This window comes from Desulforhopalus sp. IMCC35007, from assembly GCF_005116575.1.
GTDB lineage: Bacteria > Desulfobacterota > Desulfobulbia > Desulfobulbales > Desulfocapsaceae > Desulforhopalus_A.
Window position 1 is genome coordinate 57,672 of record NZ_SWCN01000008.1, and the last position, 57,671, is coordinate 115,342.

The 57,671-nt window shown below is 44.3% G+C and carries 56 protein-coding genes (2 of these 56 cut by a window edge); 21 read left to right on the forward strand and 35 right to left on the reverse strand.

The window, feature by feature from the left end:
- The 4 genes from FCL48_RS10060 to FCL48_RS10075 form a co-directional block, all read left to right on the forward strand.
- On the forward strand, nucleotides 1-193 hold the final stretch of the coding sequence (locus FCL48_RS10060; RefSeq protein WP_136872149.1) for an energy-coupling factor ABC transporter ATP-binding protein. 677 nt of this gene lie to the left of the window's left edge; only the last 193 of its 870 coding nucleotides appear in the window; the start codon falls outside the window, past its left edge; the stop codon is at nucleotides 191-193.
- Nucleotides 177-1,004 (forward strand): energy-coupling factor ABC transporter ATP-binding protein, encoded by an 828-nt coding sequence (locus tag FCL48_RS10065; protein ID WP_136872150.1) that lies wholly within the window; start codon nucleotides 177-179, stop codon nucleotides 1,002-1,004. Before FCL48_RS10060 ends, FCL48_RS10065 begins: the two co-directional genes overlap by 17 nt.
- A gap of 509 nt (nucleotides 1,005-1,513) precedes the next feature.
- Complete coding sequence (locus FCL48_RS10070; protein ID WP_136872151.1) at nucleotides 1,514-1,702, forward strand: hypothetical protein; 189 nt, start codon at nucleotides 1,514-1,516, stop codon at nucleotides 1,700-1,702.
- Between the two features lie 344 nt (nucleotides 1,703-2,046).
- The gene (locus FCL48_RS10075; protein ID WP_136872152.1) at nucleotides 2,047-2,235 is read left to right on the forward strand and encodes a DUF3553 domain-containing protein; all 189 of its coding nucleotides are present in this window, start codon (nucleotides 2,047-2,049) and stop codon (nucleotides 2,233-2,235) included.
- A gap of 75 nt (nucleotides 2,236-2,310) precedes the next feature.
- On the opposite strand, the gene FCL48_RS10080 is transcribed toward FCL48_RS10075, so the two are convergent.
- From FCL48_RS10080 to FCL48_RS10090, 3 genes are all read right to left on the reverse strand, one after another.
- Nucleotides 2,311-2,706 (reverse strand): type II toxin-antitoxin system RelE/ParE family toxin, encoded by a 396-nt coding sequence (locus FCL48_RS10080; protein WP_136872153.1) that lies wholly within the window; start codon nucleotides 2,704-2,706, stop codon nucleotides 2,311-2,313.
- 65 nt (nucleotides 2,707-2,771) lie between these two features.
- Nucleotides 2,772-4,385, reverse strand: coding sequence for a DUF445 family protein (locus tag FCL48_RS10085; protein ID WP_136872154.1), 1,614 nt, complete (start codon nucleotides 4,383-4,385; stop codon nucleotides 2,772-2,774).
- Nucleotides 4,366-5,046: an HAD family hydrolase gene (locus FCL48_RS10090; RefSeq protein WP_136872155.1), complete on the reverse strand. Its 681-nt coding sequence runs from the start codon at nucleotides 5,044-5,046 to the stop codon at nucleotides 4,366-4,368. The genes FCL48_RS10085 and FCL48_RS10090 overlap by 20 nt, the downstream gene beginning before the upstream one ends.
- A 168-nt stretch (nucleotides 5,047-5,214) precedes the next feature.
- Between FCL48_RS10090 and FCL48_RS10095 the strand changes: the two genes are divergently transcribed.
- The 5 genes from FCL48_RS10095 to FCL48_RS10115 all read left to right on the forward strand — a co-directional run bounded on the left by FCL48_RS10095 (nucleotide 5,215) and on the right by FCL48_RS10115 (nucleotide 10,285).
- A complete protein-coding gene (locus FCL48_RS10095; protein WP_136872156.1) occupies nucleotides 5,215-5,862 on the forward strand; it encodes a succinate dehydrogenase cytochrome b subunit in 648 nt (215 codons plus the stop codon).
- 73 nt (nucleotides 5,863-5,935) lie between these two features.
- Nucleotides 5,936-7,864 (forward strand): fumarate reductase/succinate dehydrogenase flavoprotein subunit, encoded by a 1,929-nt coding sequence (locus FCL48_RS10100; RefSeq protein WP_136872157.1) that lies wholly within the window; start codon nucleotides 5,936-5,938, stop codon nucleotides 7,862-7,864.
- A gap of 65 nt (nucleotides 7,865-7,929) precedes the next feature.
- Nucleotides 7,930-8,685 carry a succinate dehydrogenase/fumarate reductase iron-sulfur subunit gene (locus FCL48_RS10105; RefSeq protein WP_136872158.1) on the forward strand — a complete coding sequence of 252 codons (756 nt, stop codon included), beginning with the start codon at nucleotides 7,930-7,932 and terminating at the stop codon, nucleotides 8,683-8,685.
- A gap of 43 nt (nucleotides 8,686-8,728) precedes the next feature.
- On the forward strand, nucleotides 8,729-9,853 hold the full coding sequence (locus FCL48_RS10110; RefSeq protein WP_256374286.1) for an NAD(P)/FAD-dependent oxidoreductase: 1,125 nt from the start codon (nucleotides 8,729-8,731) through the stop codon (nucleotides 9,851-9,853).
- A gap of 159 nt (nucleotides 9,854-10,012) precedes the next feature.
- Nucleotides 10,013-10,285 (forward strand): hypothetical protein, encoded by a 273-nt coding sequence (locus tag FCL48_RS10115; protein WP_136872160.1) that lies wholly within the window; start codon nucleotides 10,013-10,015, stop codon nucleotides 10,283-10,285.
- On the opposite strand, the gene pepN is transcribed toward FCL48_RS10115, so the two are convergent.
- Nucleotides 10,282-12,903: an aminopeptidase N gene (gene pepN, locus FCL48_RS10120; protein WP_136872161.1), complete on the reverse strand. Its 2,622-nt coding sequence runs from the start codon at nucleotides 12,901-12,903 to the stop codon at nucleotides 10,282-10,284. The two genes, FCL48_RS10115 and pepN, sit on opposite strands and share 4 nt — an antisense overlap.
- Before the next feature lie 150 nt (nucleotides 12,904-13,053).
- On the opposite strand from pepN, the gene FCL48_RS10125 reads away from it, so the two are divergent.
- Nucleotides 13,054-14,277: an LL-diaminopimelate aminotransferase gene (locus FCL48_RS10125; protein ID WP_136872162.1), complete on the forward strand. Its 1,224-nt coding sequence runs from the start codon at nucleotides 13,054-13,056 to the stop codon at nucleotides 14,275-14,277.
- 72 nt (nucleotides 14,278-14,349) lie between these two features.
- On the opposite strand, the gene ispH is transcribed toward FCL48_RS10125, so the two are convergent.
- The 10 genes from ispH to larE form a co-directional block, all read right to left on the reverse strand.
- Nucleotides 14,350-15,288 carry a 4-hydroxy-3-methylbut-2-enyl diphosphate reductase gene (gene ispH, locus FCL48_RS10130; RefSeq protein WP_240744812.1) on the reverse strand — a complete coding sequence of 313 codons (939 nt, stop codon included), beginning with the start codon at nucleotides 15,286-15,288 and terminating at the stop codon, nucleotides 14,350-14,352.
- Between the two features lie 350 nt (nucleotides 15,289-15,638).
- Nucleotides 15,639-17,039: a TRAP transporter large permease gene (locus FCL48_RS10135; RefSeq protein ID WP_136872163.1), complete on the reverse strand. Its 1,401-nt coding sequence runs from the start codon at nucleotides 17,037-17,039 to the stop codon at nucleotides 15,639-15,641.
- The gene (locus tag FCL48_RS10140) at nucleotides 17,036-17,581 is read right to left on the reverse strand and encodes a TRAP transporter small permease (protein ID WP_136872164.1); all 546 of its coding nucleotides are present in this window, start codon (nucleotides 17,579-17,581) and stop codon (nucleotides 17,036-17,038) included. The genes FCL48_RS10135 and FCL48_RS10140 overlap by 4 nt, the downstream gene beginning before the upstream one ends.
- Nucleotides 17,582-17,652: 71 nt before the next feature.
- Nucleotides 17,653-18,648, reverse strand: coding sequence for a TRAP transporter substrate-binding protein (locus tag FCL48_RS10145; protein WP_136872165.1), 996 nt, complete (start codon nucleotides 18,646-18,648; stop codon nucleotides 17,653-17,655).
- 478 nt (nucleotides 18,649-19,126) lie between these two features.
- Nucleotides 19,127-20,482, reverse strand: coding sequence for a sigma-54 dependent transcriptional regulator (locus FCL48_RS10150; protein WP_136872166.1), 1,356 nt, complete (start codon nucleotides 20,480-20,482; stop codon nucleotides 19,127-19,129).
- Nucleotides 20,479-22,329, reverse strand: a complete 1,851-nt coding sequence (locus FCL48_RS10155) for an ATP-binding protein (RefSeq protein ID WP_169309167.1) — start codon at nucleotides 22,327-22,329, stop codon at nucleotides 20,479-20,481. The genes FCL48_RS10150 and FCL48_RS10155 overlap by 4 nt, the downstream gene beginning before the upstream one ends.
- Nucleotides 22,330-22,404: 75 nt before the next feature.
- Nucleotides 22,405-23,997 carry an imidazole glycerol phosphate synthase subunit HisF gene (hisF, locus tag FCL48_RS10160; protein ID WP_136872168.1) on the reverse strand — a complete coding sequence of 531 codons (1,593 nt, stop codon included), beginning with the start codon at nucleotides 23,995-23,997 and terminating at the stop codon, nucleotides 22,405-22,407.
- 40 nt (nucleotides 23,998-24,037) lie between these two features.
- On the reverse strand, nucleotides 24,038-24,625 hold the full coding sequence (locus tag FCL48_RS10165; protein ID WP_136872169.1) for an FmdE family protein: 588 nt from the start codon (nucleotides 24,623-24,625) through the stop codon (nucleotides 24,038-24,040).
- Nucleotides 24,626-24,923: 298 nt separating this feature from the next.
- Nucleotides 24,924-25,196 carry an HU family DNA-binding protein gene (locus tag FCL48_RS10170; RefSeq protein WP_136872170.1) on the reverse strand — a complete coding sequence of 91 codons (273 nt, stop codon included), beginning with the start codon at nucleotides 25,194-25,196 and terminating at the stop codon, nucleotides 24,924-24,926.
- Between the two features lie 266 nt (nucleotides 25,197-25,462).
- Nucleotides 25,463-26,254: an ATP-dependent sacrificial sulfur transferase LarE gene (gene larE, locus FCL48_RS10175; RefSeq protein WP_136872171.1), complete on the reverse strand. Its 792-nt coding sequence runs from the start codon at nucleotides 26,252-26,254 to the stop codon at nucleotides 25,463-25,465.
- A gap of 240 nt (nucleotides 26,255-26,494) precedes the next feature.
- Here larE and pheA point away from each other — a divergent pair, with 240 nt between their 5' ends.
- Nucleotides 26,495-27,595, forward strand: a complete 1,101-nt coding sequence (pheA, locus tag FCL48_RS10180; RefSeq protein WP_136872172.1) for a prephenate dehydratase — start codon at nucleotides 26,495-26,497, stop codon at nucleotides 27,593-27,595.
- Here pheA and moaA read toward each other — a convergent pair.
- On the reverse strand, nucleotides 27,578-28,633 hold the full coding sequence (moaA, locus tag FCL48_RS10185) for a GTP 3',8-cyclase MoaA (protein ID WP_240744813.1): 1,056 nt from the start codon (nucleotides 28,631-28,633) through the stop codon (nucleotides 27,578-27,580). The genes pheA and moaA overlap by 18 nt on opposite strands.
- 117 nt (nucleotides 28,634-28,750) lie before the next feature.
- On the opposite strand from moaA, the gene tsaD reads away from it, so the two are divergent.
- The 4 genes from tsaD to FCL48_RS10205 all read left to right on the forward strand — a co-directional run bounded on the left by tsaD (nucleotide 28,751) and on the right by FCL48_RS10205 (nucleotide 31,748).
- Complete coding sequence (tsaD, locus tag FCL48_RS10190; protein WP_136872174.1) at nucleotides 28,751-29,752, forward strand: tRNA (adenosine(37)-N6)-threonylcarbamoyltransferase complex transferase subunit TsaD; 1,002 nt, start codon at nucleotides 28,751-28,753, stop codon at nucleotides 29,750-29,752.
- A 5-nt stretch (nucleotides 29,753-29,757) separates the two neighbouring features.
- The gene (locus tag FCL48_RS10195; RefSeq protein WP_169309168.1) at nucleotides 29,758-30,285 is read left to right on the forward strand and encodes a DUF2062 domain-containing protein; all 528 of its coding nucleotides are present in this window, start codon (nucleotides 29,758-29,760) and stop codon (nucleotides 30,283-30,285) included.
- Nucleotides 30,286-30,315: 30 nt separating this feature from the next.
- Nucleotides 30,316-31,221 carry a 16S rRNA (adenine(1518)-N(6)/adenine(1519)-N(6))-dimethyltransferase RsmA gene (gene rsmA, locus FCL48_RS10200; protein ID WP_136872176.1) on the forward strand — a complete coding sequence of 302 codons (906 nt, stop codon included), beginning with the start codon at nucleotides 30,316-30,318 and terminating at the stop codon, nucleotides 31,219-31,221.
- A 221-nt stretch (nucleotides 31,222-31,442) separates the two neighbouring features.
- Nucleotides 31,443-31,748 (forward strand): hypothetical protein, encoded by a 306-nt coding sequence (locus tag FCL48_RS10205; RefSeq protein WP_136872177.1) that lies wholly within the window; start codon nucleotides 31,443-31,445, stop codon nucleotides 31,746-31,748.
- A 131-nt stretch (nucleotides 31,749-31,879) separates the two neighbouring features.
- On the opposite strand, the gene FCL48_RS10210 is transcribed toward FCL48_RS10205, so the two are convergent.
- Both FCL48_RS10210 and FCL48_RS10215 read right to left on the reverse strand, forming a co-directional pair.
- A complete protein-coding gene (locus FCL48_RS10210) occupies nucleotides 31,880-32,965 on the reverse strand; it encodes a DUF3524 domain-containing protein (protein WP_136872178.1) in 1,086 nt (361 codons plus the stop codon).
- A complete protein-coding gene (locus FCL48_RS10215; RefSeq protein ID WP_136872179.1) occupies nucleotides 32,962-33,426 on the reverse strand; it encodes a hypothetical protein in 465 nt (154 codons plus the stop codon). Before FCL48_RS10215 ends, FCL48_RS10210 begins: the two co-directional genes overlap by 4 nt.
- Before the next feature lie 150 nt (nucleotides 33,427-33,576).
- On the opposite strand from FCL48_RS10215, the gene FCL48_RS10220 reads away from it, so the two are divergent.
- Entirely contained in the window at nucleotides 33,577-33,804 is a 228-nt protein-coding gene (locus FCL48_RS10220) for an RND transporter (protein WP_136872180.1), read from the forward strand.
- Nucleotides 33,801-34,271 (forward strand): YchJ family protein, encoded by a 471-nt coding sequence (locus tag FCL48_RS10225; protein WP_136872181.1) that lies wholly within the window; start codon nucleotides 33,801-33,803, stop codon nucleotides 34,269-34,271. The genes FCL48_RS10220 and FCL48_RS10225 overlap by 4 nt, the downstream gene beginning before the upstream one ends.
- Before the next feature lie 88 nt (nucleotides 34,272-34,359).
- Here FCL48_RS10225 and coaBC read toward each other — a convergent pair whose 3' ends face one another.
- The 17 genes from coaBC to ileS form a co-directional block, all read right to left on the reverse strand.
- On the reverse strand, nucleotides 34,360-35,565 hold the full coding sequence (coaBC, locus tag FCL48_RS10230; RefSeq protein ID WP_136872182.1) for a bifunctional phosphopantothenoylcysteine decarboxylase/phosphopantothenate--cysteine ligase CoaBC: 1,206 nt from the start codon (nucleotides 35,563-35,565) through the stop codon (nucleotides 34,360-34,362).
- A gap of 37 nt (nucleotides 35,566-35,602) precedes the next feature.
- On the reverse strand, nucleotides 35,603-36,976 hold the full coding sequence (locus tag FCL48_RS10235) for a sugar transferase (protein ID WP_169309169.1): 1,374 nt from the start codon (nucleotides 36,974-36,976) through the stop codon (nucleotides 35,603-35,605).
- Between the two features lie 90 nt (nucleotides 36,977-37,066).
- Entirely contained in the window at nucleotides 37,067-37,999 is a 933-nt protein-coding gene (locus FCL48_RS10240; protein ID WP_136872184.1) for a glycosyltransferase, read from the reverse strand.
- A gap of 29 nt (nucleotides 38,000-38,028) precedes the next feature.
- Nucleotides 38,029-38,841: a glycosyltransferase gene (locus FCL48_RS10245; RefSeq protein WP_136872185.1), complete on the reverse strand. Its 813-nt coding sequence runs from the start codon at nucleotides 38,839-38,841 to the stop codon at nucleotides 38,029-38,031.
- Nucleotides 38,842-38,871: 30 nt separating this feature from the next.
- On the reverse strand, nucleotides 38,872-39,921 hold the full coding sequence (locus FCL48_RS10250; RefSeq protein WP_136872186.1) for a glycosyltransferase family 2 protein: 1,050 nt from the start codon (nucleotides 39,919-39,921) through the stop codon (nucleotides 38,872-38,874).
- Entirely contained in the window at nucleotides 39,908-40,891 is a 984-nt protein-coding gene (locus tag FCL48_RS10255; protein ID WP_136872187.1) for a glycosyltransferase family 2 protein, read from the reverse strand. The genes FCL48_RS10250 and FCL48_RS10255 overlap by 14 nt, the downstream gene beginning before the upstream one ends.
- Before the next feature lie 97 nt (nucleotides 40,892-40,988).
- A complete protein-coding gene (locus tag FCL48_RS10260; RefSeq protein WP_136872188.1) occupies nucleotides 40,989-42,074 on the reverse strand; it encodes a lysylphosphatidylglycerol synthase transmembrane domain-containing protein in 1,086 nt (361 codons plus the stop codon).
- Between the two features lie 368 nt (nucleotides 42,075-42,442).
- Nucleotides 42,443-42,667: a hypothetical protein gene (locus FCL48_RS10265; RefSeq protein WP_136872189.1), complete on the reverse strand. Its 225-nt coding sequence runs from the start codon at nucleotides 42,665-42,667 to the stop codon at nucleotides 42,443-42,445.
- Nucleotides 42,664-43,362 carry a dethiobiotin synthase gene (bioD, locus tag FCL48_RS10270; RefSeq protein ID WP_136872190.1) on the reverse strand — a complete coding sequence of 233 codons (699 nt, stop codon included), beginning with the start codon at nucleotides 43,360-43,362 and terminating at the stop codon, nucleotides 42,664-42,666. The genes FCL48_RS10265 and bioD overlap by 4 nt, the downstream gene beginning before the upstream one ends.
- 14 nt (nucleotides 43,363-43,376) lie before the next feature.
- Nucleotides 43,377-44,156 carry a methyltransferase domain-containing protein gene (locus tag FCL48_RS10275; protein WP_136872191.1) on the reverse strand — a complete coding sequence of 260 codons (780 nt, stop codon included), beginning with the start codon at nucleotides 44,154-44,156 and terminating at the stop codon, nucleotides 43,377-43,379.
- A gap of 60 nt (nucleotides 44,157-44,216) precedes the next feature.
- The gene (locus FCL48_RS10280) at nucleotides 44,217-44,879 is read right to left on the reverse strand and encodes a pimeloyl-ACP methyl esterase BioG family protein (RefSeq protein WP_136872192.1); all 663 of its coding nucleotides are present in this window, start codon (nucleotides 44,877-44,879) and stop codon (nucleotides 44,217-44,219) included.
- Between the two features lie 25 nt (nucleotides 44,880-44,904).
- Nucleotides 44,905-46,089, reverse strand: a complete 1,185-nt coding sequence (locus FCL48_RS10285; protein WP_136872193.1) for an 8-amino-7-oxononanoate synthase — start codon at nucleotides 46,087-46,089, stop codon at nucleotides 44,905-44,907.
- On the reverse strand, nucleotides 46,086-47,384 hold the full coding sequence (bioA, locus tag FCL48_RS10290; protein ID WP_136872194.1) for an adenosylmethionine--8-amino-7-oxononanoate transaminase: 1,299 nt from the start codon (nucleotides 47,382-47,384) through the stop codon (nucleotides 46,086-46,088). The genes FCL48_RS10285 and bioA overlap by 4 nt, the downstream gene beginning before the upstream one ends.
- A gap of 17 nt (nucleotides 47,385-47,401) precedes the next feature.
- Nucleotides 47,402-48,376 (reverse strand): biotin synthase BioB, encoded by a 975-nt coding sequence (gene bioB, locus FCL48_RS10295; RefSeq protein ID WP_136872195.1) that lies wholly within the window; start codon nucleotides 48,374-48,376, stop codon nucleotides 47,402-47,404.
- 71 nt (nucleotides 48,377-48,447) lie between these two features.
- Nucleotides 48,448-49,398, reverse strand: a complete 951-nt coding sequence (fabD, locus tag FCL48_RS10300) for an ACP S-malonyltransferase (RefSeq protein WP_136872196.1) — start codon at nucleotides 49,396-49,398, stop codon at nucleotides 48,448-48,450.
- Nucleotides 49,395-49,883 carry a signal peptidase II gene (gene lspA / locus FCL48_RS10305; RefSeq protein ID WP_240744814.1) on the reverse strand — a complete coding sequence of 163 codons (489 nt, stop codon included), beginning with the start codon at nucleotides 49,881-49,883 and terminating at the stop codon, nucleotides 49,395-49,397. Before lspA ends, fabD begins: the two co-directional genes overlap by 4 nt.
- Nucleotides 49,883-52,696 carry an isoleucine--tRNA ligase gene (gene ileS, locus FCL48_RS10310; protein ID WP_136872198.1) on the reverse strand — a complete coding sequence of 938 codons (2,814 nt, stop codon included), beginning with the start codon at nucleotides 52,694-52,696 and terminating at the stop codon, nucleotides 49,883-49,885. Before ileS ends, lspA begins: the two co-directional genes overlap by 1 nt.
- A 418-nt stretch (nucleotides 52,697-53,114) precedes the next feature.
- Between ileS and ftsE the strand changes: the two genes are divergently transcribed.
- Genes ftsE through FCL48_RS10330 form a run of 4 tightly spaced genes read left to right on the forward strand, consistent with a single transcriptional unit; the run spans nucleotide 53,115 to nucleotide 57,346 of the window.
- Nucleotides 53,115-53,789 carry a cell division ATP-binding protein FtsE gene (ftsE, locus tag FCL48_RS10315; RefSeq protein ID WP_136872308.1) on the forward strand — a complete coding sequence of 225 codons (675 nt, stop codon included), beginning with the start codon at nucleotides 53,115-53,117 and terminating at the stop codon, nucleotides 53,787-53,789.
- Nucleotides 53,786-54,673 (forward strand): ABC transporter permease, encoded by an 888-nt coding sequence (locus tag FCL48_RS10320; protein ID WP_136872199.1) that lies wholly within the window; start codon nucleotides 53,786-53,788, stop codon nucleotides 54,671-54,673. Before ftsE ends, FCL48_RS10320 begins: the two co-directional genes overlap by 4 nt.
- A 19-nt stretch (nucleotides 54,674-54,692) precedes the next feature.
- Nucleotides 54,693-55,973, forward strand: coding sequence for a murein hydrolase activator EnvC (locus FCL48_RS10325; protein ID WP_136872200.1), 1,281 nt, complete (start codon nucleotides 54,693-54,695; stop codon nucleotides 55,971-55,973).
- A gap of 53 nt (nucleotides 55,974-56,026) precedes the next feature.
- A complete protein-coding gene (locus FCL48_RS10330) occupies nucleotides 56,027-57,346 on the forward strand; it encodes a S41 family peptidase (RefSeq protein ID WP_136872201.1) in 1,320 nt (439 codons plus the stop codon).
- Between the two features lie 88 nt (nucleotides 57,347-57,434).
- Here FCL48_RS10330 and era read toward each other — a convergent pair whose 3' ends face one another.
- A protein-coding gene (gene era, locus FCL48_RS10335) for a GTPase Era (protein ID WP_371418676.1) crosses the window boundary here: on the reverse strand, nucleotides 57,435-57,671 show its end. Its footprint extends 672 nt past the window's final position; only the last 237 of its 909 coding nucleotides appear in the window; its start codon lies off the right edge, out of view; its stop codon occupies nucleotides 57,435-57,437.

The window sequence follows — 57,671 nt, forward strand, 5'->3', positions numbered from 1 at the left end:
CGGCATTCCAAGGGAAGTGCTCACTTCAGCGATGCTCCCTGACCTTAAACTCAAACATACCCGGTATACCCAGGTAGCTCAGGTACTGCAGCAGAAAGGATTATGGCCTGATAAGCTGACATTACCTGCATCACTGGCCGAAACAGTGGACGGACTCTCCCTGCGGAGGAAGACACATGATTATTTGTGCTGAAGACCTAACATTTGCTTACAACGACTCTCTTATGGCATTGCAAAATATCTCTTTTGAGATCTCTGCAGGCGAATGTGTTGCCCTGACAGGCCATAACGGTTCAGGGAAATCAACTCTTGTAAAGCACCTGAACGGTTTGCTGAAACCGACCAAGGGCAGAATCCTCGTTGCCAACAAGGATACCGCAACAAGTAGAACAGCAGAACTGGCAAGCCAGGTCGCCCTGCTCTTTCAAAATCCGGACGACCAGATCTGCAAACAAACAGTATGGGATGAAGTTTGTTTTGGCCCACAAAATCTAGGGTATGACAAAAAAAAGACGACGACACTTGTACAAGAGGCATTAGCACTTTTTGAATTGACCTCTTTTGAGAAAAAAAATCCCCATGATTTTGGTTATAGTGAGCGTAAAAGAATTGCCATGGCCTCCATTGTGGCGATGGATACTCCCATTCTCGTGTTCGACGAACCGACTGCAGGGCTGGACTCCTATGAGATGTCACTGCTCATCAACACGCTGAAAAAACTGCAGTCAGAAAACAAGACAGTTCTGGTCATTTCCCATGACATGGATTTTGTCGCAGAAAACATCCTGAGAGCAATATCTCTGTCAGCCGGAAAAAAAGTGTTTGACGGAAAACTCAGAGATCTCTTTGAACAAACCGACCTGATGACAGAAAGCGGGCTTCTCCATCCTCAGACAATGCAACTGAGCAAGGCTTGCGGTCTTTACTCTTCACCTCTTTCCACCGATGAATGTGTTGCAGCAATAGCAGAACAATTGGGACAGCCCTCACTGCCTAACGCATAGATCCATACAATATTGTATTGCATCACTAAGCTTCAGCCTAACATCATTGGGTACCCAGGATAGGTGAGCAATCATCACCTACTGTAACCCACTGATAATATGTCATAAAAAAACAAAGCTTGTGTAATATGCAATTATGGTCTAGTTTATACAAGTCCACGCAGCGAAGAGGCGACCTTTTCTACATTCCGCGATCCACTTCTCGTTTCAGTAGTTCCATCGTTTGTGTTTGCAATAAATACCAAAGTTGGCTTTTTCACCTATATTTGCCCTGCCCATCAGCCTGCCGGTAAATCTTGGCCTGCTGATTGGAATAATTCGACATTTGGTTTGGTTTGCTTCTTCACACGGTCAGGTTTTTCTATTTGATCAAAAAAGGAGGAACACCCTTAAATGAACCAAAAAATCAAGATTGACAGTTCTTATAATCTGTACAGGTGTGGTTGCCTTATCTTTTGCATAGATAGGGCAACCACATCAACTCATATAAAAATTAGCATGGAGAAATAATGCAAAATAACACAAGTGCAGCAACAGTTCGTGAAACCCATTCTCGAAAAACCAAGATCTCAACGAACACAAATTACAATTCTAAAAAGACCACCAAAAACCAGACGAAGCCCAGAAGCGAGCGGAGCAGACTCATAGCACTGCAGGACGCATTGCAGGATCCAATCATCAGCTGCGAAGGGTTGTGATCAACGCCATAAAAAGATCGGATGTTTCGGGGTAGACAAACATCTCTTTCCTTCCCTCCGGGGCACTCTGTCTTAACAGCGATTACAGAAATCGCATTATTTTCGTCAACAAACCGCTGCATATTGCTGGCTGGCAACATCGGCTGATACAGCCTCTATTCGTTCTATCGCGCTCTGTAACCATGAACAACCTTTTCCGTTGGTATCTGGGGAAAGGATTTGAGTTCAGATCCTCTACAATGAACTCAAGCCATTTAAAGAAAAAGAGTGCAGGCTCTCACAATATGAATGCAGCGGTTTTACATATCTGCATATAAAACAAAATAATTAATCAGGGGAACACAATGAAATACAGCTTAAATACCGGGGAAAATGTCCGTCATCGAACAAGATCTCAATGGGGAATTGGCAAAATCACTTCGGTCAACAGTTGTGGAACTGTCAGAGTAGTTTTTGAGGGTAATAAAATACTCTCCATTTCCAAGGGAATAAACTACTTGATTAAAGTCGACAATCAAGGCAATAAAATTTGATGCATCCGTTCACCGGACCTGTAGTGGTGCCTCAGCAAAGATTTTTTCCCTGAATAAAGACCTGGATTAAAGTGGTTAAAGCAACGACCTTGGCAGCACTACCTCGCTTACTTCTGCGCCATGTTTTAACCGCTCAAGATTTGTCATAGAGATTTTTGCATCTTTGCTTGGCGTTTTTCGTGTTTTTTTTATAAACCCATGCAACAACACGATATCGTTATCCTGCGTTTTTGCAAACAATACTCGGGCTGACTCTTTACCGCAATCCACACGAAGCTTATAGATGGTGCCTTTATAACCCCAGATTCTGGGGTTCAGGATTTTCAAGCTGTTGCTTGTATTAACGTCATTGAGCTCAGCATACGCCTGAAATTTCTTACATATCGCAGCTTCAAGTTTAGTTGAAACCGACCGTAGAAATACATCAAACTCAGATGTTCCATCATGCCCTTGTAGTGTTAGTATTTTCATGTGGCAAATGAATGTTCCCGCAGAACAGCACAGATAATCGGAGATCTCACCTCTTGTTTCTCAGCTCAGCCAGCATAAAGGAAAAACAGATTGAGACAACCAATAACAAAACCCAAGAGACCACCAAAGAGATTGATATATTTAAACTGTTCTTCCATTATTGACAGCAGCAGACCTTCGAGTTTTAAAAGATCGAGAGAGTTCACTTTTTCTGTCACAATTTTTCGAATATTCAGCGAATAAACGAGACCAGGGACCTCTGAGGCGAGCACCTCTGAGGCAATTTTTTGGAAAGATTTTGAGATACCTTCCCGCACCCCCGCCGGGATATACAGCCCAACTCGACCAAGCCTTTTATGCAAAAGACCACTTGCGAGTGAGTCAATCAACGCATCGATTGTTGTCTTGGTGTGTTCGGATTGCAATAACTGACGCGTTTCCTTCACAAACCATGTTTTAGTGCCAGCAGCACTTTCATTACCAAGAAGCTTGTCAAGAACTACCCCAGTCGACAATCCACCTGAGTCTATATGGTTTTCAAAATTTGATTTGATCATCGATGCCAAAACAGTAGACACCTCTTTACTGCGGATCAGCAGGAGTATCTGGATTGTGCATTGTTTACAGAAATCTCGAACGACTTCTTCATTTTCCGTCTTTACCCATTCTACGATGGGCTTGTTTATGAAATTCTGGCTTCGCTCCCGTAAAATGACAACAACCTTTTTCTGGACCTCTTCAGACTCCAGCCAGGCAACGATATCGTCATTTTTTTCAATAAGATATTCCCGAATCTTTTCTTCTACGGTCTCAATCCGCATAAATCCCCGAACCATATCAGCCATGCCGCCAAGGGAATCAATAAACTTATCAACTCCCGCACATGTTCCGGCAACGACTCTGTCACGGACGGAGGGTTCACTTACTATTGTGGCGATTTTTGTCAAAAACGATGGGATCTGTTTTTCAACCGAATCAAGCAGCAACTCCTGAACGGAGATAGGGATAACTTCTGCAAGAGATTTTTCCTCCTGCAGGACGGAATATACTTTTTGATGAACAAAATCTTCAACCCATTGCGCCATCGGTTCACTGTCAAACATCCGGGCTATATTCTCTTCAATAAAGCCATAGACAGCCTCTCGTTTATCCGCTGGAATAATCAACCCAATTTCTTTTTTAAGAAAAGCATCAAGGCGATCCCCTACCGCTTCTGCAACTATCTTTTCAAATTGTTCAGAGTCAATAAAAGTGCGGAGCTGGCCTTTGACCTGATAGGTCACCGCGCGGGCCCCCATATCAAGATACGCTTTAAACTTTTCAGGCACTATTTCAGTGATATTGCCAAGATCTTTTGCAAGGACTCCCTTAACCCTGCCGTCAATAACATTATAAAGATGTTCCTGAAAAGCCTGCTGCTGCAGACCTTTTCCTATTTCTTCGCTGGTAAGAAGATGGTCGCCAACGACTTCCCCCATATTCTTAGCGAGCTCGCTTCTTTTGGAAGGAATGACCCCGGGAGTCATGGGTATTCGTAAGCCTGCTATTTTCCAGGGATTAAGTGGCCTGAAAAGCATTTTAATTGCAATACGGTTGGTTACATAACCTATGAAAGCTCCAACAACAGGAGGGGCTATATATTTTGTGTATTCAAGTAATTCAACGGGTAGCTGTGACATAGTCTAGTAGTTCAAGAGGATGGTTAATGATTAAATCAGGGGCATTTTCTAGCAGTTCTTCAACAGGACGAAATCCCCAACTTACGCCTGCAGTTTTCATTTGGGCGTTTTTTCCTGTCTGAATATCGACACCGGAATCACCGACAAAGAGGATCTTATGGGTATTCACTTGTAACATATTTGCAATCTCAATAGCCACAGCCGGGTCGGGTTTTTTACCAAACCCCTCCCTTTGACCAAACACGGCCTGAAAAATATTACCTGGAAAATATTCTTCAACAAAAAGTTTTGTAAACTCATGTGGTTTATTTGAGAGCACAGCGAGATTGACTCTTCTTTTTTGTAGCTCAGCCAACATATCATTAATCCCAGCATAAGGACAACAGTTACTCTTCCAGCTTTTTGCATACAATCTCTTAAAGGCATTGCAACATTGCTCTATAGTTTCGGTCGAGGTGCCTTGTGGAACTGCGCGCTCAATGAGTTTATTTAGACCATTGCCTATGAAGTTTTTATACGCAGCGCGACTATGTTCCGGAAAATTAAAGTCTTGCATCACCTCGTTGACTGTATCACTCAAACCGTCGATAGTATCAAGAAGAGTTCCGTCCAGGTCAAATATTATTGATAACACTTCCATGTTTTTCTTTTCCTTTGTCATATCAACACATTAGATATTCTCTTTTTTAAAATAACAACCTAAAAGTAAGATGGTGGAAAATTGTCCTGATAAAAAACCAAATTTTTTCTTTCATTTTTAATAATTTTTTATATTATCAGGCTAATTTGCAACTAACATTAACTCATAATTTTTCACCGAGGTGTACTTATGTGGTTTGTCAGGTTATTAAGCTCTTCAATTGGTAAGAAACTTATAATGGCGGCCACTGGGCTGCTGTTAGTTCTCTTTTTAATCACCCATGCTGCAGGAAACGCTACCATTTTCATGAGTAGCGATGTGTTTCAAAGCTATGCGGACGAACTGCATAGCCATCCACTCATAGTACTCGTTTTCAGTTTTTCACTTTTATTGATTTTTCTCTGCCATATCGTAGCAGGCCTGTATCTCTTTTTTGAGAATCGCAAGGTCAGTCATTCACGATATGAGGTCACGACAAGGGTTGTAAAAAATTCTTTTGCCTCCGAGACCATGCCATATACAGGGCTTATCGTTCTGCTCTTTCTCTTTGTTCACATATTCGGTTTTACCTTCTCTCCAAAAGATGTGCAGATTTCAGTAACAGTTAAAGAGTTACTTGGAAACTTTTTTTATGCACTGTTTTACATTTTTGCCTTTGTTGCACTTACCATCCATTTAAGCCACGGGTTCTGGAGTATGCTGCAAACGTTTGGAATCAATCATCCAAGATACAATACGTTGATTTCCAGGTTGACCCTAGGAATTCCGCTGTTTTTTCTGTTAATTTTTGGTGGAGTCGCACTCTATTTCATGACCGGACTTGGCGCTCATTACTAGCGAACAGTCCTTTTTGAAAATGAGCTAACCACAGAAAAAATATTATATAGAATCTAGCTAAGGTTTTAAAAACATGGAACTAAATGCACGCGTACCAGCCGGCCCTCTGGAAAAAAAATGGGATACACATCGCTTCTCCAACAAACTTGTAAATCCTGCCAACCGTCGAAAATATACTGCCATCGTCGTTGGAACAGGTCTTGCTGGTGGCTCGGCCGCTGCCACGCTTGCGGAACAGGGCTATACTGTTAAGGCGTTCTGCATTCAGGACAGTCCGAGACGAGCCCACTCCATCGCAGCCCAGGGAGGAATAAATGCTGCTAAAAACTATCAAAATGATGGCGATTCGGTTTTCCGTCTCTTCTATGACACTATAAAAGGCGGCGATTTCCGTGCAAGAGAAGCCAATGTCTACCGCCTGGCCCAGGTCAGTACTGAAATTATAGATCAGTGTGTTGCTCAGGGTGTCCCGTTTGCCCGGGAATATGGTGGAACCCTGGCTAATCGATCCTTTGGTGGCGCTCAGGTTTCCAGGACCTTTTATGCCCGTGGACAAACCGGACAACAGCTTCTTCTTGGAGCCTATGGTGCACTTTCCAGACAAATCCACGCTGGCCGGGTAAAGATGTTTAATCGTCGGGAGATGATGGATGTCGTCGTGGCTGATGGACGAGCACGGGGTATCACTGTTCGAAACATCATTACCGGTGAGATTGAATCCCATGAAGCCGATGTCGTCATCCTGGCCACGGGCGGATACGGTAATGTTTATTTTCTCTCCACCAACGCTATGGCCTCAAATGTTACAGCTGCCTGGAGAGCTCATAAAAAAGGTGCAGGATTTGCTAATCCTTCCTTTGTACAGATCCATCCTACCTGCATCCCTGTCCACGGTGATTATCAGTCAAAGCTGACTTTAATGAGTGAAAGTCTGAGAAATGACGGCCGGGTCTGGGTACCAAAAAAACAGGGGGACACTAGACTTCCTGCCGATATCCCAGAAGAGGAAAGAGATTATTACCTTGAAAATAAATATCCAAGCTTTGGTAATCTCGTACCTCGAGACGTTGCCTCCCGTAACGCCAAAGAGCAGTGTGATTTAGGTAAAGGTGTTGGGAGCACAAGACTTGCTGTCTATCTTGACTTTGCCGATGCCATTAAAAGAGATGGCGAGGCTACTATTTTCAAAAAATATGGCAATCTCTTTCAGATGTACCAGAAGATTACTGACAGTGATCCAATGAAAGAGCCTATGATGATTTATCCAGCCGTTCACTATACCATGGGTGGACTTTGGGTGGATTATGATCTGATGACCAACATTCCCGGTCTTTTTGCTATTGGGGAGTGTAACTTCTCTGATCATGGTGCAAACCGACTGGGTGCCAGTGCACTGATGCAGGGCCTTGCCGATGGTTATTTCATTATCGCCACTTCCGTTGCCCATTACCTTGGGACGAATAAACTCGATAATATTAGTGTCCATGACCAGGCGTTCATTGACTCCAAGCGTTCCGTGGAAGATCGCATTGCCAAATTGCTCAAAAATAGTTCCGGTGGACCTGCCGGAAAATTCACAGTGGACGAAATCCACAAAGAACTCGGAAAACTGATGTGGGATAACTGTGGAATGGCACGGAACAAGGAAGACCTGGAAAAAGCTCTTAAAGAACTCCCCGCCATTAAGCAGAAATTTTGGGATTACGTTTATATACCAGGAGACACTAAAGAAATTAACCAGTCCCTGGAAAGAGCAGGAAGAGTTGCTGACTTCCTCGAATTTGCTGAAATCATGATACGGGATGCTCTTACCCGGGAGGAATCCTGTGGCTGCCATCTCCGTGAAGAAAGCCAGACCGAAGAAAATGAAGCCAAGAGGGATGATAAAAAATATTCCCATGTATCAGTGTGGGAATACTCCGGAGAAGACGCAGAACCCAAACTGCACATTGAGCCTCTTTCCTTTGAAAATGTAACTCCTTCCCAAAGAAGTTATAAATAAGGTGCTAACCCCCGTTATCCGTTGAGCATAGAGACTTTAAACTGAACTCTGAAGGTATATACAAAATGAGCAGCATTAACTTGACTTTAAAAATCTGGCGCCAACAAAACAGTGACGCACTCGGGCGGTTGGAGACCTATACTCTTGACAATGTGAACACCGACATGTCCTTTCTGGAAATGCTCGATGTTCTCAATGAAAAACTCACAAAAGAGAGCAAAGATCCTGTTGCCTTTGACCATGATTGCCGTGAAGGTATCTGTGGAATGTGCGGCGCCATAGTAGATGGCGTTGCCCATGGCCCTGAAAAAGAGGTAACACTCTGCCAGCTCCATATGCGTCATTTCAAAGATGGCGATTCAATTGTTATCGAGCCTTTCCGCTCCAGAGCCTACCCGATTAAAAAAGATCTGCTCATTGACAGATCAGCCTTAGACCGGATCATTCAGGCAGGTGGTTATGTTTCAGTCAATACCGGTGGCACCATAGATGGCAATGCCATCCCGATTTCTTCCCAGAAAGCAGAACTTGCAATGGATGCTGCAGCCTGTATCGGCTGTGGTGCCTGCGTTGCCAGTTGTCCAAACGGTGCTGCGATGCTTTTTACCAGTGCAAAGATCTCGCAGCTTGCTCTTCTCCCTCAAGGACAGGTAGAGCGCAAACAACGCGCTCTTGCAATGGTGGAGCAGATGGATAAGGAAGGTTTTGGTAATTGTACCAACGCCAAGGAATGCGAGGCTGTCTGTCCTAAAGGTATTTCCATCCGCAATATTGCCCGCCTCAACCGAGAATATCTATTGGCTGCGTTAACAGAAGGCTGAGTTGCCATTTTCCGTAAAAACCACAACCTGCCACTGCCTTTGATTGCAGTCGGCAGGTTTTTTTGTTATACCTCGGCAGCACAATCTCACTCCACCAGTCAAACCAACCATTGATAGAATTTCAAAAATGACTTTTTATGATGTCGTTATTGTAGGTGCCGGACCGGCAGGTCTGGCCTGCGCCAAAGTTACTGCAGAAAATGGCGCCAGGACCCTTGTAATCGAACGAAAGAACCGAATCGGCTATAAGGTCTGCGCCGGTGGAATAACCTGGAACGGTCTTATAAATAAACTTAATGATATTTCTGAGAAAAGCTTTACAAGGCAGTATATTTTCAGCAAATATCAACAACTGACTATTACTGAAAAAAATCCTATTATAGCAACGGTAAACAGGGAAACCCTGGGACAGTTAATGCTGGAAAATGCTCTAAGAGCCGGCGCCCATATAAAATCAAATTGGCAGGTTACAACTATTTCTGATCGTACCGTTACGATGGTGGATCGCTCCAGTAGAACCTCTGAAGTCATAACTTATGGCACACTCGTGGGGGCCGACGGTTCCTCATCTGTTGTCCGGAAACATCTTGGCTATCCCGTAAGAGACTTTGGTGTCGGCATCAACTACATGGTGGAAGGTAACTTTTCAAAGATGGAGTGGCACCTCAACAGTAGCCTTTTTGGCAGCGGTTACGCCTGGATCTTTCCTCACAACAACCGGGCTTCAATTGGGGCCTATGCGGATTCCAAATCAGTCGGCGCCTTATTCCTCAAAAAATCTCTTATGCGCTGGGCCACAGCACAAAAATTATGCCTGCCCGCTAAAGGTCTGACCGCTGAGCGTATTAACTATGACTTTGTAGGCTATCAATTCGGCAATACATTCCTTGTGGGCGATGCTGCAGGCCTTGCCTCTGCGCTTACTGGGGAAGGTATTTACCCTGCCATGGTATCAGGAGAGGCGGTTGGTAAAGAAATTGTTTACAACAAGAAACGGGATCCAGAGCTTGATAAACTCATTGTCAACCATAAAAAACACAGGATAATGGCCAAAATCGCAAGATCCCACCCAAGGATGTCAACCTGCCTTTCTGAGCTCATCTGCTACGGGTTAAAGAAAAATATCATAAACTTTAGCGCCGCTGAAATGGCTCACTCCTCTTCTTAGCACAGACTTTGCCCTATGTATTACACAAGCCAGCTTCGAAACCGTACCCAATGGATACACTAAACTTTCATAAAATTTATCCCAATCCGAAATCAAAGAGTTTGGTTCGCACCGCCTTTACAGGTGTACACCAGCTCACGTCCTGCTCCGAGAAACTATATGCAAGCGCCTATTAACAAAAAGAAAATCTGGATTCTTAATATTATTTTCCTTATTGCCTGTGCCGCAATTCTCATCTTTCTCTTCAGAGCCCCGAAGGAAACAACCGCTGCTTTACCCCACGATGATATCCATGCAGAATTCTTCCTCATCAAGAGTAAAAAGGCAGCGGAGAAGAATTGCCTCGATTGCCATGGACCCAGTGGAGATGCCCCTCTCAAGGAAGGGCATCCTCCAAAATTCAGATGTCTGTTTTGCCACAAGAGATCCTAAGCAAGGGCGTTAATGACAATCTCCTGAACATCACGGGAAAGATTCTGTTGCTCCAGGATTGCTTGAAGCTCACTTTTCATTAATGCTCCAAGACGGGGCTCATATCGCCTCCAACCGGTCATGGGGGAGAGCAGACGTGCTGCTATCTGGGGATTTATCGTATTCAAGGCGATAATCTGTGCAGATAAAAAGCGATACCCATCCCCATTTTCACTATGAAATCTTGCATGGTTACCACTACAAAAGGTTCCAACGAGGGCACGAACTTTGTTTGGATTTTTTATTGAAAAGGCAGGATGCTCCATCAGACAGCGCACCTCACCAAGCACCTCTGGCAACTCCGATAATGCCTGTATAGCAAACCATTTATCGAGTACCAGGGTATCGTCCTTCCATTTTTCATAAAAATCAGAAAGCACCTCTTTTCTAACGGCCTTATCTGCGTTGGCCAGAAGCGAAATCGCTGCGATGGTGTCCGTCATGTTGTTTGCCTCATAGTACTGAGACTTACACAAATTCAGGACTTCGTCCCCTGCAGGTTCAAGGGCCAGAAGATAGGAAAGACAAAGATTTTTAAGACTCCGCTGACCTTTTGCCTCGGGGGAGACGCTATAAGGTTCGGTTGTGCAGTTGTCATGATAAAGCTTCAGCAACTGCTCCCTGCATCTCTTCGCCACCGTCTGTTTAACAAGCGACCTTGCCCTGTGCAGATACTCTGGATAAATAATTTCCATTTCCTGAGCAAGGGTTGTTTCCGCAGGCAACTGTAAGGCAAGGGCTGCCAGATCTTTATCTGCTATATCTGAAGAAAACACCTTATCCACTGCTTCAAGATAAAATTCATCAACTGCGGGGGGGTCCCCTTTTTGCATTTGCGCCGCTACATCCAGAATGACCTGGCTTGAGAGTTGATTTGCACAATCCCACCGATTATAAAGGTTGGTGTCGTGGCTCATGAGAAAAGCCAGTTCTTCCTTATCCTGGAAGCGTTCTACTTTAACAGGTGCTGAAAAATCGCGGAGAAATGAAAGGACTGGTGTTGTACCGATATTTTTAAAAGTAAAAACTTCTGTTGCTTTTTTTACCTCCAGCAGTTTTTCGTCAATCAGCTCCTTACCACTTTCATCAAGCAAGCCTATTTTAACAGGAATATGAAACGGCAGTTTTTTCTCCTGCCCTGGAGTTGCCCTGCAGCGTTGTTCGATGGTGATCTTGAATTCTGATAATTCTTTATCCAATTCCGTCTTAACCGTTAACACTGGAGTTCCCGCCTGACTGTACCAGTTTCTAAATTGGCTGAGATCAACTCCAGAGCTGTCTTCCATGGCCTTAACAAAATCGTCACAGGTAACGGCTTGTCCGTCGTGTCGCTGAAAATAGAGATCCATACCACCTCGAAAGGCCTCAGCCCCAAGCAGGGTATGCATCATGCGGATAACCTCTGCACCTTTGTTGTAGATGGTGGAGGTATAGAAATTATTAATTTCCACAAAGCTGTCAGGACGAACCGGATGAGCAAGAGGTCCGTTATCCTCTCTGAACTGAACATTTTTGAGCAGCCGAACGTCATCAATCCTCTGCACTGGCCTGGAGTTCATGTCAGATGAAAACTCCTGATCCCGAAAGACAGTCAACCCCTCCTTCAAACTTAACTGAAACCAATCCCTGCAGGTGACTCGATTACCGGTCCAGTTATGAAAATACTCATGAGCAATGACCCCTTCGATTCCAAGAAAATCTTGATCTGTTGCACTTTGCTGGGTTGAAAGGACATATTTGGAGTTGAAAATATTCAAGCCCTTATTTTCCATTGCCCCCATATTAAAATCATCAACCGCAACAACCATGAAGATATCGAGATCATATTCAAGACCAAAAACCTCTTCATCCCATTGCATTGATTTTTTAAGAGAAGCCATGGCATGTGCACATTTATCCTTATTTCTCTCTTCCACATAGATTTTCAGCTCAACCTTTCGACCGGACCGGGTCGTAAATGTATCGTCAATGCTGACAAGTCTGCCTGCCACCAGAGCAAAAAGATAACAGGGCTTTGGAAATGGATCTCTCCAGGTTGCGTAGTGCCTGGAGTATGCAAGCTCCCCTTTTTCAATAAGATTTCCGTTTGACAACAAAACAGGATATAGCCCCTTGTCGGCTTCAATGCGGGTAGTAAAAGTCGTCAGCACGTCTGGACGGTCCGGATAATAGGTTATCTTACGAAAGCCCTCGGCCTCACACTGTGTACAATAATTACCACTTGATTTATAGAGCCCCTCAAGAGAACTGTTCTTGGCCGGATAGATCGCAGTTTCAATCTCTAAGGTAAAATCCTTCCCAGGACTTTTAACAGTGAGACCTTTATCATCGATGGCATATCTTTCTGGGGGAAGTGCAACACCATCTATTTTTATGGAAATGCACTCTAACTCCTCCCCGTAGAGAAATAAATCGTCGGCAGACAAAGTATTTTCACTGAGGACTGCCCGGTATCTCGTGGTGGCTTTTACCACGGTTTTTTCTTCATAAAGCTGAAATATCAGGTCCAGAGAGTCAACAATATATGGAAACGGACTATAGTCTTTACGGTAAATTGTTACGGGTTCTTCATTTTTCATAGTTTTTCACATTTATCTCCGAGGATATCCAAGAAGAGATGACAGTTGACAGCGACAATCATTCCCTTATAATTACAATTCTGAATTTGTTAAAAATACAGGGAAAGAAGCTAACTCCTTTTACTTAAAATACAACAGAGAAACTTTTAAATGATTACAATCAATGACAATTACTTAAAGCTGCAGGCATCTTACCTCTTCTCCGACATCGCAAAGCGAGTGGCCTCTTTCCAGAAGAACCACCCCGAAATTGATGTGATTAAACTCGGCATTGGCGATGTGACCAAGGGCCTTCCCCCGGCTTCAATCGAAGCCTTTCACAAGGCCGTTGACGAGATGGCCAATGATGCGTCTTTTAAAGGCTATGGGCCTGAGCAGGGCTACGATTTTTTGAGGGATGCTATTGCTCAAAATGATTTTCAGGCACGGGGAGCTGACATACAGGCAGATGAAATCTTTGTCAGTGATGGCGCAAAATGCGACACAGGAAACATTCAGGAGCTGTTTTCAACAGATATAACTATCGCAATTCCCGATCCTGTCTACCCTGTATATCTTGACACCAACGTTATGGCCGGGAGAACCGGTATTTTTGAAAACGGCAGATACCAGGGACTGGTTTACCTCGACTCAACCAAGGAAAATAATTTCATCCCAGCCCTGCCCACAGAAAAAGTTGATCTCATTTATCTCTGCTTTCCCAATAATCCCACAGGCTCAACGATATCAAAAGAGGAATTGAAAACCTGGGTGGATTACGCCAAAGATAATAAAGCCCTTATTCTTTTTGATGCCGCCTATGAGGCTTTTGTCAGAGACGAGAACCTGCCAAAATCCATCTATGAGATTGACGGCGCAAAAGAAGTGGCAATTGAATTTCGCAGTTTTTCCAAAAGTGCCGGATTCACAGGAACCAGATGTGCCTATACAGTTGTTCCAAAAGAATGCATGGCCTATGATAAAGAGGGCAAGAGTCACTCCTTGCATAGCCTATGGAACAGACGACACTGTACCAAGTTTAATGGCGTCTCCTACCCTGTCCAGCGGGCAGCTGCGGCAATATACACCAAAGAGGGCAAGGCACAATGTAAGGCCCTCATTGATTACTATATGGAAAACGCATTTACCATATGCCAGACAATGGATAAACTTGGTTACAAATATGTTGGCGGCGATAATTCGCCCTATATCTGGATTGAAGGGAATATGGATTCCTGGGAATTTTTCGACATGCTACTGAACAAGGCAGGGGTAGTCTGTACCCCCGGAGCAGGCTTTGGCAAATGCGGTGAAGGATACATTCGTATTTCAGCCTTTAACAGCCATGAAAAAGTTCAGGAAGCGATGCAACGCTTAACCAAGGCTCTTGGCTAAAGTTACCCCGAACCATATCGCTACAGAATACCAGGCCAGAACTCCTGTGAACATCAACAGGAGCTCTGGCTTTTATTTGGAATGCTCTGAAATTAGCGCAGGTTGAAAATGGATGGTTTCTTCGACTCCATCCAATTCCTCTACAACAACTTGTCGTTTTAAACCAAGCCAGGATATTACACCTTCTACAAGACGCTCCGGTGCAGAGGCTCCTGCTGTAATGCCAATTGTTTTCACTCCGCTAAGCCACTTCTCTTCTATATCTTCATAATCATCTACCAGATAAGCTTTGACCTTACAGGAAGAAGCAACCTCTCGTAATCTGTTTGAGTTAGAACTGTTTTTGGAACCTACAACGAAGATCAGCTCACTTTTGGCGGCAAGCAATCGGACGGCATCCTGACGGTTCTGGGTGGCAAAACAGATATTTGAGCGCGGACCCTGAATGCCAGGAAATCGCTTTTTCAAAATTGCAATAATTCCTTCAACATCTTTTTTACAAAGAGTCGTCTGGGTCACGTATCCGACAGCAAGAGGATCACTTATCTGAATGTGTTCCGCTTCCTCTTCGGTTGCAACGATCTGTACGCCCCCTTGGACGCGCCCTGCAGTCCCCTCTACTTCGGGATGATTATGATGGCCGACGATAATAACCTCAGTTCCCTGCTGGTGATATTTCTCCACCATCCTATGAACACTGGTCACAAGGGGACAGGTTGCATCAACGGTACGCAAACCTAATTCCTTTGCGTAGGACTCGACCCCAAGAGAAACACCATGGGCACTGAAGACACAGACCTCACCATTGGGCACATCGGCCAGATGTTCAACAAACACGGCTCCCGCCTGCTTCAATTCATCGATAACATGTTTATTATGGACAATCTCATGTAACACGTATACGGGTTGACCATACTTTGAAAGGCTCAGTTTTACCGTTTCGATAGCTCTTTCAACACCGGCACAAAAACCTCTGGGAGAAGCAAGATAGACATTTAATAAATCTGTCACAATCAACACCTTTATCTCATCAATTCTAATTTTTCCAAATATTATTCCACTCAAAAAAACATTACCTTTTCTACAGAAGGTATTTGATCCCCTTGCGGGATCTTGGATAAGATAACTCCACAAGTTCAACAGTCCACAACTTTTAAATCACCATTTCGGCCGTGTCCCATCATTTTCATCTTCAATAGTTCTTGTGAATGTCTGATGGCAAATAGAAAATGACAGCCAGTAAAATAATAAAAAGGACTTGAACTATAGCGATATCCGTGAGAATGGAAACAAAAAAGGCGGTCTACCAGTGAAATCTGTATCACTGGTAGACCGCCTTTAACGGCTGTGCTCTTCTGCTTCTAGTTATATCCCTGCAATTTATCTATAAACTCAGGCAGGAATAATGAGATTTGTGGTATGTAGGTAATAAGAACGAGAAAGGTGAGAAGAACCAACAACCATGGGACACAGGCTTTTATTGCCCAGCCCATGCTGCGCCCCGTCACCCCTGAGATGACAAAAAGATTCAAACCGACCGGCGGGGTGAGCATACCAATTTCCATATTGACTACCATAATGATACCAAGGTGAATGGGGTCAATTCCCAGTTTCACAGCGATAGGAAAGAGAATCGGTGCCATAATCAGCAAAATAGCCGACGGCTCCATGAAGTTACCCGCAATCAGCAGTAGTATATTGACCACAACAAGAAACATCCAGGGTGAAAGTCCCCATGAAACAATCAACTCAGCTATGTGGTGAGGAATTCTCTCGGTAGTGAGAACATGAGCAAAAAGCATCGCATTTGCAATAATGAACAGCAGCATGATACTTACTTTTGATGAATCAAGGATAACCTTGTTAAGCTCTTTATCCGTAATGAGCTTCGGTAGGGTCATTACTATGTGTTTGGTGTTACGGATAACCATCGCACCAGCGCTCTCACCATCCTCTTTCCAGGGAATCTCTTTGAGAGGGCCCATATCCCTGTACCCGTAAATAGCAACCCAGAAGGCATATACAGCGGACACAGCGGCAGCCTCTGTGGGACTTGCAATACCACCGTATATCGAACCCAACACAATAACAATGAGCATCAAGCCACCAGTGGCCGAAACTCCAGATTTTACAATTTCGCTGAATCCAGCCCAGGGTTGGCTTGGTATATTTTTCACCCTGGCCACAATATAAATAACTATCATCAGCATGAGGCCCATCAAAAGCCCGGGAAGGAAACCAGCCATAAACATCCGGGCAGCTGATACCTCTGTGGCTGCTGCATAGACAAGCATAACAATTGAAGGGGGAATAAGTATCCCGAGTGTACCTGCATTTCCTATGACACCTGCAGCTATACTTTCAGGATAACCGGCTTTTACCATCCCCACGATAACTATGGAACCAATTGCCGCAACAGTCGCTGGAGAAGAACCGGATACCGCCGCAAAAATCATACAGGCGATAACCGAGGCCATGGCAATACCGCCACGAATATGCCCAACAAGGCTCAGAGCGAACCTGATAATTCGTTTCGCCACACCTCCCGTAGACAAAAAACTTGAGGAAAGAATAAAGAAAGGAATGGCCAATAATGTATAATGCGCAGACAGGGACTCAAACAATTTCAAAGCGATTGAGGCAAGAGAGTCATTTGAAAACAACAGAATTGTACCGATACTTGACAATCCCAAGGCCAGAGCAATGGGCATCCCAAGCAGCATGAAACCAAAGAGAAGTATAAATAAAGCTGCAGTTGTCATGATTTTGCCCCCTCTTTGACGATATCCTCAGCCAACGCCAAGCTCTCCTTGGCCTCATCCGAATGTTTAAAGCCATCAGCCTCGCCGACAGCAACAGACCAGAGAATTATCAAGAGACGAACAATCAGAAAAAGATAACCTAGAATCAATGGACTGTGTGCTATCCATACGGGAATTGGCATGTCTTCGAGATCTATACCAATCATTTTCATCTTTTTCAGATATATCCAGCTACCATAAAAAATAAGACCACAGTATACCAGGGCACCGACCGCGGAGATAGCGGTTAATATTCTTCTACCAACAGGTGGAAAAAGCTTAACAAAAGCGTCCATGCCAATATGTGAGCCAACCTTCAGTCCGTATGATGCACCGAAAAGAACCATCCACGCTGACATATGCAAAGTGAGCTCCTGAGTCCACAAGAAGCCAGCATTAAAACCAAATCGCATTACGACATCGAGAAACACTAGAAGTGTTGTCGTTATCAGCAAAATGCAGATAAACGCCTCTTCGGCTCGATTCATGAAACGCATTAGCATAAAACACCTCATACAAGCTAAAAAATTGAGGTAGATTTCCCGTTGCAGGGAAATCTACCATTTTTTTCTTCTTACATGTTAGATTGATAGGCTGCGTCGATCATATCTTTGCCAATTTCTTCTTCGAACTGCTCCCAAACAGGCTTCATTGCCTCAACCCACTGGCTTCTTTCTGCATCGGTGAGCTCAATTATTTCACATCGTTTGGAGTCTAGTATCAACTGACGATCGCCAATACTTTTATCTTCAGCAACCTTGTTACCAAAAGCAATTGCCTCATCCAAAGCGGTTCTCACGATGGCGCGTTCGTCATCAGGGATAGACATCCAGAATTCTTTGGATGTGACGACCATATAGTCAAGCAGGCCGTGGTTCGATTCAGTGATGTAGGGTTGCACTTCAAAGAATTTTTGAGAGTAGATATTTGACCAGGAGTTTTCCTGTCCATCAATGGCCTTGGTTTGCAAAAGGGTAAAAACCTCTGAGAATGGCTTTTTCAGGGGAACTGCATTGAGTGCCTGAAACTGTGCTGCAAGAACATCAGAAGACATGATTCTAAATTTCAAACCATTCGCATCAGAAGGTACTCTGAGAGGGCTGTTGGAAGAAAGCTGCTTCATGCCGTTATGTAGATAGCCAAGGCCAACAAAACCTTTTTTCTGGAGACTATCTAAAAGCTCAATCCCCTTCTCACTGGTCTGAAATTTTTCAACGGCAGCCATATCCTTAAACAGGAAAGGCAGATCAAAAATCTGTAACTGCCTAGTGTAAGACTCAAATTTCGAAAGTGCTGGAGCAGCTATCTGGACATCGCCCAGAAGAATTGCTTTTAATACCCCGTCATCATTAAACAACTGAGAGCTAGGAAATACCTCAACCTGAACCTTGCCAGCCAGACGTTCGGCAATCAAATCCTTGAATTTATTGGCCATCTGTCCTTTAGCGGTATTCTCAGCCACAACATGCGAGAATTTTATTGTGATCGGATCCTTAGCAACAGCCGCTCCAGCAACCAATAGACCGGAAAGAGCAGCAGTCGCAACCAGGGTTGTAATCTTCCTGAACATAATTTTGCCTCCAAATAGAATGTTTAAACATCAGTAGGGCCAGCAACATTGACCGACAGCGAAACGGCCTGTCGATATCATCGGTATAATTTCCCGACAATCGTACTTTACCGTTGCAAACATTGGACCACAAATAAACTACAAACTTATCTTCCTGTTTTTACGTTTAATAACATAATGACACTGAGATAAAGAGTGATAAATTGGCGGAAATCCACCCATTCAAGCAAGGTAGCGACAGAAAATATAAATATTATTAAATTTCAGCAATTTAAGCAGAAAAACAACACTCAAACCCACCAAGTCATTGGCGGAAATCCACCCATTTCAAACATTATGAAAGCAACACCGAGAGGTCTAAACACAGAACCTATAATAACAAGTCTTTACTTTTCCGGACAAATCAGCACCGATCCTCCCCGTAGAAACTCCGATAAACATAACAAAACAAAAACATCACTTATACAAGAGATGGTTTTTACTTATAATCAGTCTTGTCTAAACCATGTTTTCGCATTTTATCGTAAAGAGTCTTTCTAGGAATTACCAAAGCAGCCATAACATCTTTGATGCTGCCATTCGAGGAGACCAAAGCATGCTCAATGAGCCCTCGTTCAAAACAGTCGACCTGTTGTGACAACGACCGGCTCTGCACCTTGTCTTCACCGGACAACATTTTCTCTAAAGACCAGTCGAACTGCCGGCCGAGAAGAACATAACGCTCCGCGAAATTCCTGAGTTCACGAACGTTACCAGGCCATGAATAGGATAAAAGCGCATTCATCTGGAAGCTGTTTGGCGCTGGGACTTCCTGCTGATATCTATGCCCGGCAACGAGGAGGAAATGATGGAAGAGCAAAGGAATATCTTCCCGTCTATTCCGAAGAGGGGGAATTTCCAAACAGACAACATTGAGCCTATAGTACAAATCCTCCCGAAAAACACCTCTTTCAGAGGCCTCTCTCAGGTCAACTTTTGAGGCAGCAACAACCCTGAGATCAACAGGTATGGTTCTATTTGATCCAAGCCTTTCTATATATCGTTCCTGAAGAACACGCAGAAGATTAATCTGCACCCGAAGGGGCATGGATTCAATTTCATCCAGTAGAAGCGTGCCACCGTTCGCGTGTTCGAACTTACCGATGCGTGTTGATTTCGCATCGGTGAAAGCTCCAGCCTCATGACCAAAGAGTTCGCTCTCCATAATAGACTCAGAGACGGCTCCGCAGTTAATCGCCACAAAATTATTACTTCTTCTCGCGCTATTTTCATGCAGAGCCCTGGCCACCAGTTCCTTGCCGGTCCCAGTCTCTCCTAACACCAGGACATCTGCTCCGGTATCAGCCACCTGAGCAATGGTGCTTCTCAATTTTTCCATCGCGGGTGTACGACCGATTATCCTAGGTCCAGGTGCACTGTGAAGCTCTAATTCCCGTCGTAAATTTCTGTTTTCAAGAGTCAGTACCCGTTTTTCAAGCCCTCTTACCACGGTTTTCACAAGTCTTTCAGGAGAATAGGGCTTTTCAATAAAATCATAGGCTCCATCACGCATTGCATTGACGGCAGTTGAGATATCCCCGTGTCCGGTGATAAGGATTACTGGAAGATCATGATCAATCTTATGAACTTCCTGAAGAAACTGCAGTCCATCCATGTTTGGCAGACGAATATCACAGACCACGATACCAGGCCAATCCCGACTGAGATGGTCAAGCCCCTTTTCAGCGCAGGCCTCAAGAATCACATTAAGTTCAGCGAGTTCAAGAGTCTGCTTGTTTGCCTGTCGTATATGCTTTTCGTCATCGATGAAGAGCACCTGTTCACGTACTGTCATGTTTGCACTATTCTTTCTAAAGTAAATTCAAAGCGAGCACCATCCCGGAAATCGGCTAAAACAATATGCCCTCCAAAATCCCGCACTATTCTATCACTGATTGTCAAACCTAAGCCTAACCCCTGTCCTGACTTTTTAGTCGTGAAAAATGGCTCAAAAATATCCGCTTTATATTCCGCAGGTACCCCTGGCCCATTATCCTGAACCGCAATAATCACTTTGTCACCTCGAGCGTGCCCTTCAAGGAGAATCTTTTTCTTTTTGGAATCTTCAATGGCCTGCATTGCATTTGAGATAAGATTAACTAAAACCTGCTGCAACAGTACGTGATTCGCACGCACTTCAACATTTTCGGGCTTAATGTCGATTGTTAATTCAACTGACTCTCTTTTCAGACTCGGTTTTAGAATTTCGAGAGCCCCATCGACCACACCATGTAACGGTACCACGACGATCATCCCGCTTGATTTCTTTGAAAACAGTTTCAACTGAACCCCAATCTGGGCCATTCGTTCTGTTAATTCACCGATCTGTTCAAGATTCCACATGGCCTCGTCAAGACGGCCTTTTTCCAGAAACTGTTTACCATTATCGGTATAACTTCTGATAGCTGAGAGCGGTTGGTTGAGTTCATGATTGATCCCGGCAGACATCTGACCAAGAACTGCAAGTTTTGCCGCGTGTATCAGTTCTTTCCTGGTTCGCTTCAGTTTGATTTCTGCCTGCTTTCTGTCAATGATTTCTTTTCTCAGCATCTCGTTGGCCTCGGTCAGCTTCTGGGTTCTGTCCAGAACCCGGGACTCCAACTGTTCATTGGCCTCCTGGAGTGCCCTTTTGCTTTCCTCCTCAATCTCATGTAACTGGGCGATACGTCTACTTCTCTGCAGTAACAAAAGGCCGAGGACATAGACAACCCCACCGCCCGAACCAACAATAACATTGGTAAACACTACTTTTTCCAGAAGAACTCTGGTATCGGTGAGGATGTGAACATCCCAGCCAGCATGGGGCATAAAATGAGACTGTTTCAACACCCTTTTAGGCTTCTTGCCGACTCCCGAATCAATCTCGAGAATCTGCATGGTCGGATTGAGAGTTGAAACTCTGGTACTGAGAGGAAGAAGGTTCGCATCCTGATACCTTCTACTTTCCAGGATCCGTTTCTGCACATCTGAATCAAGGGGTTTGAGACTTTTAAATCTCCAGTCAGGGTTGGTTGTAATAAAAACAACTCCATCGGGGTCAGAGACCAGAAAGTTTTCATCCCGGTCTGCCCAACTCTGCTCGACAGAATCTATGTTAATTTTTACAACAACAGCTCCAAGTATTTCGTCATCTTTACGAACGGGATACGCAAAATAATACCCTCTCTTGGAAGAGGTGGAACCAAGGGCAAAATACCGCCCAAGCGTTCCTTTCATTGCCTGTTTAAAATAGGGCCGATAATTGAAATTCCTGCCGATAAAAGGTCTTTCTTCTTTCCAGTTGGATGCCGCAATGGTCAAGCCATCCTTGTTCATCAGATAGGTATCTGAGGTATTACTGACTGTATTGATGGTTTCAAGATACCGGTTCAGGGTTTCAATGCGTTTCTTCTCATGGGGGTTGAGCAGTGCCCGGACCAGATTGTGATCTATCGCCAACAGCTCCGGCAAACTCTCGTATTTACCAAGAACACCCTGCAGATAGTTTGTGTATAATTCAAGACGGACATTGCCCTGTTTTTGGAGATTCGCAAGCCCCTGTCTGTATGTCCAATGTGATACTCCCTTGATAAGAGCCACCATACACAATAAAAACAGTATGGTTGTCAGGGCAAGTTTTTTATTACGGCCACGTAGTATCATATAGTGTTTCAAGAAGAACAAGAGCATTTGCGGGAAATGCTCTTGTTGAAGGGATATTGTATTCGAACTATTGCATTATCGGACTTCAACCCCGGACATCTGCACACTCTTTTTCACCTCGGCAATCTCAACCTCTTTTCTATGAAAAATTCCGGCAGCAAGGGCGGCATCTGTATTTGTTTTTTGAAAGACTTCACAAAAATGCCGGGCAGAGCCAGCACCGCTCGAGGCTATAACAGGGATAGAAACAGAATTTTTTACAAGATTAATAAGCTCTATATCAAAACCGCTGTTTGTCCCATCCTTATCAATACAATTAAGCAAAATCTCGCCGGCACCAAGCTTTTCACATGCCTGAACCAGCTGCACGACATCAAGGTCACGCCCTTCCCGTCCCCCTTTAACGGTACATTGATACCAACAATATTTCTCGCCTTCAGGCCCTGGGTATTTTGTAGTTATGAGCGCGTGAGAGGTATTTTCCGGGGATTTAACATAAACCCTTTGGGGATCAACAGATATGACAACGGCCTGGGCTCCATAAACAAAAGAGATCTGTTCAATAGAGCTTTTGCCAGTTTTCACCCCGCTACTGATGAACTGCTCAGCCACATAAACCGCATCACTTCCAATGGAGATCTTGTCTGCACCGGCCCTGAAATACGCAGATGCCACATCAAGAGAAGAATAGAATTTTCCTTCAGAATCGGTAAATTCACGGATTCCTCCGCCTATGGTTAACGGAACAAAGACATTTTCTGAGGTTTTTTGCAGTACCTCAAGCATTGGCTGATCTTTCATTGGAAAATCTCTAAACCCGGTAATGTTAAGAAAGGTCACCTCATCGGCGCCCTCCTCATAGTAGCGCCTGGCAAGCTCCACGGGTTTCCCGAGATTACGGACCTCACCTGCATCCCGGACATCGTACTGATCGCCTTTGGTAACGACAAGATCACCGTTATCGTTTGTCCTCACATCAAGACAGGCAATAATGCGCTTGGCCATGCGTGTTTTTTTCGGATCTACAACAACACCAGCCCCGCAAACCTCAATCAGGTCTTTTCTCGTAAGATATTGATTCAGTATCTTTAGTCCGGCCTCACCACTTTTTTCAGGATGGAATTGAAAAGCTGCGACATTCTTATGGGATACAGCAGAAACAAACTCAACCCCATAATCTGTGGTTGCAAGAGTCCATTCAGTTGAATTTTTACTTACAGGGGCGTGATAAGAATGGACAAAATAAAGTTTTTCCCCATTATAGTCTTCAAAAAGAGGCGATTGTTTATGGAGTCGTATCCCGTTCCAGCCTATTTGTGGAACGGCAAGCTTTCCAGGGGGAAACCGTAACACTTGACCAGGCAGTATGCCAAGACCTGCAACACCAGGGGACTCCTCGCTGCCTTCATACAAGGCCTGAAATGCAACACAGATACCAAGGAAATGTTTATTTTCCCGGATCCGCCGCTGGAGTGGCTCGACATAACCTAGTGCCTGCAATCGGTCCATCACCGAGCCAAAACTTCCAACTCCTGGAAAAATCAATTTTTCAGCGGTGAAAATATCCTCAGGATCCTGAACATCTTGCACGGTTATACCGAGTTTTCGGATCGCATTTCTTACACTTCGAACGTTTCCTGCCCCATAATCCAGTAAAGTTACACTCATTGAACAATCCTTTCTAACTACGTTTACTCAGAATATTTCATCAATCATTAATAACAGAATAATACCGGCCCATTGCGCAACCATGACAAAGAGTCTGCCCCCCAACCTGTATGTCCCTGCTATCCTGCACCCATTCAGAACATTTATCGCACTTGACTCTCCTCATCGGCCGACCCGGAAGATCCTGTTGTGGAATTTCAACGTGAACATGTTCAACCCTGAACAGTTCATCCTCCGCCATGACTTTATAGGCTTCGAGTTGTCGTGCATATTTATTTTCTATACCACTGCAGTATTTCAAAGCATGTTCACGAGCCTCTTCAAGCGCAGTAATGCGAACGCTTTTTCCGGTTTCTAAATGAACAAAGGTCGCCGCCATAACACCATGATCCAGAAATTTCATGGTTCTTTTCCCAAGACTACAGCCCGTAACAGACTGAATTGCATCTGTTGCACAACGATCTATCTCTACTATTGTATACAATTTTTTACGATCAACACCTTTTGGGTCGTCAATATCTATGAGCGACAGTGCTAGGATACACATCCGTACACCTATTACCTGCCCGGCACAGATATGACCATGTACTGCTGTCGATTGTTGTAATAACTCATCAAAGGATTTCATTATTGGAGCCTATAATTAAATAAACCTGGATATGCAGTTTGAGTTGATTATGACTCTTTTGAAATATTTTTCACAACTTTCTTCGCAATATCCTTAAAAAAAAAGGCCGTTCCTCTCAGAGAGGAACGGCCTTTACAACTTCATACTATCAAATCATCGACCTTATCAGTTGTAAAAAACCAATATTGCCAGTTCAAATAACTTAATAAATCCACCTAACGTTGCACAACTACTATGGAAAGCAGAGTCGAAAACATTAAAATGTAGCTACAATGTCCAGGTCGAAATAAAACAAGAATTAGTTGATAGCTTCAGACAGTTTACTACCAGCTTTGAACTTAACGACTTTTTTTGCTGGAATTTCAATCGTTTTACCGGTCTGTGGATTTCTTCCCTGACGGGATTCACGGTTTGACACAGAAAAAGTTCCAAAGCCTACGAGTGTCACCTTGTCGCCTTTGTTCAGGCTTTCAGCAATTGCTGCAAGGGTTCCGTTCAGAGCTTTTTCAGCGGCCGCCTTGCTGATATCTGCTGCACCTGCGATACTTTCAATAAGTTCCTTCTTGTTCATGAATTCCTCCCTGCTTAATCATCTTTTTGCTTATGTATCTGGACATTTAACTGTCCGCTATCCAAAAAACAATGCATTTACTTTAACTCTTCTCAATTGTCAAAAAAAATCATATCGATTTTTCATTAGACACATAAAACAAGAATCGTACAACCCTTTATATTCAGGGCATTACATCCATAACAAGGCACCATAATTGAATCCCAAATCAGAATCAAGCAATAAATTAGGGTTATTAGAATTAGTTCTCATAATTTATAGAATCCTTACCTGCCTGAAAGATCCAGAGAAACCGAAGCCAAACCCAGTTTATAAAAAGTGTATAAAACCGCTGATCTGACTTCATCCTTTACAAAGGCCTCAAAATCACACCTGTTAATTTCAACAAGTGCAGCAGTTCCGTCGACTTTTACCCTGCACCCCAGAAAACCCAATTTACGAAGGTATTCTTCTGCTTTTTCTATAACAGCAAGGTTTTGAAGTGTAATTTCTTGTCCGCTCCTTACCCTGGTGGCCAGACAGGAATTAGAAGCGAGCCCGTGATTAATCAGGCCTTTCTTCTCAGCCAGAATTCGAATTTCTCGTTTTGTAAACCCTGCCTCTACAAGGGGAGTTTTTATGTTCAACTCTCTTATTGCCCGTAAACCAGGTCGGTTACTTTTCAGATCATCGATATTGGTCCCTTCGGCGAGTATAAAACAACTTTCCTTTTTTATTTCATCAAGCAAAATAGTGTACATTCTCTTTTTACAGAAGTAGCACCTCTTGTCGCTATTGGCCACAAACTCTTTCCAGGTACGCGGATAAAGCTTTACAACTCGTAAGGGGATCTGAGCCTCAAAATGGTGTTGAAAAACTCCTTTCATGCTAGAGACAGCAGCTTGAGAGTTCAACTCACTCATGCAGTTGTAGGCAAGAACGTTTGCAGGGCCCAAGGCATCGATGGCGCTAAATAACAAGAAAGTTGAGTCAATCCCACCCGAAAAAGCGACTGCAACACGCCCATAGGCAGAAAGAATATTTCTTAAGTTTTCATACTTTTCATTTTCGAGACCCATCAATACCAGTATCCTTATTCTCTAGAGCGTGTAACTACTACAACCATTGTATGACCACCATTTAAACAGGTTTTCGTGGTCTGATAAATATTTACAGAGATAAACACCTGTACCCGGATAATATAATAGCAAAGTCGTCACTATAGCTGTCTTTTGAGGCTTGACATAGCAATTTCTTGACCCTACGTTATCAATCTTTATCAGGCATCATAACTTTAGAAGATAATATGGAAGATAAAAATGAAATCAGATCAAAAAAAAGAATTAGTGTCTGTTCGTGACAACATCGATTCAATTGACAATCAGATCCTCGATTTGCTCAAAAAACGTCTCGGCTATGCAAAAGAGATCGGCAAACTCAAAGACGAAGAAAACAGGGCGAAATGGGACCCCCTTCGGGAGCGTCAGATATACGATCGGCTCACTGCAGATAATAAAGATGTATTCCCTGAGGACGCACTCAAATCAATCTTTCACGAAATTATTACAACGTGTCGTCTGTCGCAAAAACGTGCAGCCGTTGCTTTTCTCGGACCGGAAGCAACATTTAGCCATCTCGCAGGGGTTAAATATTTTGGTCACTCAGCCGACTACAAGGCAATGGAAACCATAGATGATGTCTTTGCAGAAGTCGAGAAAGGACGAACCCAGTACGGCATAGTCCCCGTTGAAAACTCCATCGAGGGGGCTGTTTTTTCCACGCTTGATTGTTTTATGAAATACAAGGTACAGATCTGCGGTGAGGCCCAGCTGGAAATAAGCCACAATCTTGTATGCAGGTCGGGAAATATCGAAGATATTCAGACGGTCGCCTCACACTCACAGCCACTTGCACAATGCAGGGATTGGTTAAGAAAGCATCTGCCTACTATCCCAACACTGCAGGTGTTTTCTACCGGGGCCGCGGCTCAGATGGCCGCCAACAATCCTAATATCGGGGCCATTGCCTCTTCCCTTGCCATTACGACCTATGAACTTCAGGTGGTGGTACAGGGCATAGAAGATTATCGCGGCAATACAACCCGTTTTCTGGTAATTGGTAAGCAGTCGCCATCGCGCAGCGGTCTGGATCGGACATCCTTGCTGATTGGTTTGGTAGATAAGCCAGGAGCACTCAACTCCGTATTGACGGCACTTTCCAAAGAAAATATCAATCTTGCCAAGATTGAGTCCCGTCCTATTAAAGGCAAGCAGTGGAAGTACCTGTTTTTCCTCGATATGCTTGGACATATAGAGGATGAAAAAATAATGAGGGGCTGCGAGATGCTCAAGGCCCAATGTTCATATTTTGAGTGGCTCGGTTCCTACCCACAAAACGATCCGTCAACCACCAATTCTTGACATTTTTCCAGAACAGCCCGCTTTTTCTTCAACCCCAAGCTCATCTTGTAACATATGGCCTTGGGGTTTGTTGAGAATTGTCTGCCTGATGCTGTCAACAATCTCCCTGTCAGTTCCTCCTGATCGGATGATACTCTTTAAATCTGTCTCCGCATCCCGAAGCAAACAGGCTCTGAGTCGTCCTTCCGAGGTCAATCGAAGACGATTGCATTTATCGCAGAAATGGTGACTGATCGGACTGATAAAGCCAACGGAACCTGTCGAACCATCAGCCCCTGTAAGAGTAAACATCCGAGCCGGGCCGTCACCATAATGCTTTTCAGATGGGGTCAAAGTCCCAACGGACTTTGCCATTTCACGAATGGTATCCGATTCAATAAACCGTGTTTTTTGCCAGCTGTTCTTATCGCCCACAGGCATAAACTCGATAAACCTAACCTGAAACGGATATTCTAGAGCCAGACGAAAAAAATCGAGAAATTCATCGTCATTGACACCTTTCATGGCAACAAGATTAAGTTTTATTCGAAAGCCGAGATCCTTGGCAATCATAAGACCATTCCAGACATCATTAAATCGATCTCTTCCGGTAATTTTTTTGAATTTTTCGGCCTTCAAGGTGTCCAGAGACACATTGATATGCTGAACACCATTTGTATAGAGTTCCTTTGCATACTCAGAGAGAAGGACACCATTTGTTGTCAGACGAATCTGATCCAATCCTTCAATTTTATTCAAATTATGAATGAAATCAACGAGCCCTTTTCGCACCAGAGGCTCTCCTCCGGTAAGCCTGATTTTATTCATCCCAAGGGATACGGCAAGCCTGACAATACGGAGCAGTTCCTCATAACTTAACAAATCCGAATGAGAAAGAAATTTTCCTGATTTAACGAGAGTTTCAAGATTGTCTTCTTCCTCTGGCATACAATACATACAACGCAGATTACACCGGTCGGTCACTGACAGACGAAGATAGGAGATAGTTCTTGAAAACTGGTCGACAAGAGGAGAAATAGTTTGTATTTTTTCGTTCACGATGATCAATTCAATATATTATTTCTATGGCAGCCCATTCTTGCAGCGAGCTCAAATACGACAGTACGCTTCCACTTTTAACACAAAATTAATTTCACTCAACCAGAAAACAGACCAATGCTAATTTTAGGTATAGAAAGCTCCTGCGATGACACGGCGGCTGCGGTATTAAGAGATGACGTCGTTTTATCGAACGTTCTTTCCAGCCAGGATGACATTCACAGCAAATTTGGTGGAGTGGTCCCGGAACTTGCATCGCGGCAACACCTCCTGGCAATCAATCCCATGGTTGAAACAGCCCTAAAAAATGCAGGGGTAACACTGCCTGACATTGATTTGATTGCGACAACCCAGGGGCCAGGTCTCATTGGCTCCCTTCTCGTTGGTTTCTCATACGCTAAGGCTTTATGCCACGTAAGCAAGATCCCTCTAATCGGTGTTGATCATATGGCAGGGCACATTCTCTCCATCCACCTCAACAAGGATAAACCGACTTTTCCCTATATCGCTCTGATTGTTTCCGGTGGCACCTCTTCAATCTATCTTGCAAACAGCCATACAGATTTTATCTGCCTTGGCAGGACCCGGGATGATGCAGCTGGAGAAGCCTTTGACAAGGTTGCTAAATTACTCGGCCTCCCCTATCCTGGTGGCCCTCATGTATCCAGAATGGCTGAACAGGGGGATCCGAAGAAAATAAAATTTCCAAGAGCCTGGCTTGAGGAAGATTCCCTAGATTTTAGTTTCAGTGGTTTAAAAACAGCGGTACTCAATCATGTAAACACCTCCCATGCCCAGAACAAACCAATACATGTTGCCGATATCTGCGCATCTTTTGAGGCCGCTGTCGTAGACGTTCTCGTTTCGAAAACAATAGCCGCAGCAGATAAACATAAGGTTTCAAAGGTATCCTTAGGGGGTGGAGTTTCCGCCAATACTACCCTGCGAACCGAGCTTGAAAAACGTTGCCGACAAAGTAATCTTGCTTTTTTCTCTCCACAGATTAAATTTTGTACAGATAATGCTGCAATGATAGCCCTTGCGGGTTATTACGCTTACCGAAATAACGGTGCAACCGGACTAGAGCAGGACGTATATTCGCGCTCACACCTTGGCTGAAAACTGTGAAGAGATTACTCAACAGCATACGTAGGTTTCTGCGCTACAATCTGATCCGTATCAAACGATTAAGCGGTAACCCCCGGGCTCTGGCCGGAGGCATTTCCATTGGTGTTCTTATTGGTCTCACCCCCACCCTGCCGCTGCACACCCCCCTCATTATTGGTCTGGCACTTCTCACCCGGACTTCGGTTGTCGCCGGAATTATCGTCAGCTGGCTCGTCTGCAATCCCCTCACCTTCGTTCCGATCTACTATATATCCGCACGTATTGGTAACTCTGTCACCCCTTACAACATTAACTTTCAAAAAGTTCAGCTGCTTCTCGAACAACTTTCTGCCGGAGACGGTTTTCAAGCATCGTTAAACATAATTATGTCACTTGGCCTGGAGACAATAGTTGTTCTGCTGGTTGGAGGGTTTGTTTTTTCTTTACCTTTTTCATTTCTCAGCTATTATCTTGCGATTCCTTTTTTTAGAAAGCGCCAGGAAAAGAAACTTAAAAGTATTACCGGTGCCGCCAATACACTCTAGGTATCTGTTCATCTCTACCACCTACTCTCTATGTCCAAATATGGTCGTCAGCCTTATGACACACTGAAGTCAAACAAACTCACCGCCAAAAAAAAATTTGGCCAGAACTTTCTCGTCAACAGGAATACAGCAGAGGCAATAGTGCGCGCCGGTAACCTGAGCAAGCAGGATATCGTCCTCGAAGTCGGGGTTGGTTTAGGTGCACTGACGACACCACTTGCAGAAGCAACAAAACACGTGGTAGCCTATGAAATCGACAGTGGTATCGTACGCTTGCATAACGAGGAACAGGATCTGCCGGAGAATGTCACCCTGATACATCAGGACATTCTCAAAGCGGATTTCAATTACATATTTGAACTCTGTGGCGGCCCTATCAAGGTGCTGGCAAACCTGCCCTACTCTATCTCTAACCCGTTTATTTTCAAACTCATTGAGAACGCGCATCTCCTCAACTCGGTGACGGTAATGCTTCAAAAAGAAGTGGCAGAGCGACTCAGTGCAGTACCCAACACTAAAGACTATGGGGTGCCAACGATTCTACTTGGTAGTTGTGCGACCGTTGAAAAGAAACTCACCCTAAAACCTGGGGAATTTCATCCAAGGCCCAAGGTCGACTCCGTGGTCATCCACATAGATTTTTCAAAAAGCAGGCTGAAGCCAGACACTCCTCAGGATTACAACAAACCTATTTTTACCAAAATTGTTCGCACAACCTTCAACCAGCGACGAAAAACCATTGCAAACACCTTAAAAGAAGCAGGAGTTTTCGGACGACAGGGCAAAGAACACAATGAATTTAACAAAGAGATGGCCCTCCAGGCTTTGCATCTTGCAGGATTATCACCTCAAATACGGCCTGAAACATTAGAAATAGACACCTTTATCATACTCACAAAAGCCATTGAAGAACTCTGCCATTCAGCGCTTCCATAACATTTTGTAAACAAACACACCTGTACGACTGTTCTCTGCTGCTTGGTCGTATTTGCAAAAAGTAATTTTTTATGATCTCATGAGATGAGACCCAAGAATCCACGGAAAACACTTCGTTAATATAACTTCAAGACCCTGTACCGAGCATGATAGAATCCATAAAAGAAACAGCGAGACCCAATTCCTTCATTATCTATAGCCATGAGCAGGCTTTTCGGCATATGACACAGGAACGTTCATACAGAGAACAGGAACTCTACATTATAGCAGATGAAGTACTCTTCCACTTGTGGGATCCTAATTGTGTCTCTATCGATGATGCCTACCGGGAGGAGTACTTGCCCTACCTGCCACATATCTTTGATCTCCTCATGTCGAGTGATGACGGCCAAGAGTTACATGACTACCTACTATTTGTAGAAGAAAATCAGTTTGGCATTGCAAAGGGTGACAATCTTGCTCTGGAAAGAGCATCAAGACTGGTGAACGTGTTACTTGAGTATAAAGAAAAAATCCTCCTGCCATAGCCTGTGAACCTTATCGACCTTCTTGTGCGGTTATCTTTGTATGATTTTAGAGGATTATCTATTTAATTCTTTGTTCTGCCCATATTTGATTTCACACTACCATAATAGGTAATACATCAAGCTGTCAGACACTAACTAACCAGCCAGTCCTCATAGCTTTTTTTTAATACATCCCAGCTATACGGCTGGGTCAGTTCCACAGCAGCATCGGCGTGCAGATGCCTGTTGTCCAGTACAGCTTTTTCCAGCTGTGCTCGTAAATCTCCATTTTCGTATAAATAGGCTGGTGGAAATAATTCAGGGTAGGATAGCCGTTGGGGCAGTAGAGGCCAGCAACCGGCCCTCACTGCCTCTAATATAGAAATCCCATAGAACTCATGTTGGGATGTGGAGATGACAAGGGAGCCTCTGGCAAGCTGGTCAATATAGGCTTGATATGAGTCCGCAAAACCAAAATGGATCAGCTCCTTGGTAAATATCTGCGGTGCCTGATTAAAACAATCTGGACTCCCATGAAATGACTGGCCTAATATGATCAACTGAAAGTGAATATTTTTTTCTTTCAGCCCTTGAAGAGCCGCGAAAAATTCTTCCGGGTTCTTGTCATGTTCCCACCTGTGATTCCAGACGATTGTTGGGACTGGCTTTTTTTGGGGGGAACGCACCTTGTCAATGCTGTCAAATTCGATTCCAGGAAAAAGAACAATGCTCTTCTGTCTTAGAGTCGGGATGAGAGTATTCATCTTCATGTCCGAGCAGTAATTGAGATAGTTCTCGCAACCCTCCAAAAAGCTTGAACGGTTAAACTCAGAATTAAAAGCAAGTCTGTCGGCGGAAAGGGCCGAATTAAAATTAATTGATCTGAACTGGTATAAACTGCTATCTTTTTTCCGGTTTGGATAGGCAAACTGGTTTTCATGCAGATAAAGGCATATTTTAGCCTGAGGGTTCCAGCCGGGCAGTTGCCCTGCAAGAGCACGAAAAACGGCCAGATCCATAAAGGTCGAACAGAGAACGGTATCAAAATGCCGATGTTGCGGTGTCTGCCTGCCGAGTTCCTGGATAAACCACTGGGCTGAGAGCTGCATCCGGGTCTTCCATTGTCTGGCGGGCAGGGTCAAAAGACTATACTCCGCGTTCACATTGGCCATCAGTCCGACAATAAAGTTTTTATGTGACCCACCAAAATACGGTTCAAGGATTAGAATTCTGCTCATTTGTTATCTATTGTTTCCTGCAATATTTGAGAGAATGGAACCACCGGCTTAAAGCTGTACCCACATCCGGACGGTAGACCACCACCGCAGAAGACCAGATTTTTATCAGGAAAATCCCGGCAGAAATCAAATCGCCCGTCATAATTACTGCAGGTACCGTCAGCACTGAGCCAGCTGCAGCAAAAAAGGAGATTTCGCCTGCTATCTTTTCCTATTTGCTCCAAACAATGATATTGTGGATTGTCAGCGACAATGCGGTCAAAATCTTTTCTTTTTTTGATCCAACCTCCACCACTGTCTAACGACAGGCTTCGACAGCAGGCACCACAACAATGGCAGGCCCCGACAATCATCAGCTCTTTTTTACTGAGTTTAAGGCTCAGATAGGCAAAAAAGCCGGCAATTGTAAACTCGTTTATTCTCAGAAGTTTTCTTGAGATGACCTTCCAGGGAATCTTCATATTTAAACCATTGAAGAGCAATGAAAACCATTGTATGAACAGGATTTTGAAATTTTTTTTCGCTTTCCCTTGTTATCCGCACCATTGAAGTACTCTAAAAATAGCGCAATAAAGCGTTGAAGCTGCCCAACCCGGAGGCTATTTCTGAATATGAGACAATATATCTGCAAAATTCCATGGTCGGTAGTGCTCATTGCCTGCGCAACCTTAGGACTTGCACCCTACTCTCCTGAGCCACACCTTTTTGAAAAAACAACTCTACTCCTGCGCGCAGAACTTCGTTCTCCACTTGATATCTTTGATTTTTTAATGCATTTGTCACCGTTTATACTTCTTCTTTTAAAAATTATCTTCAAGAGAAAAAATAACGTCCTATGAAAGACAATACATTGTGCCCTTGTTGCAGCGGCAACGACTATGCTTCCTGCTGTCTGCCAATCCTGACGGACCACGCTCTTGCCACTACCGCAGAGCTCTTGATGCGCTCAAGATATACCGCTTTTGTAAAACAGAACACAGACCATATTCTGCGCACCTGGCTTGCCGCCAAAAGACCTGTATCCTTAAATTTTGACGACCATCCCGTCACCTGGCTTGGCCTTGTCATTCATGATACTGCTCAGGGAGGAACAAAAGATAACGAAGGACAGGTGGAATTCACCGCCACCTATATAGAAAATGGGCAACTCTGCAGTCTCAAGGAACGCAGCGAATTCCTTAAAAAAGACGGCTTGTGGTACTACGATAGTGGCGTCTGCACGGTCAGTACATCGAAAATTGAAAGAAACAGCCCCTGTCCCTGTGGCTCTTTGAAAAAATTCAAGAAATGCTGCCTGAATCTGTAAGCGGAGTGTAGCATCACAACCGCTGATGAACCTACGGCGTTACAGACCGACATCGGCAGACGGACAACGATTAAAAAATTATCTGGACCTAAAGTTTTCCCTCCAGGATCGATACAATCCTATCGAGAATAAGGTCGGCTGTCCCGTCTTTCGTGGTGAGTGGAAGTTGTTGTTCCCCTGATCTGTCAATAAGAAGAACCTTATTGGTATCTACTTCGAATCCGCTGCTTGTAGCGCTTATATCGTTGACAGCAATGAGATCAAGATTTTTTCGGTCGAGTTTTCTCTGCCCTTCCTGTCGCAGATTTTCACTTTCTGCTGCAAACCCCACCAGAACCTGGCCCTGCTTTTTCTTCTTGCCAAGTTCAAACAAGATATCGGGGTTCTGTATCAATGCAAGGTTGAGATCAATACCCTCTTTTTTCACTTTTTCGGTAAAGCTGGTTTCCGGTCGATAGTCCGCCACTGCTGCAGCTTTAATGATCACATCGCAATCCTCTGCATGGAAATGAACCGCCTTGGCCATCTCTCTGGCACTTTTCACATCAACCCGCTCCACCCCGTGGGGCTGAGAAAGTGCTGTTGGTCCACTGACGAGTATGACCTGTGCGCCCCTTCTCTTTGCACAGCGAGCCAGGGCATAACCCATCTTTCCTGAGGATCTATTACCGAGGAAACGTGCAGGATCAATAGCTTCTCTTGTTGGACCAGCTGTGACAAGAATACGTCTTCCGGCTAAATCCTGTTTCGCCAAGGCTGCAGCCAAACATTCCTTTGCCAGATCCCAATCCGGCAGACGCCCCTGACCTTCTTCCTTACATGCCATCATTCCGGAACCGGGATTGATAACCGTAAATCCAAGACCTTTTAAAATTTCTATATTTCTCACCGTTGCAGGATTATCGTACATCCTGCTGTTCATCGCCGGAAAAACAAGAACCGGAGCCCTGGTTGCAAGCACTGTGGTTGTAATAAGATTGTCAGCAAAACCGGCCGCAAGTTTGGCGATGGTATTTGCTGAAGCGGGTGCGATAACCACAATATCCGCATCCCTGCCAAGATCAATATGGGCCATCGAATTATTGGCTTCCCCCATAAACATGTCGGTATGGACAAGATTCCCCGATAATGCTCCAAAGGTAAGTGGTGTGATAAATTTTTCCGCAGACCGGCTCATAATGACGTGAACCAGGGCTTCTTCTTTGGCAAGATCACTGACCCAGATTGCCGTTTTAAAAGCGGCGATGGATCCGGTCACACACACGACAATGTTTTTCCCACTGAATACTGTCATCTTCTTCTCTTGCGTAAAATATCCTGCGCTGTTCCTGTTAATAAGCGCCCTTTCCCACGATCATACAATAGACAGTTTTAATTATAATTTTAATATCAGTCCAGAGTGAGTAGTTGAGAATATACCAGTCATCAAGCTGTACCCGCTCTGCATATGCTTCAACATTGGAGCGCCGCCCCACCTGCCAGGGACCGGTGATTCCAGGCTTCATAGAGCAGTACCTGCCGGCACTTTCTTTATAAAAACCGTTGAGTTCCTTGCCGATGATAGGGCGCGCCCCTACAACACTCATATCACCGCGAATAACATTTATAAATTGAGGAAATTCATCAAGACTGGTTCTTCGCAGGAATTTCCCGATCCGGGTAATCCTTGGATCATTTTTCAGCTTAAAGCTTTGTTCCCATTCGGTTCTGAGCTCTTCATTTTCTTCCAGAAGGGTATCAAGTTCCTTATCAGCATTCACCTTCATTGTCCTAAACTTCAGGCAGTTAAATTGCTTCCCTGCGGCAGTAATTCTTTTATGTCTGTAAAAGACAGGACCACCATCACTGAGTTTCACCAGTGCTGCGATGAAAAGGGTCAGAGGCAGAGTACATATCAGAATAGCTACAGAAAAGATGAGATCAAAACTTCTTTTCCATTCAGTATTGGGATTAAAGTTGAGAATGAGCAGGCTTCCCAGAGACTGCATTTGCGCATTATGTAGACCATAGAGATAAAGATCTGGAACAAGATATATTCTTGCACCAAGGGAGCGACACTCCCGTAAAATTCTAAAAATCTTCTTCTCAGCGCGCATGGGAAGAGCAATATACACATAATCGATATCATGAACCTCAAGGTAGGCATTGATAGCGCCGATATTGCCCAACATTGGTTTTCCTAGAACCGTGTCAAAATTCTCCTCATCAACCTTATCATCAAAAAAACCAAGGATCTCGATCCCTGCCCAGGGCATACTCTCGAGCTCTTTTACAAGATTTACCCCGAGATCGCCTGCTCCAACAATGACAGCTCTACGCACATTTTTCCCACGACGCCTAAAACTCCTCAATAATTTTCTGGCTGCCAGATGAATAGAAAAAATCAATAACGGGGTGGTGATTGACCAGATAAGGATAACAACCCGAGAATAGGCAATTGAGATCTTAAAAATAAAGAAATAGAAGAGAAGCAGGCCGACGACAGCACCCCACGCCTTTAAAATAACGATAAATTCAAGAAAAAATTTCCAGCCACGCCACGACCGGTACAACTGAAAGGACTGAAAGCTGATAAAGGTAAGGATAAAAGTAATGATCAACAATCTGTTATAATAGGGGCTCCATGGCACCCGATACCAGACGACCAGCAAGGCAAGGTAACCAATCACGACACAACAGTCGATGAGATGAAGAAGTCTTGCCATAAGGGAGCTTTGCTCCCGTAAATTTGTAGATAGCATATTATATTAATTTATCTGGGCGAAATATGAATTATTTCAAAGTGAAGCAAAACTTCAGCAGCCCCACCAGCGCCTGTTTAAACTCAGAGCGGAACAGAGTTTTCTAGGCAACCTTTTGTATATACGTCCCAGTTTATATCCCGTATATTTTACCGCGTTGCGCATTATCCAGTCACACATGAGTGGATATCGTTTCTGTAAAATAATCTTGTCTAATGCAGATCGAACGTAAGCCCTCCCCACGCCTTCTGCATGACCATATGTATCTAACAACCATTTTTCACCACTATGTAAAACGCCTATGTCGAACGAACGCCTGAACTCCTGCCCATAATTGTAGTTATGGCTATGGTACACAGCCGCCTCGCTGGCATAATAGACCTCGTGACCTGCCATCAAAAGCCTTCCAAGGGTACAGGTATCCTCACCAAAAATCAATCCGTTCTTGAAAAAGCCAACGGCCGCCAGGGGTTCTTTTTTATAGGCCGCAAAAGAATTGGAAACGAATACCGTTTTCAAACCATATTTCGTCCGGTCGGCATAGCTTCTCGTGACAGATTCTTCCGGGTAATTAAAGCTTCTCAGGTGTGCCGCGATAAGGGAGGCATCAGTAAGCGGGAGCTGCCTGCCATAGGCACAGCAAATATTATCTCTCTCAAAAAGTGGCTGGACAAGTTTTTTCAGGGAATCTGGCGAACTCAGAATAGCATCCTGGGTAAAATAGACGAGTATCGATCCTTTGGCTTTTGATGCAAGAAGAGTTCTTGTTCCACCGTGATCAAATTCATTGCGGGTAATGTCAAAGACCTCGGCACCGTTTTTTTTACAGATAGCAACAGTATCGTCATCCGAGGACGAATCAGCGACAAGGATTTCATCCGCCTGGGTGTCCTGCAGGCAAAGCGCTGCAAAAAACTCAGGTAACGTTGCCCCGCCATTAAGAGTAGGTATAAGGATGGAAATGGAATTTTCTGCGGTTCTGCTCATGCTCAAATCAACCTATTGATCGTTGAAGACTACATACGAAACAGACGAACAGCCAGATATTTAGCTCCCGCCCACAACAAATATACTGACGGATGCCGAATGTACATTTTAATCTCATTTTCCGCGGAGTACAGACGCTTCTCATAGGAAACGTCCTGTCGATCTTCCTTCCACCCCCTGCAGTGATAAGCCACAATTTCAGGAGAATAGAAAAGCTTCCAACCGCTTTTTCGTAGCCTCAAGCTCAGTTCAATATCTTCTTTATACAAGAAAAATGCAGGATCGAAAATATCGCCTGCAAACACCTCAACAGTCTCAATTCGGCAACACAGCAAGGCTCCACAGACGGCCGGAACCACCTGAGGAAAATCATACTGACCTCGATCTTCTTCCCCCTGTCCCCGGTCATACCATCGTCCATACCATTTTCTAAATATCCCGCTGGAATCAAGAAGACCAGTAGGTTTGCCACGACCAAGATCAAACCCAAGAAGTTTTCCCGTCACACAGCCAACCGATCTATCCCGGGTCAATATCTCCACAATCTTTACTATAGCATCAGGGTTAAGAAAGGTGTCGGGATTTAAAAAGATGACGATATCGTCATTTTCTACAGTGAGCGACCTAAAACCAAGATTATTTGCCCTTGAAAAACCGATATTGGTTGTCCTGATAAGGCTTGTGACCATATTCTCTAGCCCAGCAAGATAGGAGGTGTCAGCCGAACCACTATCTACTATTGTTATGCTGTCAGCAGGATGCTTCTGGGAGAGGAGTGCATCTAGGCAAAGCGGTATTTCACGCTCTGAATTGTGCGTCACTATAATGACATGGACCGGCATGGTGTCACTGAATAGGTTGAAAAATCATATCTAAAAAAAGAGCTTTAAATAGAGCCTCAAGAAACCGTTGCTTTTTCCTTGCTGTGTCCTTCTTGAAATAATGGAAATGACAGCCTCTTTTTCTGCTCGTTTGATCTGTTCTGTAAGTTTCAGGCTCTTTTGTGGTTCCACACCGTCAAGAAGCTCTTGTCGCTTTTTCAAAAAAACGGCAGAATTTCTCATTGCCTCATAACAGCCTTTAACCCAGGGGCTCAGCATCTTTTTTTTACAACAGAAGATAAACCAGAAAAACTGATAGGTCAGAATTGCCGGTCCAAATTGTATGAAAAAGCGCAGAGGGTAATTTTTTATGAGAACATTAAAATTATTCCTGGTAGACAGTCGAATTGTCAGAGGATTGATTTTCGAACCGGAAGTGGCACTGCCGATATGATAGACAACCGCATTACTCAGATACATACAGCGCAGCCCGCAGCGTCGTGCCCGGATATTCAGGTCGACATCTTCAAGATAGGCGAAAAAATCCGCATCAAATATCCCTGCTATATCGAAAAAACTTTTCCTGTATAAGGCAGCCCCGGCACAGGCCCCGAAGACCTCACGGTTATGCTGGTAGCGTTCAGTGTCATACTCAAGAGTGCCGAGCCTGTATCCCACCCCGCCACGAAGAACCGCATCACCGGCACCATCGAGCACATTTCTTTGTGAAAAGCTGAGCATTTTCAAGGCGAAAAACGCATACTCCGGATACTGAAGTGCCCCTGCGATGAGCTGTTCAAGACAGTTTTCGGTAACTTCCATGTCATTGTTGAGAAGAAGCAGCAACTCGCTTTTGGCCGCTGAAATCCCTGCATTGACGGCGACACTAAAGCCTGTGTTGTGATCAAAGGATATAAGCTTTACAGCAGGGAATTCCTGCGCCAGAACCTCTTTTGTATCATCGGAGGAGCCGTTATCAACAACCGTTATGGAAAAATTCCTAAAGGTCTGCTGAGCCAGTGAGCGTAAACAGTGCTGCAACATTGCTGAACCATTCCAGTTTGGAATGATTACTTCAATCTGAGGATCAGCTGTCAGCATCTATTTGGTCAGCTTCGTCGTTTAAAGATTTTGCCCTAAAGACATTCTTGGTAAAATAGACCGGTTTATCCTGTGACTCATGATAGGTCCTGGCCTGCAATTCCGCAATAAGGCCCATGGAAACAAACTGTATTCCAATCAAAATCAAAAGAACAGCGAGAAAAAGTAAAGGCCTGTCCGAGAGACCAATGCCCATAAACTGCCTTTGAAAGGTCATAATCAAGGCGATGAGCATACCAATTCCACCGGAAATAACCCCCATAAGCCCAAATACCTGAATCGGCCGGGTCGAGTAACTGAGGAGAAACTTAACGGTAAGTAAATCAAGTACTACCCGGATGGTTCTTGATATCCCGTACTTTGAACTGCCAAATCTTCGTGGCCGGTGATTAACCTTTACCTCGGTAAAATCTATTCCCATCCCACTTGCGATAGCTGGGATGAATCTGTGCATCTCACCATAAAGCTTTACGCTTTTTATAACTTCCTTGCGAAAAGCCTTAAGTGTGCAGCCATAATCATGCAGATTCACGCCGGTGGTTTTAGAGATTATTTTATTTGCGATCATGGAGGGCAGACGTCGGTTGATGAAGGCGTCTTTTCTGTCAAACCGCCAACCGGTCACCACGTCATTTCCTTCATTAATTTTCTCAAGTAAGAGAGGAATATCATGGGGATCATTCTGCAAATCCGCATCCATGGTCACAATAACCTCACCCAAGGCTAAATCAAAGCCTGCAGCCATTGCTGCGGTTTGGCCAAAGTTTTTACGGAAATTGATAATTACAACGTGTTCATCTTTTTCCTGCAGTTCCTTCAATAACTGAAGACTTTTATCCTTACTTCCATCATCTATGAATATGAGTTCATATCCTCCTTCGATAGAGGCCATGACTTCATTCAATTCAGCATAGAGGTAGGGAATATTTTCTTCTTCATTGAGAAGTGGAATAACAACTGACAGTAGCAAAATATTTCTCCGATTAGGTGTTTATTTGTAGAACCCAGCGCTGAGGCTTCAGGCTTAATACGGTCTATTATTTATCTGCAAAAATAGAATTCAGGGATCATTTAACCCCCTCGACAGTATCTGTTTTACTCTCAATCTCTTGCAAGTCTAGCATGTTTGTCTGTTTATATAGCAGGTATACACCAAAACCGATAATACCCATTACCAAGGTCTTTAAGCGTAAAAGCAGCCCCATCGCCAGTGATTCTGCACCGCTCACCCCAACAAGCAGAAAATAAAAAACAAAAACAGACTCAAAATATCCAAGATTTCCCAGAAGTGTCACAGGAACATGGGCCACGAGCATAATAGCAGGAACGATTGCACAAATCTGTAAAAAATCGACTTCCACTCCAAATGCACGAAAGGCCGTATATACATTTACCCAGGTCAATATGTAAAAGAATATGGTCAAATAGATGATCCGAAAAAGAAACTGTTTGTCATGCTTTGCAGCCTTCATGGCGATCTGTAACTCCGTCCTGAACTTCTGCAATTTAGCAAGAATATTTTGGAACAGCTTTTCACATTTCGCTGCCAGACCAATGAAAAAAGAACTCCCGGTTTTTGCCGTTATGGTCTTGAGACCAGAGAAGACCTTGCCAGCAATCAGATTGGGGAGTGCAAATGGGTTTTTTGACAGCCAGACCCACAGCGTTACCGCCAGAAAAAACAGTCCGGCACAGGCTGGAAAAAATATATAAGGGCTTTGATAGAGTTGTGGCTGGGCAAGTGGAGCAATTATAACAAGTGCAAAGAGAAATAATATGCCTGAAAACCTCTCAACAAAGACGCTAACGGCTGAATATGCCTGATTTTCGATCAGTCGACCTGCATAATAGGAGCGGACGACATCTCCTCCCACCGTAGAGGGTAAGATATTGGAGAAAAAATAACCGACCATATAAATCTTCAGGAGTTCAAAAAAGGATATTTTTCGATCTTTGAGATCAAGAACCACCTTCCATTTAGCACAACTGGCTAAAAGCATTATGAAAGTCACCATAAAACTAAGAGCCATATAAACAGGATCGACCTGCTTAAAGACACCAAGCAGTTCATTACCTTTGACAAAGGATAGAAGCACAGAAAAAAAAGCTATGCTAAAACAGACCTTGAAAAGTATTTTCAAATATTTAGTCATGAAAGCTGATTGGTTGAAACCATATCAAATAAAGAAAAAAAGCATTGTTTTTGCAGTGATTTTATTATTAACGGGTAGACATCTACGAATACTTTGAGCATGAGACAGCTGTTCCAAACAAACTGAGGCCAACTACATACCATATCTTCGGCAGATCACCAAGAAAAGAGCCATAATATTTTAACCAATAATGATTTTATGTCGCCAACTGCACATATTGAATATGGCCCCCTGCCAATTTTCCTCCTCCTCACGGGGGATTGGAGGTATCAACCCGCGTACCTTAGTCTGGTAAATAAGAGCCTAGAGTTGCAAAGGATGAATACTCAAAAACATCTGCTCATGCAGAGTCTGTCTGATCGTTTGCATTATTTTTCCGGGTCATTCCCCTCTTTGGCCTGAGACTTGATCCAGCCTTGACGGATGAAGTAGTTCTGCCCGCAATCTTCCCAGAACGAGCACTGATCAGTATTGACTTTAGGTGGATAATTGCCTGATGAATCTTTTTCGTTCCTGCACACCCCACCATCAACGCTTTTTAGGCGAAAGAATTTGCAGCGCAGACAAATTTTCAGGGATTCGTTTCTATTCATTGCTCATCTTCTCCAGATAATGCCGATATGTCGAAATCCTTGAGAGGATTGTTCGTTAACGGGTAGATGTCGATCACTGGGCAAACGTACCCATATTTTTTCAGATACCTGTTGAAAATCTCTCTTGAATCCTTCACAATTCTCCCATCCGCTTTTTGATGGTGATTGTAAACAAGAGCTTTGACAGCGAGACATCTATACTTGGCTATTTCCAGGATGTTCAAGGTGTGATTAATGGACCCGAGCCTCGGACTGGTAACAATAATAATTGGTATACTCTCTCTTTGCAGATAATCCAGAAATGTAAAATCCGCAGTGATTGGCACGGAGATACCACCCGCCCCCTCAAGTATCACAAGGTCATACCGTTGCAGCAATTTTTGGCTTGCCCGGCGGATGACATCACAATCAATCGTTACACCTTCTATATGCGCTGCCAGGTGGGGCGAACAGGGTGTTTTGAAAACATATGGACAGGTTGTTGCGTCATAATCTTCCGGCTGCAGTTCCATCTCCATCAAATCACGGTGAGCGATAATATCTTCACTCATCCCCTGGCAACCGGTCTGGGCCATTTTCTGTGTTATAACACTTATACCCTTCTTTTTATAGGCTCTGGCGACAAGGCCTGTGACAACCGTTTTCCCAATATCAGTATCTATCCCTGTCACACAGAGAATCTTCTCTTTGATCATCCAAATACACCTGGTTATTTAACTTGAACGATGAAAAGAGAAGAAGAAAATGAAACAGGTAACCCTTCTTCCATGGCAAATTGTTTTCTGTATTGATCTTCAAAGGTACGAAGTCCATTGTGGGTCCAGCTCACCTGGCCAACGCCACCAACCCCTGTCATTTTTATATGTCGTAGAATCGCGCGGACCGTTGGGAAAATCATTTTTCTTGCGACATTTTCATCATGAAGCAAAAGCCCTCTTTCCCTGAAAAACTCTGATAACTCCCCATGACCGTGATAATATAAGCCGCTTCCTGTTAATGTCGTGACTTCCTTCATCGTCCCGGATGTGAAAAGAGAAATCGCAAGCACTCCTCCACAATTCAGTCTGCTGATGAGTGTCTCCAGCAGTTGGGGAAGATTTTCAGCCCACTGCAAAGTAGAAGAAGAAATAATAAGATCAAGATTGTTCGGCAGAGCACACTTCTCAATATCCCCCGGCAACGGATATCTAACCCCCGGATAACCGTTTAATTGTGCCACGCAGTCTTCACAGAATGATGGTACAATATCATTTACATACAATTGATCAACAGAACACAGGAGTCCTAATTCCTTCGTCAAAAGACCAGTGCAGCACCCAACCTCCAGAGCTTTTTTAAAGACACCGGAGGTGTTCTGAATAAGTCTTTTGACCAAAAGAGAGCTGAGCTCTTTCTGTACGGTTGCATGTTCATCGTAGGTATCAGCCCCCAGTCGGAAAGAATCTGCAACCAACTGTTTATTTACAGTAGATCTTGTTATTACATTCAAAAATTGTCACCTGGATTATCAGAGCAAAATCTATATCCTGTTTACATGCCAGGAGTCCAATCACGGCTTTTCCTCTGCCACAACCTCATCCCATGTCGAAAATCGCGAAAACAGATAATGATATCCGTCTACAATTCGAACAGCCCCTTCTCCCCAGAAACGAAGTTGATTTTTCGTCGGCATAATATAATCAGAACGAGCGACTATGATATCGTCATAAATGGACTCTTTGGCAGGGATGTTATAACAGCTTTCCTGCAAGGCGACAAGTTCTTCGGCCTGGCTGACTATGGACCTTTCGGGTTGGTGTTGTAAAAATTGGGTACAGGTCAATCTGTCCCGGCACATTCTTTTGTAAAATTGTATTTGAGAAGTCAAATCAAAGCCTTGTGAGACTGCAGCATAGTTGTCCGCTGGAATCCCATAGAGATCATCTATAGGGCAAAGAGTGCCGTTAATGGCAACTTTTCTTTTGAATAGACCGGCACTCTGTTGAAAAAGGGTCTGACCGACCCACACTCCCATGGACCATGACACCAATGACAGTGTTGCATATCTTTTATGGAGTTCTGTAATTGCAAGAGGCAGGGACAACTTCCGGAAGTCAAAGAGTGTTAATACGTCATATTCCAGACTTGTGAGATGAGAAAATGGTTTTTGGTCCATCCCCCAGCCGTTACAGAAAATCAGCAGATTTTCACTTTTTCCTTGGGTCAGCCACACCTGCTCCACGACCTAATTCTCAACCTCAACTATTACAATCAATTGCTTTGAAAATACGCGCTAAATCAAAAACGGCTTTTTCCAGATCTAACCACTCCATATCAGCTGTAACAGATAAACGAAACCTGGATTCTCCTTCGGGGACCGTCGGTGGCCGGACTGGCAGCACAAGATATCCTAAACTCTGCATCTCTTTGGCCAAACGTACCGTTGTCCTGTCATCTCCGATATGAACGGGCACAATATGTGTTGAACCACCGGTCTTAATCTTATTGTCTTCCAGTCTTGCTCTCAGCTTTTCAGAGTTTTCTCTCAGTTGTTTTCGCTGCTCTTCATAGTTCAGCATCTCTTGAAAGACAAACAGATTCCAGCTTGTCACAACCGGAGGAAGTGCGGTGGTGAAAATCAAAGATCTACTCGAATTAATGAGATATTGTACCGCAACATGGGAGGAGAGCAGAAATGCTCCAAGCGAACCTAATGCCTTGCCAAAGGTTCCTACCAAAAGATCAATGTCTGCAAGGTAACCGTGATCAGCACAGAGCCCAAGACCATTTGGGCCGTAAACGCCAAGAGCATGGGCTTCATCAATATAGAGCAGGCAGTCGTACTTATCTTTCAAACGAACCATCTGCTCAATATCAGCTCTATCTCCATCCATACTAAAGATCGACTCGCTGACTATCACAGCACGATCAAACTGAGTTCTGTACCTGCCGAGGAGATCATCAAGATGACTGTAATCGCAATGCCTGTACCTTTTATATGATGCTCTGGACAAACGGATACCATCGGTGAGAGATGCATGGTTCAGTTTATCGGAGAGAATCAGGTCTTTTTTACCAAACAGTGCTGGTAATATCCCGATATTGGCATGATAACCAGAATTAAAAAGGAGACAGGCCTCTTTGTCATAGGCATCTGCAATAACTTTTTCGAGCTGGTGGCAGCCAGGATAATCCCCTGTCAGCAGGCGGCTAGAAGCTGCACCAAGACCGAACTGATCAAGAAAACCTTCATCTTTCTGTTGTGCATAAAACTTCTTCTGCAGTGCGCTGTCACCGGCAATACCGAGATAATCATTTGAACAGAGATTGAGAAGCTTCCGGCCGTTTGACTGTGCAAAATGACCGTCTCGTCTGATCGGCAGGAACTCTCGCAGCCGACCTCTATCGGTTAGGTTTTTCAGGGCATCTTCATATGTCTTCATATAATCTCAAGTTCTTTACCAACCACCTCACAAATAGCCTGGGTTAACCTCTGTAGATCCTCTGAACCCATAACATACGGAGGCATAATATATACAAGACGTCCAAAAGGACGAACCCATACCCCCTTTTGGACAAACTTTTCTTGAATACGCGCCATCTCAACCGGCTGTTCCAGCTCAACCACCCCTATTCCACCAAGGATCCTCACATCCCTGACACCAGCCATTTCATAGCAAGGTGCAAGGCCACGCTTCATCTCGGCCTCTATTCTTCTGATGTTCTCCCGCCAGGGACTGTTCAACAGAAGATCAATGGAACAACAGGCGACACTACAGGCAAGAGGATTACCCATAAAGGTTGGACCATGCATAAACACGCCTGGCTCACCGGCTGAAATCACCCGGCCGACATCATCGCTTGCAAGAACGGCTGCAAGAGAGAGATATCCCCCGGTTAAGGCTTTGCCAAGACAGAGTATATCCGGTGATATATTGCTATGCCCACAGGCAAACATTTCCCCGGTTCTGCCAAAACCTGTTGCGATTTCGTCTGCAATCAGGAGGACGTCATATCTGTTGCACAGAGTCCGCACCTCTTTCAGATATTGCGAATGGTAGAATCGCATCCCTCCGGCGCCCTGGACGATCGGCTCAAGAATCACCCCGCAAAGACGATCATGATTCTCCCGTATAAGCTGCTCGAACGAATCGATATCACGATTATCCCAATCATCATAAAATCCACACTGCGGCTTATCGGCAAAGAGATATTCCGGCAGGATACCCTGATATATTTTATGCATTCCAGTCGTTGGATCGCACACAGACATCGCATGGAAGGTGTCACCATGATATCCTGACTTTATGGTCAAAAATCGATTCTTACCCGGTCTTTTCTTACTGTAATAGTATTGGATTGCCATTTTCATGGCAACTTCAACTGCAACGGAACCCGAATCACAAAAAAAGACCCTCTCCAACCCCGCTGGGCTGATTGCGATCAGTTTTTGAGCAAGTTCTATGGCCGCCTGATGGGTAAATCCACCAAACATTACATGGGAAAGGGTCTCTGCCTGACGCTGAAGGGTCTTTGTCAGTTCCGGGTGGGAATACCCGTGGATTACAGACCACCAGGAGGACATTCCGTCAATCAACTCCCGCCCATCGGTGAGTTTGATTCTAACACCATGAGCTGAAACAACATGATATACTGGAAGAGGGTTTTGAATTGAGGTATACGGATGCCAGATGTGTTTTTTGTCAAACTCAACAGAGTCATTTATACCGGCGTTCACGCATCATCCTTGCTATGTTATTTTTGTCTCAGTTTCTCGTCGACATCAAAACCTAAATCGCGAAACATTTTTATGTCTTCATCCAGGCTTTTGCCAAGGGTTGTGAGATAGTTCCCCACAATGGATCCGTTGGCCCCGGAAGTAAAACATTTTTCCTGCTCCTCACCTAAAAGATTACGACCGCCTGCAATCCGGATTACGGCTTCAGGTAAAATAAACCGGAACATGGCAACACAGGTGAGAACCTCGGAAATAGTCAAGGGTGTAAGATGCTCAAACGGGGTGTCTTTGATGGGATTGAGAATATTAAGAGGCACGGAAAGAATGCCAAGTTCTTTGAGTTCAAAGGCGAGTTCCAGACGCTGTTCCAGACTCTCTCCAAGGCCGATTATCCCCCCGGAGCAAACCTCAAGCCCTGCATCCTGTGCAATCTTTATGGTCGCTACTTTTTCATCCCAGGTATGAGTCGTACATACATTTGGGAAAAAACTTCGAGACGTTTCAAGATTGCAATGGTACCGGCTGACTCCCATGTCTTTGAGTTTCAGCGCTTTTTCCATGGTCAGAAAACCCATGGAGGCGCACAAGGACATCTTGGTTACGTCTTGCAGGTCTTTATATATTTTTCTAAACTCTTCGAGATTTCCCTCAGAGACCTCTCTTCCCGCAGTGACAAGGGAGAACCTACCAACCCCACCCTGCTCATTTTCTTTGGCAAGAGCTAAAACCTCGACGGGATTGACGAGGTCGTAGCTTGCAACCTCAACATCATAGTGCGAAGACTGCGCACAGAATTTGCAATCTTCGCTGCACTTGCCAGACTTTGCATTAACTATTGAACAGAGGTCAAGTTTGTTATTATGAATAACATGGCGCAGCTTATCGGCTTCCTGGTAGAGCTGGGCTGGTTCTACATTTTCCGCTATATGAAGAGCATCGGCAAAATCAATCTCACCACCTGCTAATATTTTTGCTGTATATTTTTCAATCACCACCCCTCCCTCAGGCAAACATCTGCCTCTTTTACAAAACAATTCGCTTTAAACACAAAAAGGGTGAGTGTTTACTGCTGTCTCAGCTGCTCAATACATTTTCCAAGGCTTTCAGGAGTATCAAATTGCAAAGCTGTAATTTTCTTATCTTTTGGAGTGATTTTCTTCATCATTCCTTTCAATACAGATTTTGGACCGACTTCAATAAAGGTGTCAACACCATCCTCCACCATGGCAGTGATGATTTCATACCACCTCACTCTAGAGGCGATCTGACTTGCCATTATTCCCTTCATTTTTTTCGGATCTGTCTCTTTTTCGGCAGTCACATTAAAATAAACAGGGATCTTTGGAATATTAAAACTGGTATCCGCCATAAACTCCTCGAAATCAGGTACAGCTTCAGCAACAAGCGGACTATGGTTGGCAACACTGACGTTCAGTGGAATGACCTTGCCCCCCTTCTCTTCCACAACTGCCGCGACCCAATCAAGGGCATCCATGGTACCCGAGATAACAATCTGCTGAGGAGTGTTGTGATTCGCAGCGGTAACCACCCCACCACCACTGTAGGCGGCGATAATTTCATCAATTGTATCAATATCAAGACCAAGAACAGCGCGCATACCACCGGGGTTTTTCAGCCCCTCGCGTTCCATCAGCGCACCCCTTTTGCTCACCAGTCTCATTGTGTCTTCGGCATTGATAACACCTGCTGCATACAGTGCAGAATATTCACCAAGAGAATGCCCGGCAAACGAACTCACCGTAATCTCCCCTTTGGTCTCCTCTTTAAAAGCCTCCCAGCAGATAAGATTTGTGATGGTAATTGCCGGTTGTAAATTTGTGGCCCTGGTTAATTCATCCATAGGCCCCTGCCCACATAACTCCTGCAACCTGAGATCGCAGGTACTCTCCGCCATCTCCATTAATCCTGCACATTTTTCTTTTGAGCTGACGAACTCCTGCGCCATCCCCAGGTATTGTGATCCCTGTCCGGGAAAAATCACTGCAATTTTCATAGCTTCTCTTTTGTTTTTATATATTTTTTTGAATCAGAATAGTTCATCCAGATAAACAGAACCGCTCCCACACAAATTGCTGAATCAGCAACGTTAAATGCGGGCCAGTGGTACCCCCCCAAATAAAAATCGAGGAAATCGACCACGGATCCCAGTCGCACTCTATCTATCATGTTACCTATAGCGCCACCTACAATCAAGCCCACGGGTAAATAATAATATTTATTATCTCCTTTGCACTTCATATATACTACGGTCAGACCAATGACAGCAAGACAACCTATAATGAGAAAAAAATAATGCCGCCAAGGCGACTGTACGTCAGCTAAAATACTAAATGCGGCGCCGGTATTTACAACATACACCAGGTTAAAGAAACCTGGAATAACCTCTCTGCTTTCAAAAAGCCGAAAGGCATCGACAATCCACATTTTCGATAGCTGGTCAGCCGCAATAACACTGGCTATAACAAAAACATAAGCCACTACAATCCCATTCCTGTTACAACGTCTGCACACCTGGAACATATTGCAGAATGCTTACTGTTTTCACCGACAGTGGTTGAGCGTATCCAGCATCTTTCACATTTTTCGCCTGGAGCTGGCTGTACCTGTACCACAAAACCCTCGAGTTCATCACTTACGTATCTCACACCCTGCTCTTTTGCCGACATGTCAAGGTGCGACATTTCCGAGATAATAGATATTTCTTTTATCGTTTGCCACTCACTTTTTACAAAAGGCGCTAATTTTTCACCCACTGCAATTTCAACCTGTGCCTCAAGACTGTGGCCGATAACTTTTTCTCTTCGGGCTATTTCCAGGGCTTTAGTTATCTCTGAACGAATCTTGATCAACTCAGCCCACTTGTCCATGATGGCTTGATCACAGTGAATATCTTTATTTACAGGGAACTCTGCAAAATACACTCCACCAGTCAGCGGTGCATTTTCATCCCTTTTATGTAATGAATCCCAGGCCTCAGCTGCGGTAAAGCTCAGTATTGGTTGCATCAACCTGATAAGTCCACTTACGATATCATAGAGCACCGTCTGGGCAGAGCGTCTGAGATGAGAATCCGTACCCGAGGTATACAGTCTGTCTTTTAAAATATCGAGATAGAAAGAACTCATGGTGGTTCCACAAAAATAGTTCAGATTATGATAGATAGAGTGAAATTCATAATTTCTGTAGGCTTTGGTTACTTTGCTGTTCAACTCTTCAAATTTCGCCAACGCCCACTGGTCGAGCTCGGGTAACTCAGAAAATTCCACCCGGTGCTGCGCATTGTTATAATCATCGAGGTTGCCAAGAAAGTACCGAATGGTATTGCGTATCTTTCGATAGGCATCAGAGACATGTTTAAGGATCTCGTCTGAAACTTTGATGTCATCCCGATAATCCTCACTTGCTACCCAGAGACGCAGGATTTCCGCACCGTATTTGTCTATGACTTCTGAAGGCACAACAACATTTCCCACAGATTTTGACATTTTCTTCCCTTGACCATCGACAACATACCCATGGGTAAGTACCCCTTTAAATGGTGCACGACCTCTTGTACCCACTGAAGCCAGAAGAGAACTCTGGAACCAGCCTCTATGCTGGTCGCTACCCTCCAGATAGAGATCAGCCGGTGAATCCAGTTCATCACGAATTTCGCAGACTGCGGCATGACTCACCCCTGAATCAAACCATACATCAAGGATATCGTCCTCTTTTTCAAAGGTGGAAGAACCACAGCTTGAACACTTGCGACCTGCCCCGATGAAATCCTCAACATCATGGCTGAACCAGGCATCGGCACCTTCTTTATTGAAGAGTTCATCAATACGGTCCGCCACTGCCTGATCTTTCACGATTTCACCGCAGCTTTTACAGCTGATAACGGTCAGTGGAACCCCCCAGCTGCGCTGGCGAGACAAGCACCAGTCGGGACGGCCTTCTACCATTGAATGTATCCTCTGCATACCCCAGGCTGGAGTCCAGGTCACACCCTCTATCGCCTTTAAGGCCTTGGTACGAAGGTTATTGTTTTCCATGGAGACAAACCACTGGGGAGTCGCTCTGTACATGACAGGCTTTTTACAGCGCCAGCAGTGTGGATAGCTGTGACTAATGTTGCTCTGATGAACCAGTGCGCCGTCGGCGGCAAGATCTGCGTTGATCTGCTTATTTACCTCAGGCACTTTTTGCCCCATGTATTTACCGGCTTCGTGGGTGTAAAGACCTTCCGAATCAACCGGTGAAAGGATATCAAGACCGTACCTGAGACCTGTCTGATAATCGTCGGCACCATGCCCCGGGGCAGTATGGACACAACCAGTACCGGCATCAGCAGTTACATAGTTGGCAAGCATCAGTAAGGAATCACGCTCCATAAAAGGATGTCTGCACACTCTTTTATCAAAACCTTTTGCTCCAAATGTTGCCACAACCTCATAGTTTTCCTGACCCGTTTCACTCATCACCTTTTCAACAAGCTCTTCAGCCAATATCCATATTTCACCTGCGACGGCTACTGCGGCATAGGTAAAATCGGGATGCAGTGCAACCCCAAGGTTTGCAGGCAGGGTCCAGGGTGTGGTCGTCCAGATAACAAAATAGACCTTATCACCTGCAAGTGAGGGATCTATGTCAGAAAAATCTTCACCTGCCTGGAATTTGACGTAAATTGATGGAGAGCTGTGTTCGTGATACTCCACCTCAGCTTCGGCAAGTGCAGTTGTGCAGGTCGAACACCAGTAGACTGGCTTACGGTTACGAACAACTGCACCAGAGAGAAGAAACTTATTAAATTCCCTGGCAATGGTTGCCTCGTAGCTGTAATTTATTGTCAGATAAGGATCTTCCCAGTCCCCAAGGACACCAAGACGCTTAAACTGCTCTTTCTGAATCTTTATCCACTTATTGGCATATTTGCGACAGGCTGCCCTTTTAGAAAGTTTTGGAATAGTCTTCTTTTTCTCACCAAGCTCCAGATCTACATTATGTTCAATGGGGAGACCGTGGCAATCCCAACCGGGGATATAAGGGGCATTAAAACCAGCCATACGCTTTGAGCGGAGAATAATATCTTTTAGAATCTTATTAAAAGCGGTTCCAAGGTGGATGTTTCCGTTAGCATATGGAGGGCCGTCATGGAGTACAAAAAGAGGCTTGTCCTTTGCCTCGGCCTGAATCTTCTGATAAAGGTCTTCCTTCTCCCAGCGTTTAAGCACCATTGGCTCTCTCTGTGCTAAATTGGCCTTCATCTTGAATCCAGTCGCGGGCAGATTAAGGGTATCCCTGTAATCCATGGTTCTCTCCTTCCTCTATTGATAATCGATCTGTCCATTCATAATGGGGCAAATCAAAAGAATTATTTACAGTAAATCCAACTACGATCTAAATTAGCCAAACCTGTAAGAATAACAGCTTAGAGCCAAGTTGCAAGACTATTTTTTTGTACCGTCAAAATCATAATTTTGTACACTGTCAGTCTTTACAGGTCTGCAACTCTGCAACCACAATGTTTTTTATGCCCGGTCACTTCACATAGTTTGCGTTTCTTTATTAAATACTTTATTATTTCGATAATTTTTAACTAACAAGATTTCTTTATACTTTTCTCTCTCCAGTCCATTTTTTCTGGATCAATAATAATGAAAAAATGGCACCGAGTCGGTATCGCTAAAAATAATGGAAAAAACAAATTCGCCCCCTGCCAAGGAGACGATGATAGAACTGATTAAAGTTTCCAAGGCCTACAGTCCTGACGTCATCGCCTTACAGAACATATCAGTATCAATTGACAGTGGTGAAATGTTTTTCATCATTGGCATGAGTGGCGCGGGAAAAACAACGCTTCTCAAACTTCTTTGCAGCATGGAACTGCCGAGCAACGGCCTTATTGAAATCGGCGGACACCCAATCAACCAGCTCAAAGGGCACAAGCTTGCAAAATTACGACAGAAAATCGGTGTGGCCTACCAGGATTTCAAGCTGCTGACCGACAGAACAACAGCAGAGAACATCGCTATATCCATGGAGGTTTCTTACAAGAAACCCCAGATCATTCGTAAAAGAGTAAGAGACCTGCTGGAACAGCTCGGTTTATCGGACAAACACGACACCATTACCGGAGAACTCTCAAGGGGGGAACAGCAACGGGTCACCCTGGCACGAGCCATCGCCAACTCTCCGACCATGATTCTCGTCGATGAGCCAACAGGCAACCTCGATGCAGTAACAACAGAAAGAGTTATGAAATTACTGAAAAAATGTAATAAGGCAGGGGCAACCATAGTTATTGCAACCCACGATGACTCCATCTACAGGCATACTACTCACAGGGTCATGGAACTCAGGAAAGGTTCCATTCACAGTCTCTCGGGAGGATTGTCCTTATGAGCTTCTGGCTTACAGTTATACGCCAGGTCGGTCGCAATCTCAGACAAACCTGGGGCTCACAACTCATGACCCTGCTGACAGTCAGTCTTTCGGTTTTGATCTTTGCCTTTTTTTATCTCATTTACTCCAATATGCTCAATCTTGGTGATAAACTGGGTGATGACCTCAGCCTTATTGTTTATCTGGAGGACGAGCCAGGACCAGAGTTACAACAACAACTCACTAATAAAATAAGAACCTTCGATGAGGTCGAAAGTATTCGTTTTGTCACCAGAGCTGAAGCCTACGACCGTTTTGCCGTGCAGCTTGGTGAAAACAGCGACGTGCTCAACGACATGCCAAAAGACTTTCTCCCCCCATCCATCGAAGTCATTCCAATGAAAAACCTGCGAAGTCTCAATCAGGTCAAGCTCTTTTCGTCGTATCTTGCAAGACTTCCCGGAACTTTAAAGGTGCAGTACGGACAGGATTGGGTGGAGAGGTTTTATTATTTCACCAGGCTCCTTTCAATTATTGTTCTTCTCAGCGGTACCCTGCTGATCCTTACAACCATCTTCATGGTCGCATATACCATCCGTTTGACAATACTTGGCAGACAGGCAGAGCTTGAACTTTTACGGCTCGTCGGGGCAACGAATAATTACATACGGACCCCTTTCCTTCTTGAAGGAGTACTGCAGGGACTCCTTGGCTCAAGCTTTGGTATCGTTTCTTTATATCTGCTATTTCAATGGATTAAGCTCCGGTTTTCCGGACCCGGGTTTCTAAATCTTTTCGAGTTTGCCTTTTTTTCTCCATGGGTCAGTTTGACGATAATTTCTATTTCCATTCTGCTCTGTACAGTGGGTAGTTTCACAACTATGCAAAAATTTTTACGCATATAATCTTTTTTGCCTAGATAACATGAGATCCATAATTATAAGCGGCACCCATATCTGCCATCTGAGCCAGACAGATCATCTTCACGGCAGTTCAGCCCTGAAAGATCGAGGCGCTGTCTTGGCCATTTTCCTGCTCACCTTGTTTATGTTCGCCTTTTCCTCGCCGGTGCATGGTGAAGGCGAGTCCGACTCAGCTACAAATGACGTTTCTACATTCAGGATTAAAATTCGCCGATTACAACACGGGATTGTCCAGCAGAAAAATCAGATCTCAGAAAACCAACAACAGGAGCGCAGTATCCTGGAAGAAATTGAGGCTCTCGACACAAAGCTTTCATCACAAAAAGATAAAGTTGCCGAACTCAAAGACAAAATGGATCATCAGCAGGCTCTCATTGACCGAGAAGAAAAAGCTCTCAGTACAATCAGAACAGACAGGGACGTGGTTGAAAGACATCTTAAAAAGCGTATCACCGCCTATTACACCATGGGCCATATAGGGCTTCTTAATGTAACCTTTTCCACCAAAACCCTGCCCGAGCTCCTCTCTTTCCATGACTCCTTTAATTCCCTCATCAAATACGATCAGGAGGTAATTACCGTATACCGTGAGACAATAAAGGAACTTGAACGTGCCAAAGAGGCCCTTTCTCTTGAAAAATCAGTGCTTGAAGAATTTATTGTTCAGGCCCAAAATGAAGAGGCATTGCTTGAAGCGACAAAAACGGAAAAACGCAGTCTGCTGACCCACATCAGAACCCAGGTGCGCCTGCATAAACAGGCAATTGATGAAATGCAAGAGGCTTCACAAAATCTTGCCAATTCCATCGTATCCATAAAAAACAAACACGAGACCTACGAAGAAGGCTTCTTTACCAACAAAGGCAATCTGCCTCCACCTGTAGACGGTACAATCATCACTCTCTTCCTCCAGGAAAAAACCAACAAGCTGGGGATTTCTCGTAAATCAATGGGGATTGAACTGCAGGCTTCCAGCGATACAAAAATTATAGCGGTAAGTGGTGGCGACATTATTTATGCCGGATATTTGCGCGGTTATGGCAATACAGTTATAATACACCATGGGTTACAGTATTATACTGTGACATCAAGAATGGAAAAAATACTCGTAAAACAAGGCCAAAAAGTCAAAATAAATGATACAATCGGGATTGTAGGTGACACGATGACTCTTTTTGATGAAGGCTTATACTTTGAAATCCGCCATGGCAAAGAGTCACTTGACCCTCTTCTCTGGCTCAACCCAAACAGGTTGTCAACCCTTCATGAGACTAACTCCTGACCGATTTTGACGACAACCCCAATTATTTAACATCATCTCCAACCGAGAGAATCATGAATACACGTCATTTCCGGCCCTGTTTTTTTCTTACTGTACTCCTTGCAGCCACAATCCTTTCAAGCCAACCAGCCTATGCCGACATTAGCCAGAAAGAGCGCGAGGAAACCTACAAACAGCTCGAAATATTTTCAAATGTTTTGAGCATCCTGCAGAACAACTATGTGGAAGAAATTGATACCAAAGAAGTTCTCAGCGGTGCAATCAAAGGTCTTCTTTTATCCCTGGACCCACATTCATCCTACCTGCCACCCGAAGATCTGAGAGAATTACAGGAAGAGACCCAAGGTGCTTTTTCCGGTATCGGTATCGAAGTAACCATAAAAGATGATCTTCTTACCGTAGTCAGTCCGATAGCAGACACCCCGGCTGACAAGGCGGGGTTGAAGGCAAATGATATAATCATTGAAATTGATGGTGTGAAAACCAAAAATATGGGGGCCTATGAAGCAATAAAAAAATTGCGAGGAAAACCAGGGACCTCAGTTACAATAGCCATCCACAGAAAGGGCTGGGAAGAACTCCAGCAAATCAATATCAAAAGGGATCTCATCCCGTTGCAATCGGTCAATTTCAAAGACCTTTCTCCTGGTTTTATTTACAGCAGAATTACTAATTTCCAGTCAAACACAGCCACAGACTACAAGGCAGGTCTTGCAAAAGCAAAAAAAGAACAACCGCTCAAGGGTGTTATTCTAGATCTGAGAAACAACCCCGGCGGCCTCCTGCATCAGGCGGTTAACGTTGCCGATATTTTTCTTTCTGAAGGGATCATTGTCTACACCAAAGGTAGAATCGCTGATCAGGACACCGTCTTTTCTGCCCATCCCAATAACCCGGCCAACAACTTCCCTCTGGTTTTATTGGTCAACGAAGGATCCGCGAGTGCGGCTGAGATTGTAGCGGGTGCAATACAGGCCCATAAGAGGGGGATCATAATAGGTAGTCAAACCTTTGGTAAGGGTTCTGTTCAAACCATAATTCCACTGCCTGATGGTGCCGGTCTGCGTATGACGACAGCGAAGTATTACACCCCGGACGGTAAATCCATCCAGGCTCTTGGAATAACTCCTGATGTGGAGGTACCAGTTATTGCCTGCATCGAACCCGAGTCAGGTGACGATAACAAAACCAGAGTAAAGGAGGCGGACCTTGCAAACCATCTGCCAAGTTCACAGAGCGATGGAGAAGCAGAACCGGAAGAACATAAAGAACTCGATCAGCTTCTCAATCAAGACAACCAACTGCGCACCGCTTATAATATACTGAAAAGTCTCTCCCTGTTTTCTTCCTTTCGGGAAGAATCGGCACGTTGACCAAAGACGAATAAAACTAAGGGCCTTCAATCAAGGCCCTTAGTATCTTACCGCTGTTTGCTTGTCCCTGTACAAGATCGGTTTGCACCTACATCCCCAGTTCCTTTAAAAAACGCTCATCCTGAGACCAGTTTTTCTTTACCTTAACCCACAGTTTCAAAAGTACTTTTTCTCCGATGAGGGTTTCTATATCCTTTCTGGCGGCGATCCCTATACTCTTGAGCTTTTTGCCACCCTTTCCGATCACAATACCTTTTTGAGACTGCTTTTCTAAAACGATGGCGGCATGGATTGTCACCATTTTCTTTTGCTCATCCTCTTTAAA

Excerpts from the sequence above, each read along its gene's own strand:
- larE (WP_136872171.1), bottom strand. The coding sequence starts at position 26,254 with ATGGGTCTCGAAAATGAAAAGTATGAAAACTTAAGAAATATTCTTTCT.
- FCL48_RS10215 (WP_136872179.1), bottom strand. The coding sequence starts at position 33,426 with ATGAAGATTCCCTGGAAGGTCATCTCAAGAAAACTTCTGAGAATAAAC.
- FCL48_RS10095 (WP_136872156.1), top strand. The coding sequence starts at position 5,215 with ATGTGGTTTGTCAGGTTATTAAGCTCTTCAATTGGTAAGAAACTTATA.
- FCL48_RS10165 (WP_136872169.1), bottom strand. The coding sequence starts at position 24,625 with ATGAAATCCTTTGATGAGTTATTACAACAATCGACAGCAGTACATGGT.
- FCL48_RS10075 (WP_136872152.1), top strand. The coding sequence starts at position 2,047 with ATGAAATACAGCTTAAATACCGGGGAAAATGTCCGTCATCGAACAAGA.
- FCL48_RS10220 (WP_136872180.1), top strand. The coding sequence starts at position 33,577 with ATGAGACAATATATCTGCAAAATTCCATGGTCGGTAGTGCTCATTGCC.
- FCL48_RS10245 (WP_136872185.1), bottom strand. The coding sequence starts at position 38,841 with ATGCCGGTCCATGTCATTATAGTGACGCACAATTCAGAGCGTGAAATA.
- FCL48_RS10155 (WP_169309167.1), bottom strand. The coding sequence starts at position 22,329 with ATGATACTACGTGGCCGTAATAAAAAACTTGCCCTGACAACCATACTG.
- FCL48_RS10065 (WP_136872150.1), top strand. The coding sequence starts at position 177 with ATGATTATTTGTGCTGAAGACCTAACATTTGCTTACAACGACTCTCTT.
- FCL48_RS10265 (WP_136872189.1), bottom strand. The coding sequence starts at position 42,667 with ATGAATAGAAACGAATCCCTGAAAATTTGTCTGCGCTGCAAATTCTTT.
- FCL48_RS10105 (WP_136872158.1), top strand. The coding sequence starts at position 7,930 with ATGAGCAGCATTAACTTGACTTTAAAAATCTGGCGCCAACAAAACAGT.
- FCL48_RS10090 (WP_136872155.1), bottom strand. The coding sequence starts at position 5,046 with ATGACAAAGGAAAAGAAAAACATGGAAGTGTTATCAATAATATTTGAC.
- rsmA (WP_136872176.1), top strand. The coding sequence starts at position 30,316 with ATGTCCAAATATGGTCGTCAGCCTTATGACACACTGAAGTCAAACAAA.
- FCL48_RS10205 (WP_136872177.1), top strand. The coding sequence starts at position 31,443 with ATGACACAGGAACGTTCATACAGAGAACAGGAACTCTACATTATAGCA.
- FCL48_RS10235 (WP_169309169.1), bottom strand. The coding sequence starts at position 36,976 with ATGGCAAGACTTCTTCATCTCATCGACTGTTGTGTCGTGATTGGTTAC.
- coaBC (WP_136872182.1), bottom strand. The coding sequence starts at position 35,565 with ATGACAGTATTCAGTGGGAAAAACATTGTCGTGTGTGTGACCGGATCC.
- hisF (WP_136872168.1), bottom strand. The coding sequence starts at position 23,997 with ATGAGTGTAACTTTACTGGATTATGGGGCAGGAAACGTTCGAAGTGTA.
- FCL48_RS10100 (WP_136872157.1), top strand. The coding sequence starts at position 5,936 with ATGGAACTAAATGCACGCGTACCAGCCGGCCCTCTGGAAAAAAAATGG.
- FCL48_RS10250 (WP_136872186.1), bottom strand. The coding sequence starts at position 39,921 with ATGCTGACAGCTGATCCTCAGATTGAAGTAATCATTCCAAACTGGAAT.
- FCL48_RS10125 (WP_136872162.1), top strand. The coding sequence starts at position 13,054 with ATGATTACAATCAATGACAATTACTTAAAGCTGCAGGCATCTTACCTC.
- bioD (WP_136872190.1), bottom strand. The coding sequence starts at position 43,362 with ATGATCAAAGAGAAGATTCTCTGTGTGACAGGGATAGATACTGATATT.
- FCL48_RS10135 (WP_136872163.1), bottom strand. The coding sequence starts at position 17,039 with ATGACAACTGCAGCTTTATTTATACTTCTCTTTGGTTTCATGCTGCTT.
- pheA (WP_136872172.1), top strand. The coding sequence starts at position 26,495 with ATGAAATCAGATCAAAAAAAAGAATTAGTGTCTGTTCGTGACAACATC.
- FCL48_RS10210 (WP_136872178.1), bottom strand. The coding sequence starts at position 32,965 with ATGAGCAGAATTCTAATCCTTGAACCGTATTTTGGTGGGTCACATAAA.
- FCL48_RS10085 (WP_136872154.1), bottom strand. The coding sequence starts at position 4,385 with ATGTCACAGCTACCCGTTGAATTACTTGAATACACAAAATATATAGCC.
- FCL48_RS10325 (WP_136872200.1), top strand. The coding sequence starts at position 54,693 with ATGAGATCCATAATTATAAGCGGCACCCATATCTGCCATCTGAGCCAG.
- FCL48_RS10080 (WP_136872153.1), bottom strand. The coding sequence starts at position 2,706 with ATGAAAATACTAACACTACAAGGGCATGATGGAACATCTGAGTTTGAT.
- FCL48_RS10070 (WP_136872151.1), top strand. The coding sequence starts at position 1,514 with ATGCAAAATAACACAAGTGCAGCAACAGTTCGTGAAACCCATTCTCGA.
- tsaD (WP_136872174.1), top strand. The coding sequence starts at position 28,751 with ATGCTAATTTTAGGTATAGAAAGCTCCTGCGATGACACGGCGGCTGCG.
- FCL48_RS10320 (WP_136872199.1), top strand. The coding sequence starts at position 53,786 with ATGAGCTTCTGGCTTACAGTTATACGCCAGGTCGGTCGCAATCTCAGA.
- ftsE (WP_136872308.1), top strand. The coding sequence starts at position 53,115 with ATGATAGAACTGATTAAAGTTTCCAAGGCCTACAGTCCTGACGTCATC.
- fabD (WP_136872196.1), bottom strand. The coding sequence starts at position 49,398 with ATGAAAATTGCAGTGATTTTTCCCGGACAGGGATCACAATACCTGGGG.
- FCL48_RS10150 (WP_136872166.1), bottom strand. The coding sequence starts at position 20,482 with ATGACAGTACGTGAACAGGTGCTCTTCATCGATGACGAAAAGCATATA.
- FCL48_RS10140 (WP_136872164.1), bottom strand. The coding sequence starts at position 17,581 with ATGCTAATGCGTTTCATGAATCGAGCCGAAGAGGCGTTTATCTGCATT.
- FCL48_RS10285 (WP_136872193.1), bottom strand. The coding sequence starts at position 46,089 with ATGAAGACATATGAAGATGCCCTGAAAAACCTAACCGATAGAGGTCGG.
- FCL48_RS10225 (WP_136872181.1), top strand. The coding sequence starts at position 33,801 with ATGAAAGACAATACATTGTGCCCTTGTTGCAGCGGCAACGACTATGCT.
- FCL48_RS10170 (WP_136872170.1), bottom strand. The coding sequence starts at position 25,196 with ATGAACAAGAAGGAACTTATTGAAAGTATCGCAGGTGCAGCAGATATC.
- FCL48_RS10240 (WP_136872184.1), bottom strand. The coding sequence starts at position 37,999 with ATGAGCAGAACCGCAGAAAATTCCATTTCCATCCTTATACCTACTCTT.
- FCL48_RS10145 (WP_136872165.1), bottom strand. The coding sequence starts at position 18,648 with ATGTTCAGGAAGATTACAACCCTGGTTGCGACTGCTGCTCTTTCCGGT.
- FCL48_RS10115 (WP_136872160.1), top strand. The coding sequence starts at position 10,013 with ATGCAAGCGCCTATTAACAAAAAGAAAATCTGGATTCTTAATATTATT.
- ileS (WP_136872198.1), bottom strand. The coding sequence starts at position 52,696 with ATGGATTACAGGGATACCCTTAATCTGCCCGCGACTGGATTCAAGATG.
- FCL48_RS10260 (WP_136872188.1), bottom strand. The coding sequence starts at position 42,074 with ATGACTAAATATTTGAAAATACTTTTCAAGGTCTGTTTTAGCATAGCT.
- FCL48_RS10330 (WP_136872201.1), top strand. The coding sequence starts at position 56,027 with ATGAATACACGTCATTTCCGGCCCTGTTTTTTTCTTACTGTACTCCTT.
- pepN (WP_136872161.1), bottom strand. The coding sequence starts at position 12,903 with ATGAAAAATGAAGAACCCGTAACAATTTACCGTAAAGACTATAGTCCG.